The sequence below is a fragment of the Actinoplanes sp. NPDC051405 genome, from assembly GCF_055586185.1.
The window spans coordinates 1-55,356 of sequence record NZ_JBVJIR010000004.1 but is presented as its reverse complement, the minus strand read 5'-3'; the positions used below and the strand labels follow the sequence as shown (position 1 = coordinate 55,356).

50 protein-coding genes are annotated in these 55,356 nt (G+C 73.1%); 19 read left to right on the top strand and 31 right to left on the bottom strand.

Annotated elements, in window-relative coordinates; all coding sequences use genetic code 11:
• Positions 1 to 83 precede the first annotated feature (83 nt).
• Positions 84 to 1,361 (top strand): alpha/beta hydrolase, encoded by a 1,278-nt coding sequence (locus tag ACZ6S4_RS10765; RefSeq protein ID WP_465474706.1) that lies wholly within the window; start codon positions 84 to 86, stop codon positions 1,359 to 1,361.
• A 60-nt stretch (positions 1,362 to 1,421) separates the two neighbouring features.
• Positions 1,422 to 2,258: a rhamnogalacturonan acetylesterase gene (locus ACZ6S4_RS10760; RefSeq protein WP_465474705.1), complete on the top strand. Its 837-nt coding sequence runs from the start codon at positions 1,422 to 1,424 to the stop codon at positions 2,256 to 2,258.
• Between the two features lie 10 nt (positions 2,259 to 2,268).
• Here the strand turns inward: ACZ6S4_RS10760 and ACZ6S4_RS10755 are convergent, their stop codons facing one another.
• The 5 genes from ACZ6S4_RS10755 to ACZ6S4_RS10735 form a co-directional block, all read right to left on the bottom strand.
• Positions 2,269 to 3,345 (bottom strand): hypothetical protein, encoded by a 1,077-nt coding sequence (locus tag ACZ6S4_RS10755; RefSeq protein ID WP_465474704.1) that lies wholly within the window; start codon positions 3,343 to 3,345, stop codon positions 2,269 to 2,271.
• A gap of 46 nt (positions 3,346 to 3,391) precedes the next feature.
• Positions 3,392 to 3,556 (bottom strand): hypothetical protein, encoded by a 165-nt coding sequence (locus ACZ6S4_RS10750; RefSeq protein WP_465474703.1) that lies wholly within the window; start codon positions 3,554 to 3,556, stop codon positions 3,392 to 3,394.
• A gap of 88 nt (positions 3,557 to 3,644) precedes the next feature.
• Positions 3,645 to 4,670 (bottom strand): RICIN domain-containing protein, encoded by a 1,026-nt coding sequence (locus tag ACZ6S4_RS10745; RefSeq protein WP_465474702.1) that lies wholly within the window; start codon positions 4,668 to 4,670, stop codon positions 3,645 to 3,647.
• Positions 4,649 to 4,900: a hypothetical protein gene (locus ACZ6S4_RS10740; protein WP_465474701.1), complete on the bottom strand. Its 252-nt coding sequence runs from the start codon at positions 4,898 to 4,900 to the stop codon at positions 4,649 to 4,651. The genes ACZ6S4_RS10745 and ACZ6S4_RS10740 overlap by 22 nt, the downstream gene beginning before the upstream one ends.
• Positions 4,897 to 5,562, bottom strand: coding sequence for a glycoside hydrolase (locus tag ACZ6S4_RS10735; RefSeq protein WP_465474700.1), 666 nt, complete (start codon positions 5,560 to 5,562; stop codon positions 4,897 to 4,899). The genes ACZ6S4_RS10740 and ACZ6S4_RS10735 overlap by 4 nt, the downstream gene beginning before the upstream one ends.
• A gap of 196 nt (positions 5,563 to 5,758) precedes the next feature.
• Here ACZ6S4_RS10735 and ACZ6S4_RS10730 point away from each other — a divergent pair, with 196 nt between their 5' ends.
• From ACZ6S4_RS10730 to ACZ6S4_RS10715, 4 genes are read left to right on the top strand one after another with little or no spacing between them, the layout of a single operon-like run.
• Positions 5,759 to 7,159 (top strand): ABC transporter substrate-binding protein, encoded by a 1,401-nt coding sequence (locus ACZ6S4_RS10730; protein WP_465474699.1) that lies wholly within the window; start codon positions 5,759 to 5,761, stop codon positions 7,157 to 7,159.
• Complete coding sequence (locus ACZ6S4_RS10725; RefSeq protein WP_465474698.1) at positions 7,159 to 8,157, top strand: carbohydrate ABC transporter permease; 999 nt, start codon at positions 7,159 to 7,161, stop codon at positions 8,155 to 8,157. Before ACZ6S4_RS10730 ends, ACZ6S4_RS10725 begins: the two co-directional genes overlap by 1 nt.
• On the top strand, positions 8,157 to 9,023 hold the full coding sequence (locus ACZ6S4_RS10720; RefSeq protein ID WP_465474697.1) for a carbohydrate ABC transporter permease: 867 nt from the start codon (positions 8,157 to 8,159) through the stop codon (positions 9,021 to 9,023). The genes ACZ6S4_RS10725 and ACZ6S4_RS10720 overlap by 1 nt, the downstream gene beginning before the upstream one ends.
• Positions 9,024 to 9,077: 54 nt before the next feature.
• Complete coding sequence (locus ACZ6S4_RS10715) at positions 9,078 to 10,187, top strand: AI-2E family transporter (protein WP_465474696.1); 1,110 nt, start codon at positions 9,078 to 9,080, stop codon at positions 10,185 to 10,187.
• A 4-nt stretch (positions 10,188 to 10,191) separates the two neighbouring features.
• On the opposite strand, the gene ACZ6S4_RS10710 is transcribed toward ACZ6S4_RS10715, so the two are convergent.
• Together ACZ6S4_RS10710 and ACZ6S4_RS10705 are read right to left on the bottom strand one after the other, a co-directional pair.
• Positions 10,192 to 11,091, bottom strand: a complete 900-nt coding sequence (locus ACZ6S4_RS10710) for a hypothetical protein (protein ID WP_465474695.1) — start codon at positions 11,089 to 11,091, stop codon at positions 10,192 to 10,194.
• The gene (locus ACZ6S4_RS10705) at positions 11,088 to 11,567 is read right to left on the bottom strand and encodes a sigma factor-like helix-turn-helix DNA-binding protein (protein WP_465474694.1); all 480 of its coding nucleotides are present in this window, start codon (positions 11,565 to 11,567) and stop codon (positions 11,088 to 11,090) included. Before ACZ6S4_RS10705 ends, ACZ6S4_RS10710 begins: the two co-directional genes overlap by 4 nt.
• A 180-nt stretch (positions 11,568 to 11,747) precedes the next feature.
• Here ACZ6S4_RS10705 and ACZ6S4_RS10700 point away from each other — a divergent pair, with 180 nt between their 5' ends.
• The 3 genes from ACZ6S4_RS10700 (at position 11,748) to ACZ6S4_RS10690 (ending at position 14,884) form a co-directional block, all read left to right on the top strand.
• Positions 11,748 to 13,085, top strand: coding sequence for an MFS transporter (locus tag ACZ6S4_RS10700; RefSeq protein WP_465474693.1), 1,338 nt, complete (start codon positions 11,748 to 11,750; stop codon positions 13,083 to 13,085).
• Positions 13,082 to 13,858: a YlbL family protein gene (locus tag ACZ6S4_RS10695; protein WP_465474692.1), complete on the top strand. Its 777-nt coding sequence runs from the start codon at positions 13,082 to 13,084 to the stop codon at positions 13,856 to 13,858. Before ACZ6S4_RS10700 ends, ACZ6S4_RS10695 begins: the two co-directional genes overlap by 4 nt.
• A gap of 459 nt (positions 13,859 to 14,317) precedes the next feature.
• Complete coding sequence (locus ACZ6S4_RS10690) at positions 14,318 to 14,884, top strand: hypothetical protein (RefSeq protein WP_465474691.1); 567 nt, start codon at positions 14,318 to 14,320, stop codon at positions 14,882 to 14,884.
• 68 nt (positions 14,885 to 14,952) lie between these two features.
• On the opposite strand, the gene ACZ6S4_RS10685 is transcribed toward ACZ6S4_RS10690, so the two are convergent.
• The 7 genes from ACZ6S4_RS10685 to ACZ6S4_RS10655 form a co-directional block, all read right to left on the bottom strand.
• Positions 14,953 to 15,171, bottom strand: a complete 219-nt coding sequence (locus tag ACZ6S4_RS10685) for a hypothetical protein (protein WP_465474690.1) — start codon at positions 15,169 to 15,171, stop codon at positions 14,953 to 14,955.
• A 56-nt stretch (positions 15,172 to 15,227) separates the two neighbouring features.
• Positions 15,228 to 16,235 carry a LacI family DNA-binding transcriptional regulator gene (locus ACZ6S4_RS10680; RefSeq protein ID WP_465474689.1) on the bottom strand — a complete coding sequence of 336 codons (1,008 nt, stop codon included), beginning with the start codon at positions 16,233 to 16,235 and terminating at the stop codon, positions 15,228 to 15,230.
• Positions 16,236 to 16,296: 61 nt separating this feature from the next.
• Complete coding sequence (locus ACZ6S4_RS10675) at positions 16,297 to 18,000, bottom strand: CBM35 domain-containing protein (RefSeq protein ID WP_465474688.1); 1,704 nt, start codon at positions 17,998 to 18,000, stop codon at positions 16,297 to 16,299.
• A gap of 38 nt (positions 18,001 to 18,038) precedes the next feature.
• Positions 18,039 to 19,967: a glycoside hydrolase family 127 protein gene (locus tag ACZ6S4_RS10670; protein ID WP_465474687.1), complete on the bottom strand. Its 1,929-nt coding sequence runs from the start codon at positions 19,965 to 19,967 to the stop codon at positions 18,039 to 18,041.
• An 11-nt stretch (positions 19,968 to 19,978) separates the two neighbouring features.
• On the bottom strand, positions 19,979 to 20,788 hold the full coding sequence (locus ACZ6S4_RS10665) for a carbohydrate ABC transporter permease (protein ID WP_465474686.1): 810 nt from the start codon (positions 20,786 to 20,788) through the stop codon (positions 19,979 to 19,981).
• Complete coding sequence (locus ACZ6S4_RS10660) at positions 20,785 to 21,741, bottom strand: carbohydrate ABC transporter permease (RefSeq protein ID WP_465474685.1); 957 nt, start codon at positions 21,739 to 21,741, stop codon at positions 20,785 to 20,787. The genes ACZ6S4_RS10665 and ACZ6S4_RS10660 overlap by 4 nt, the downstream gene beginning before the upstream one ends.
• Before the next feature lie 2 nt (positions 21,742 to 21,743).
• On the bottom strand, positions 21,744 to 23,003 hold the full coding sequence (locus ACZ6S4_RS10655; RefSeq protein ID WP_465474684.1) for a sugar ABC transporter substrate-binding protein: 1,260 nt from the start codon (positions 23,001 to 23,003) through the stop codon (positions 21,744 to 21,746).
• Positions 23,004 to 23,077: 74 nt separating this feature from the next.
• Between ACZ6S4_RS10655 and ACZ6S4_RS10650 the strand changes: the two genes are divergently transcribed.
• Positions 23,078 to 24,154 (top strand): LacI family DNA-binding transcriptional regulator, encoded by a 1,077-nt coding sequence (locus ACZ6S4_RS10650; RefSeq protein WP_465474683.1) that lies wholly within the window; start codon positions 23,078 to 23,080, stop codon positions 24,152 to 24,154.
• Positions 24,155 to 24,172: 18 nt separating this feature from the next.
• Here ACZ6S4_RS10650 and ACZ6S4_RS10645 read toward each other — a convergent pair whose 3' ends face one another.
• Entirely contained in the window at positions 24,173 to 24,841 is a 669-nt protein-coding gene (locus ACZ6S4_RS10645; protein WP_465474682.1) for a response regulator, read from the bottom strand.
• Positions 24,838 to 25,947 (bottom strand): sensor histidine kinase, encoded by a 1,110-nt coding sequence (locus ACZ6S4_RS10640; protein WP_465474681.1) that lies wholly within the window; start codon positions 25,945 to 25,947, stop codon positions 24,838 to 24,840. Before ACZ6S4_RS10640 ends, ACZ6S4_RS10645 begins: the two co-directional genes overlap by 4 nt.
• Positions 25,948 to 26,161: 214 nt before the next feature.
• Here ACZ6S4_RS10640 and ACZ6S4_RS10635 point away from each other — a divergent pair, with 214 nt between their 5' ends.
• The 5 genes from ACZ6S4_RS10635 (at position 26,162) to ACZ6S4_RS10615 (ending at position 32,447) form a co-directional block, all read left to right on the top strand.
• A complete protein-coding gene (locus ACZ6S4_RS10635; RefSeq protein ID WP_465474680.1) occupies positions 26,162 to 28,339 on the top strand; it encodes an MMPL family transporter in 2,178 nt (725 codons plus the stop codon).
• A gap of 23 nt (positions 28,340 to 28,362) precedes the next feature.
• On the top strand, positions 28,363 to 28,797 hold the full coding sequence (locus tag ACZ6S4_RS10630) for a DUF6220 domain-containing protein (RefSeq protein WP_465474679.1): 435 nt from the start codon (positions 28,363 to 28,365) through the stop codon (positions 28,795 to 28,797).
• Positions 28,794 to 30,611 (top strand): multicopper oxidase family protein, encoded by a 1,818-nt coding sequence (locus tag ACZ6S4_RS10625; protein WP_465474678.1) that lies wholly within the window; start codon positions 28,794 to 28,796, stop codon positions 30,609 to 30,611. Before ACZ6S4_RS10630 ends, ACZ6S4_RS10625 begins: the two co-directional genes overlap by 4 nt.
• A gap of 27 nt (positions 30,612 to 30,638) precedes the next feature.
• A complete protein-coding gene (locus ACZ6S4_RS10620; protein WP_465474677.1) occupies positions 30,639 to 31,811 on the top strand; it encodes a cytochrome P450 in 1,173 nt (390 codons plus the stop codon).
• An 81-nt stretch (positions 31,812 to 31,892) separates the two neighbouring features.
• A complete protein-coding gene (locus ACZ6S4_RS10615; RefSeq protein WP_465474676.1) occupies positions 31,893 to 32,447 on the top strand; it encodes a dihydrofolate reductase family protein in 555 nt (184 codons plus the stop codon).
• 1 nt (position 32,448) lies between these two features.
• Here ACZ6S4_RS10615 and ACZ6S4_RS10610 read toward each other — a convergent pair whose 3' ends face one another.
• Positions 32,449 to 35,490 (bottom strand): AfsR/SARP family transcriptional regulator, encoded by a 3,042-nt coding sequence (locus ACZ6S4_RS10610; RefSeq protein ID WP_465474675.1) that lies wholly within the window; start codon positions 35,488 to 35,490, stop codon positions 32,449 to 32,451.
• 68 nt (positions 35,491 to 35,558) lie between these two features.
• Here ACZ6S4_RS10610 and ACZ6S4_RS10605 point away from each other — a divergent pair, with 68 nt between their 5' ends.
• Positions 35,559 to 36,344, top strand: coding sequence for an alpha/beta fold hydrolase (locus tag ACZ6S4_RS10605; RefSeq protein WP_465474674.1), 786 nt, complete (start codon positions 35,559 to 35,561; stop codon positions 36,342 to 36,344).
• 28 nt (positions 36,345 to 36,372) lie between these two features.
• Here ACZ6S4_RS10605 and ACZ6S4_RS10600 read toward each other — a convergent pair whose 3' ends face one another.
• From ACZ6S4_RS10600 to ACZ6S4_RS10590, 3 genes are all read right to left on the bottom strand, one after another.
• The gene (locus ACZ6S4_RS10600) at positions 36,373 to 37,533 is read right to left on the bottom strand and encodes an alkaline phosphatase PhoX (RefSeq protein ID WP_465474673.1); all 1,161 of its coding nucleotides are present in this window, start codon (positions 37,531 to 37,533) and stop codon (positions 36,373 to 36,375) included.
• A gap of 99 nt (positions 37,534 to 37,632) precedes the next feature.
• Positions 37,633 to 38,385, bottom strand: a complete 753-nt coding sequence (locus tag ACZ6S4_RS10595) for an SDR family oxidoreductase (protein WP_465474672.1) — start codon at positions 38,383 to 38,385, stop codon at positions 37,633 to 37,635.
• A 290-nt stretch (positions 38,386 to 38,675) separates the two neighbouring features.
• Positions 38,676 to 40,154, bottom strand: a complete 1,479-nt coding sequence (locus ACZ6S4_RS10590; RefSeq protein ID WP_465474671.1) for a GGDEF domain-containing protein — start codon at positions 40,152 to 40,154, stop codon at positions 38,676 to 38,678.
• Positions 40,155 to 40,358: 204 nt separating this feature from the next.
• Between ACZ6S4_RS10590 and ACZ6S4_RS10585 the strand changes: the two genes are divergently transcribed.
• Positions 40,359 to 41,810, top strand: coding sequence for a pyridoxal phosphate-dependent decarboxylase family protein (locus ACZ6S4_RS10585; RefSeq protein WP_465474670.1), 1,452 nt, complete (start codon positions 40,359 to 40,361; stop codon positions 41,808 to 41,810).
• Here the strand turns inward: ACZ6S4_RS10585 and ACZ6S4_RS10580 are convergent.
• Both ACZ6S4_RS10580 and ACZ6S4_RS10575 read right to left on the bottom strand, forming a co-directional pair.
• The gene (locus ACZ6S4_RS10580; RefSeq protein WP_465474669.1) at positions 41,774 to 42,307 is read right to left on the bottom strand and encodes a hypothetical protein; all 534 of its coding nucleotides are present in this window, start codon (positions 42,305 to 42,307) and stop codon (positions 41,774 to 41,776) included. The genes ACZ6S4_RS10585 and ACZ6S4_RS10580 overlap by 37 nt on opposite strands.
• A complete protein-coding gene (locus tag ACZ6S4_RS10575) occupies positions 42,307 to 43,398 on the bottom strand; it encodes a LuxR C-terminal-related transcriptional regulator (protein ID WP_465474668.1) in 1,092 nt (363 codons plus the stop codon). Before ACZ6S4_RS10575 ends, ACZ6S4_RS10580 begins: the two co-directional genes overlap by 1 nt.
• Positions 43,399 to 43,649: 251 nt before the next feature.
• Here ACZ6S4_RS10575 and ACZ6S4_RS10570 point away from each other — a divergent pair, with 251 nt between their 5' ends.
• Entirely contained in the window at positions 43,650 to 44,072 is a 423-nt protein-coding gene (locus ACZ6S4_RS10570; protein ID WP_465474667.1) for a hypothetical protein, read from the top strand.
• Positions 44,073 to 44,151: 79 nt separating this feature from the next.
• Here the strand turns inward: ACZ6S4_RS10570 and ACZ6S4_RS10565 are convergent, their stop codons facing one another.
• The 6 genes from ACZ6S4_RS10565 to pdxR all read right to left on the bottom strand — a co-directional run bounded on the left by ACZ6S4_RS10565 (position 44,152) and on the right by pdxR (position 51,790).
• Positions 44,152 to 46,245: a M14 family zinc carboxypeptidase gene (locus tag ACZ6S4_RS10565; RefSeq protein ID WP_465474666.1), complete on the bottom strand. Its 2,094-nt coding sequence runs from the start codon at positions 46,243 to 46,245 to the stop codon at positions 44,152 to 44,154.
• A 60-nt stretch (positions 46,246 to 46,305) separates the two neighbouring features.
• Positions 46,306 to 47,157, bottom strand: a complete 852-nt coding sequence (locus ACZ6S4_RS10560; RefSeq protein ID WP_465474665.1) for an SDR family NAD(P)-dependent oxidoreductase — start codon at positions 47,155 to 47,157, stop codon at positions 46,306 to 46,308.
• A gap of 36 nt (positions 47,158 to 47,193) precedes the next feature.
• Entirely contained in the window at positions 47,194 to 48,456 is a 1,263-nt protein-coding gene (locus tag ACZ6S4_RS10555; RefSeq protein ID WP_465474664.1) for an MFS transporter, read from the bottom strand.
• On the bottom strand, positions 48,453 to 49,040 hold the full coding sequence (locus ACZ6S4_RS10550) for an ArsR/SmtB family transcription factor (RefSeq protein ID WP_465474663.1): 588 nt from the start codon (positions 49,038 to 49,040) through the stop codon (positions 48,453 to 48,455). The genes ACZ6S4_RS10555 and ACZ6S4_RS10550 overlap by 4 nt, the downstream gene beginning before the upstream one ends.
• 39 nt (positions 49,041 to 49,079) lie before the next feature.
• A complete protein-coding gene (locus ACZ6S4_RS10545; RefSeq protein WP_465474662.1) occupies positions 49,080 to 50,294 on the bottom strand; it encodes an MFS transporter in 1,215 nt (404 codons plus the stop codon).
• Positions 50,295 to 50,368: 74 nt separating this feature from the next.
• Complete coding sequence (pdxR, locus tag ACZ6S4_RS10540) at positions 50,369 to 51,790, bottom strand: MocR-like pyridoxine biosynthesis transcription factor PdxR (protein ID WP_465474661.1); 1,422 nt, start codon at positions 51,788 to 51,790, stop codon at positions 50,369 to 50,371.
• Between the two features lie 100 nt (positions 51,791 to 51,890).
• On the opposite strand from pdxR, the gene ACZ6S4_RS10535 reads away from it, so the two are divergent.
• On the top strand, positions 51,891 to 52,490 hold the full coding sequence (locus ACZ6S4_RS10535) for a mycothiol-dependent nitroreductase Rv2466c family protein (protein ID WP_465474660.1): 600 nt from the start codon (positions 51,891 to 51,893) through the stop codon (positions 52,488 to 52,490).
• 48 nt (positions 52,491 to 52,538) lie between these two features.
• On the opposite strand, the gene ACZ6S4_RS10530 is transcribed toward ACZ6S4_RS10535, so the two are convergent.
• From ACZ6S4_RS10530 to ACZ6S4_RS10520, 3 genes are read right to left on the bottom strand one after another with little or no spacing between them, the layout of a single operon-like run.
• Entirely contained in the window at positions 52,539 to 53,540 is a 1,002-nt protein-coding gene (locus tag ACZ6S4_RS10530) for a nitronate monooxygenase (protein WP_465474659.1), read from the bottom strand.
• Positions 53,541 to 53,563: 23 nt separating this feature from the next.
• Positions 53,564 to 54,205, bottom strand: a complete 642-nt coding sequence (locus ACZ6S4_RS10525) for a response regulator transcription factor (protein ID WP_465474658.1) — start codon at positions 54,203 to 54,205, stop codon at positions 53,564 to 53,566.
• Positions 54,193 to 55,221 carry a sensor histidine kinase gene (locus ACZ6S4_RS10520; RefSeq protein ID WP_465474657.1) on the bottom strand — a complete coding sequence of 343 codons (1,029 nt, stop codon included), beginning with the start codon at positions 55,219 to 55,221 and terminating at the stop codon, positions 54,193 to 54,195. Before ACZ6S4_RS10520 ends, ACZ6S4_RS10525 begins: the two co-directional genes overlap by 13 nt.
• Between the last annotated feature and the right edge of the window lie 135 nt (positions 55,222 to 55,356).

The following is a 55,356-nucleotide window of genomic DNA, read 5'->3' as shown; positions in this document are numbered from 1 at the left end:
ACAGGAAACCCCGCGCAGTCTGTCCGTCGAACAAGGACAGCGACGACGAACGGGGAAAAGCCATGTTGTGCGACGGAGAACGGATGAGCCGCCGGTCGGTGTTGGCGGGCGGTGCCGGAGTGGCAGCCGCGGCGCTGCTGCCGACGGCGGCCACCGCGTCGGGCCGAGCCGGTGAGGGCGGGCGCGGCGTGGCCGGGTCGGGCGGGAAGGTGCGGTTGCGCCTGCCGGGACCCGGCGGACCGTACCCGGTGGGCACCGCGGATCTGCACCTCGTGGACCGGTCCCGGCCCGATCCGTACGTCACCGGCCAGCCGTACCGGGAGCTCATGGTCAATCTGACGTATCCGGCCCGGCGCCGGGCCGCGGGGCCGGTCGTGCCGTGGCTGACTCCCGGCTGGGCCGCCGCGGCCGACGAGATCTTCGCGTTCGCCAGCGCTCCCCAGCCGGCCGATCGGGTGGACTGGGCCGGCACGCGTTCGCACGCCGTGGCCGACGCCGCTGCCCGCGACACGGACGACGGCTGGCCGGTGCTGGTCTACCAGCTGGGCCACTGGGGTTCGCACAGCACGAACCGGTGCGAGATCGAGGACCTGGCCAGTCGCGGGTACGTGGTCGTGACGTTCGAACCGACCCACGAGACGCCGGTCGTGTTCCCCGGCGGGCGGCTCGTCCCGCAGCACCCGGCGGCGAACCCGCCCAACGACGACCGCTACAGCCCTGAGTTCCTGGCCTACGTGCGCCACATCTACGCGAGCCGCACCGCCGACGCCCGCTTCGTGCTCGACCGGCTCACCGCGCTGGGCGCCCGGGCGCTGCCCGCCGGTCTGCGCGCCGGCCTCGACCTCGGCCGGATCGGCGCGTTCAGCGGCATCACCGGCGCCGGCCTGATGACGCTGACCCTGATGGCGGCCGACCAGCGGGTCCGGGCCGGAGCGATCGGGGACACCGACGTCGGCTTCTCGACCGCCGACGGTGGCTGGCTGCCGCTGGCGCCCGTGGTCGAGCAGGGACTCCCGGGCGCGGTGCTGGCGATCCGGCCGGGCAGCGCGTACGGCGCGGCGAACCCGATGTGGGACCGGCAGTGGTCGGTGCTGCGCGGCTGGCGGCGCGAGCTGGAGCTGGTCGGCGGTGGGATGGGCTGGTGCAGCGACCTGCAGACCGTGCTGCCCCAGGTGCGGCGCGGCCTCGGGCTGCCCGCGGACGCGCACGCCGCGATGATCGGCACGGTCTCCCCGGCGGCGGCCGTCGCGGCGACCCGGGCGTACCAGGCGGCGTTCTTCGACCTGCACCTCAAGGGCCGGCAGACCCGCCTGTTCAACCGGCCCAGTGGGGTGCACCCGGCGGTCCGGCTGGTCCGCTGACTCGTGGAACACCGTAGGTAAGCGCTTGCCTGGATCGACGAGGGCTGATCTGATGGCGGCATGGAGCTTGATCGCAGGATGCTGTTGCGGGCCGCGCTCGGCGGTGCCGTCGCCGGTGGGCTGGGGATCACCGGACCGGCCGGCGCCGCCGCCCGCCGCCCGCCCCGCCACACGATCTTCGTCGCGGGGGACTCGACCGCGGCCACGTACGCCCTCGCGGACGCGCCCCGCGCGGGGTGGGGCCAGGCCCTGCCGCTCTTCCTGCGGCCGGAGATCGCGGTGGTCAACGAGGCGCTCTCCGGCGCCAGTTCCAAGAGCTTCGCGGACCTGGGCCGGCTCGACCGCATCCTGGCCGCGATCCGCCCCGGCGACGTGCTGCTGGTGTCCTTCGGCCACAACGACGAGAAGGTCGAGGACCCCGCCCGCGGCACCGAGCCCTGGACGACCTTCCAGGAGTACCTGCGCCGCTACCTGGACGGCGCGCGGGCCCGCCGCGCCCGGCCCGTGCTGGTCACCCCGGTCGAACGGCGACGGTTCACCGCCGAGGGCGCGCCCTACCTGTCGCACGGGGAGTATCCGGCGGCGATGCGGGCCCTGGCCGAGGACACCGGTACGCCGCTGATCGACCTCACCGCGCTGTCGTTCGCCCGCTGGGGCGCCCTGGGCCCGGAGGCGACCAAGACGCACTTCCTCTGGCTGGACCCGGGTGTCTCGCCGAACTATCCCGCCGGGGTCGCCGACAACACCCACTTCCAGGCGCACGGGGCGATCGAGGTGGCCCGGCTCGTGGTGGCGGCCGGACGGATGCTGCCGGGCCGGGACCACCGGGCGCTGTGCGACCCCGCGATCCCGGACGACTCGCTCGTCTGGCCCCCGACCCGGCCGGCCGAGAGCTGACCGCAGGCCGTCAGGGGCTCGGCAACCGCCAGACGCTGACGTCCTCGCCGCGGGGGCTCATGGTCAGCCAGGTGCCGTCACCCAGCCCCACCGGGTGCGGGCCGGCCGCGGCGGGATAACGGATCGGGCCGCGTACGTCCAGGGTCTCGACGTCGATGAGCCAGTGCCGCACGTCGGCGGCGCCGTACCCGTGCTCGCTGGTCTCCGCCACGAGCGTGCGGTCGTCGACCAGGCCGCACCGGAAACCCCAGCGGGCGGCGGGATCGGCCGGCTCCAGCCGGTCGGCCCGGACGGTGCCCAGCACGACGTGGTCGGACGTGCGGTGCACGGTCAGCTCCTGACCCTGCTCGTGCCCGCGGGTCAGGAACGTGCGGCCGCCCGGCCCGGCGGCGAGGAGGATCCGGTCGTCATCGGCGAGCCGCTCGACGTGCAGGACACCGTCGGTGAGCCGCCCCCACAGCGCCGGTGATCCGTCCTGGCCCTCGCCGACGACCAGGCCCATGACCGCCGGGTCCGGGTGCGGGACGTGGTGCGATCCGGCGGCGTACGTCTCGGTGCCGGCCCGTGCCACGACGGTGCCGTCCGCGGGGTCGATGACCAGCCACGTCTCGGGACCGGACTCACCGCGCGGATCGTCGTCCTCGCCGAGCTCCCGCACGTGCGCCCACACCGTCCGGCCGTCGGCGCCGAAGCAGGCCGAACCGTGGTCGGGATGCTTGTGATCCGGGTCGGCGGTGTACTCGTCCGCCGTCTCGTGCCACTCCTCGCAGACCCAGCAGCCGTGCGGGATCTCCCATCGCGTCACGCCGTCCGGTGTCACCCCGCGCACCGCGTGCAGACCGGTGAAGACGGCCAGGTCGAGGCCGGGCGCCACGGCGTCGACGCCGCTCGCGCCGCGCGGCCAGGGTGCCGGGAAAGCCACCAGCGGCGTATGGTCGCCCGCGGCCAGGCGGTCGAGGTCGTGCACCGCCAGCGTGGTGTCGGTGCGGGTGGTCACCAGCCGCCGGCCCGGCACGCCCGGCCTCAGGGGGCCGTCGCACGCGGTGGGCAGCGACACCGCGGTGACCGGCTGCGCGTTGATCTCCATGCCGGAGATCATGGCCGATCGGGCTGCGGTGCCGCTGCCCGGCCGTCTACCGCCGGAAGGTGATCGTGTAGCTGCGCGCCTGCGACCTGTCCTCGCCGGTGACCGTGACGGTCGCCGTACGGTGGCCGGCGGTCGGCCCGCGGACGTCCACAGTGGCGTACGGGTCGGCGGCCACCGCCGTGACCACCGGCGGCTTGCCCCGGGACCGCACCGAGTACGACGTGCGCTCGGGGTCGAGCCGTCGCGGTAGAAGTGCGTGACGACGCGGGTGACGGCCTGCTGCCCGGCCAGGTCGACGGTCAAGGTGTCGGCGGTGTTCTTCGGCCCCGACCGCCAGTTGGGGTCACCACTCCCACCGCGTCGAAGGCTCCGGGTGCCGTGTCCTGCCACACCACCGGGCGCTCGACCCGCGCGCCGTGCCGGCCCAGGGCGGTGACGGTGGCCGGCAGCGCCGGCCGCCCGCCCGCGAAGGCCTTGGCCCGGGTCGGCACCGTCGAGACCAGCGTGTCGACCGCGACCGTGGCCAGGGCGCGGTGGGTCCGGCCGAGCGCGTCGGTGGCGACTCCCTGCACGGGTACGGTGCCCGCCCGCTTCCACGCCGACGCCGACGGCAGCCTCCAGGTGACCGGCAGTGTCCCCCGGGCACCGTCGCGACAGCGCGGGACGACGGTCGTCGGCAGGGTGGGAGCGGCCCCGGGCACGGTGAACGCCGCGGTGGGCGCGATCCCGAGCACCGTCTCGTCGATCACCCGCCAGCGCTGGTTGACCCCCGAGTTGGCCGGCCAGGTCGACACCGCGACGCCGTCCTGGGTGGCCTGGCCGCCGACCTCCAGCAGGCGTCCGGTGGCCACGTTGACCAGCGTGTACGTGCCGTCGCCGGTGGTCGACAGGATCCACTGCGCTCCCGGGCCGGGTCTGCGGGCGGCCGGCACCAGGGTCACGGCGCCTTCGACGACGGCGAGCTGCCGGTCCCCTGTGGCAGTGCCGAGGGCGTAGCGGTTGCGGTTGCTGACGCCGGGGGACAGCCGGGTCAGGCGCCAGAGCTGCTCGGTGCTGCGCGGATCATCGGTGTGGATCACGGCACCGGTGCCGCCCGGCGTGAGCGACCGGCCGCTCTGCACGCCCGGCAAGCGGTACACGTGGCCGTCCTGCGCCAGGGCGGCGTCGGACGCCACTCCGGAGACGCCCCGGACCAGCAGGGTGGTCACCGACTCGGCCGGGACCTGGATCGACGCCGCGCGGTCGCGGACCGCGACCGGCGCGCCCCGGCGCAGGGCACCACCGGCGCTGGTGACGATCGGGGTCACGGTGGCGTTGCGGGCCACGGTGCCGAAGGCGGAGAGGTCGAGCCGTACGGTGTGCGCCCCCAGTTGGCGCCCGCGGCGCTCTCCCCGCCGGGCTTCATGTTGTCGTAGTCCTCGACCGGCTGCCAGAACACCCAGGCCGAGGGCTCCAGCTCGCGCAGGTCGTCGACGATCCGCTGGGCCATGCCCAGGCCCGGCGCCATGCTGGTGAAGCTCTGCCCGTCGCCCCAGGAGCCCTCGACCTCGCTCATCCACAGCGGCTTGCGCTCGCCCTTGGCGATGTCCCGCACATGGCCGAGATCCGGGTGTCGCTGCCGGTCGCGGCCGGCTTCGCCGCCAGCGCCCGGATCACCTGCTGCTGCAGGGCGGGTCCGGCGTGCGCACCCTCCTGGCGCCCGCCGGCCGGGTTGCCGTCGGGCCCCAGCCGGGTGCCCCAGTACGGCGTGTTCGGCTCGTTGAGCGGGTCGATCGTGTCCACGGTGATGCCGTGCGCCCGTTCCAGCTCCGCGGTCACCCGGGTCAGGTAGGTGGCGAAGTCGTCGACGGTCCCGGGGCGGATCTGGTCCTGGGTGGCGTCGAAGCCGCCGGAGACGTACCCGCTGACGGTCTGGAACCAGGGCGGTGAGTTGCTGAACGTCTCCCGGTGGGTGATGTCCCGCTTGATCCGGTCGATCCACCAGCGCTGGGTCCGGTCGGCGCCGAGGTTCCAGTGCGCCGGATTCCCGGGGTCCCACCAGTCGACGTCGGTACGGGTGGTGCCGGTGGGGGCCTGACCCTGGTACGACGGATCGGGCCGCACGGTGACAGTGGGTCCGGCGGCCTCCGGCTCGGCGGCGCGGGCATCACCGCTGCTCAGCGCGCTCAGGGTGAGGACGGTTGCCGTGCAGGCGGCAGCCAGGCTCCGGAATCTCACGCGGGCGGGTCTCCTTCGCGGCAACGATCGGCCATGTTTACGTAAACATCGAGGGCGGTGATGGTGGCGTCCGTCCTCGCCGGCGTCAAGGTGTCCGATCTCGGCACTGCCGGGGCCAGCGGTTGCACCGAGGTCAAGTCCTTGATGTGATGCGTCGGTAACAAGTGACATCGATGCGTCACCGAGAGGAAATCTCGTGAAGATCGATCATGGACGGTTCTGGCGGCTGCCCGCGGCCGCGCTGCTCGTCACCGCGGCGCTGACCGGTTGCGGCGACGACGGTGGCGGCGACAGCGACGGCGGCGGCACCCTGACCGTGTGGAGCCTGGAGAACCAGACCGACCGGGTGCAGGCGACCCAGGCCATCGCCGACAAGTTCACCGCCGCGAGCGGCGTCAAGGTCAAGATCGTCGCGACGGACGAGAATCAGTTCAGCAGCCTGATCACCTCGGCCGCGGCCGCGGGCACGCTGCCCGACGTGGTCGGTGCGCTGCCGCTGGGCGCGGTGGCGCAGATGTCCACCAACGACCTGATCGACACCGAGGCCAGCAAGGCCGTCGTGGACGCGCTGGGCACGGGCACCTTCTCGCCCCGCGCGCTGGAGCTGACCGGCCAGGACGGCAAGCAGCTGGCCATCCCCTCGGACGGCTGGGCCCAGCTGCTCTTCTACCGCAAGGACCTGTTCGACAAGGCCGGCCTGGCCGCGCCCGACACCTACGACAAGATCCGGCAGGCGGCGCAGCAGCTCAACTCCAAGGACGTCGCCGGGATCAGCCTGTCGACCATCGGCAACGACGCCTTCACCGAGCAGACCTTCGAGAACCTGGCCCTGGGCAACGGCTGCGAGCTGGTCGACGCGAACAAGACCGTGACCCTGGATTCGCCGCAGTGCGTGCAGACCTTCCAGCTGTACGGAGACCTGGTCAGGAACTTCTCGGTGCCCGGGGCGCAGGACGTGGACACCACCCGTGCGACGTACTTCTCCGGCAAGGCCGCCATGGTGATCTGGTCCTCGTTCCTGCTCGACGAGATGGCCGGCCTGCGCAAGGACGCGCTGCCCACCTGCGCGCAGTGCAAGGCCGACCCGGAATACCTGGCCAAGAACAGTGGCATCGTCACCGCGATCGCCGGGCCCGCGGGCAAGCCGTCGCAGTTCGGCGAGATCACCAGCTGGACCATCACCAAGGACGGCGAGAACACCGAGTCGGCCAAGAAGTTCGTCCAGTACATGATGAACGAGGGCTACACCGACTGGCTGGGCATCGCCCCGGAGGGCAAGTTCCCGGTCCGCAAGGGCACCCAGCAGGAGGCGACCAAGTTCACCACCGCGTGGAACGACCTGCCGGCCGGGGTGGACACCAAGAAGCCGCTCGGTGATGTCTACGCCAAGGACGTCATCACCGCGCTGCAGAACAGCCCGGACACGTTCCAGCGCTGGGGTTTCCCGCAGAAACAGGGTGCCCTGGTCGGGGCGACGCTGGGGGAGCTGCCCGTACCGAAGGCGGTCAACGCCCTGGCCGGCGGTGAGCTGGACGCGGCGGGGGCGGCCAAGCGGGCCGCCGACGACGTCAAGAGCATCCAGAAGTCGCTCGAGTAATGGTCGCGACCCGGCCGCCCGAGGCCGTCTCCCCGGTGAAGGACCCGGGGAAACGGCCGCTGACCCGGCGGCAGCAGGAGAACCGGGCCGGGCTGATCTACCTGTCGCCCACCCTGGTCGTGGTGCTGGTCGTCGTGGTGCTGCCGATCCTGTGGACGGTCATGCTGGCCTTCCAGCGGATCCGGCTGATCAACCTGCGCCGGGCCGGCTTCTTCGGCGAGTACACCTGGGCCAACCTCGAGCTGGTGCTGACCTCGCCCGGCTTCTGGTCGTCACTGTGGACCACTCTGGCGTACACGATCGGCGCGACCTTCTTCTCGATCCTGTTCGGCCTGATCGCCGCGCTGGCCCTGCGCGGGCGCTTCCGCGGCCGCACGATGGTCCGCGCCTCGGTGCTGCTGCCGTACGTGGCACCGGTCGTGGCGGTGACCTTCGTCTGGGAGATCATGCTCAGCCCCCAGTTCGGCATCGCCAACAACTGGGGCACGCGCTTCCTCGGCTGGGACCGCCCGATCGCCTTCCTGAGCCAGCGCGAGTACGAGGCGTCACTGTTCGGCTGGCACTTCGACGTCCCGCTGGCCCTGCTGACGGTCATCGCCTTCGAGGCGTGGCGGTACTTCCCGTTCGCCTTCCTGTTCCTGCTCGCCCGGTTGCAGGCCGTCCCGCGCGACCTGGAGGAGGCGGCGCTGGTCGACGGGGCCGCGCCCACCCAGATCTTCCGCCACATCCTGCTGCCGCAGCTCGGCCCGGTCATCGCCCTGCTGACCGTGCTGCGTTTCATCATGACGTTCAACAAGTTCGACGACGTCTACCTGCTGACCGGCGGCGGGGCCGGCACGGAAGTGGTCAGCGTCCGGGTCTACCAGTTCCTCACCGCGCGTTTCGACATCGGGGCCGCCTCGGCGCAGGCCCTGGTGCTGGCCGCCGGCCTCGTCGTCCTGCTCGTCGTCTACCTGAAGTTCATGGCGCCACGAGTGGAAGGCGAGGAGGAGAACTGATGGACCGCGCTGCCGTCGAGACCCGGGTGTTCGGGGTCCTGCGCCGGGTCGTCATCGCCGTGCTCGTCGTGGTGACGCTGTTCCCGTTCCTCTACATGCTGCTGCTGTCGCTGCGCCCGATCGAGGAGGTGCTGCAGAACCCGGGCAAGCTCTGGGTCGGGCCGGCCGAGTGGACCACCTCGACGTACCGGGAGGTGCTGACCCCGGCCGGCAACGGCGGCCAGGGCTTCCTGCGCTTCCTCACCAACTCGGCGCTGGTCTCGATCGCCGCCACGGCACTGACCCTGCTGGTCTCCATCCCGGGCGCGTACGCGGTCAGCCGCCTGCGCTTCGTCGGCCGGCGCCAGGTGCACTTCCTGTTCCTGTCGGTCTACCTCTTCCCGTCGATCCTGCTGGCGATCCCGCTGTTCGTGCTGTTCACCCGGCTCGGCCTGCGCGGCTCGCTGGCCGGCCTGACCATCGTCTACATCGCTCAGACCGTGCCCGTGTCGATCTACATGCTGCGCAACTACCTGTCGACGATCCCGGTGAGCCTGGAGGAGGCCGCGGCGGTCGACGGCTACTCACGCCTGCAGACCATCCGCAAGGTGATCCTGCCGCTGGCGGCGCCCGCGGTCATGGCCAACGCCCTGTACGTCTTCATGATCGCCTGGAACGAGTTCCTCTTCGCCCTGCTGTTCCTGGTCGAGGACCGCAACGACTGGACGGTGTCGCTGGGTCTGGCGCAGCTCTCCGGCGGCATCGAGGTGAGCAAGACGGTTCTGATGGCCGGATCGGTGGTGCTGACCCTGCCCATCGTGGTGCTGTTCTTCGCCGCCGAACGGCTGCTGACCGAGGGCCTGACCGCCGGGGCCGACAAGGGTTGAGTCTGCGGGCGTTTCACCATGCGCCCGCGGGGGGTAGATCCCTAGGGTGATCGCATGCCAGCAACGTTGAGTTCCACGAAGACCCGGGCCGCTCTGAGCACGTCGGCGCGGATATCCCTGCAGGTGCTGGTGCTCCTGGTGATGACCGGGGTGGCCCTGTGGCTGCTGGGCAAGATGTGGTCGGTGATCTGGCCGCTGGTGGTGGCCCTGCTGCTGACCACGCTGACCTGGCCGCTGACCCGTTTCCTGCGCCGGCACGGCTGGCCCCCGGCGCTCGCCGCGGCCACCGTGACCATCGGGTCACTGCTGGTCGCCGCCGGCGTGGTGGTGTTGATCGTGGTGCCGGTGGTGGGGCAGTCCAGTGAGCTGGCCAAGGGCGTGGTCGACGGCATCCAGCAGATCCGCGAGTGGGCCGCCGGCCCGCCGCTGAACATCGGCGACGACCAGGTCTCCACGGCCTTCGACGCCGCGATCGACCGGATCCAGAGCAGCGTCGGCAGCATCGTCACCGCGACGGTCACCGGCGTGAGCACCGTGGTCAACGGCATCGTCACCACCGTGCTGGCCATCTTCCTGATGTTCTTCTTCCTCAAGGACGGGCCGCGCTTCCTGCCCTGGCTGACCCGCCAGCTGCCCGGCCGGCTCGCCACCGACGTGCCCACCGTCGCCGCGCGCAGCTGGGACACCCTCGGCGCGTTCGTCCGTTCCCAGGCGTTCGTCGGCCTGCTCGACGCCGTTTTCATCGGCCTCGGCCTGTGGATCGTCGGGGTTCCGCTCGTGCTCCCGCTGGCGGTGCTGACCTTCGTGACGGCGTTCGTGCCGATCGTCGGTGCCCTCTTCGCCGGGCTGGTCGCCGTGCTGATCGCGCTGGTCTTCAACGGGCCCACCGACGCGCTGATCGTGCTGGCCATCATCGTGGCGGTGCAGCAGCTCGAGGGCAACGTGTTCCAGCCGATGGTGCAGAGCCGCGGCCTCGGCCTGCACGCCGCGGTGGTGCTGCTCGCGGTCACCCTCGGCGGCAGCCTGGCCGGGATCGTCGGCGCGCTGCTGGCGGTGCCGGTGGCCGCGCTGATCGCCGTGTTCTGGAACTACCTCCGCGAGCAGCTCAGCGACCCGGAGCCGGTGCCGGACCCGGTCCCTGAACCGGACCCTCTCGTGGAGTGACGTCTCAGAAGAAGTCGCCGCGCAACGTCAGCTCGGCGCCGTCCTCCACGGTCGTGGCCGCCACCGAGTAGCGGTCGTCACCGGCGTCCCGGCCGCCCTCGTTGTCGTAGCCGTACTTCGCGGTGAAGACGTACGTGGCCGCGCGCAAGGTGGCGCCGCCGGCCAGCCTGAAGTGGTAGACCAGCGCGTCCTGTTCGCGGACCACGGTGGTCTCGATGGTGGCGCCGGTGACGTCGTGCGTGCTGCCCTGGTCGGTGAGCCCGGCCGTCGGCGTCACCCGGACGGTGAGCTCCAGATCGCGGACCGGCTCGCGCAACTTGAGCGTGATGTCGCTGCGGCCGTCGGTGTCATCACTGTTCGGGTTGACCGAGCCGTCGGCCCAGATCGCGTCCCGCCGCGCTTTGTCCTCCGCCGTCGATGATCGGGCGTTTCCCGAAGCCCCAGGCGGCGATGTCCCAGCCGACGGCGCCCCCGGCGACGATGTCCCGGCCGACGGTGCTCCGGCTGACGGTGCTCCGGCTGACGGTGGCTCGGCCGACGGTGGCTCGGCCGACGGTGGCCCGGCCGACGGTGGCCCGGCCGACGGTGGCCCGGCCGACGGTGCGGCGGTCGGGGGTGCCGCTGCCGGCGCCGACGAGGCCGGCACGGGCGGGACGCCGGGCTCCGGGCCGTCGGCCAGGGCCCAGCGGGCCATCCCGCCGACCCCGAGAATGGTGGCCACGGCCAGCGCGGAACCGGCCAGGCGCACGGCCTGCCCGGCGGGCCGCCGCTCGGCGACCGGCGGACCGGCGCGGTGCTCCGCGACCCGGTGCAGCATGGCGGCGCGGTCCGGCTCGTGCTCGGCCGCCAGATCACACAACCGGGTACGCAGCTCGTGCTCCGAGAGTTCCGGGTAGCTTCTCATCGGGCCGCCTCCCGGCCGCCGAGACCGGTGCTCGCCAGTGAGCCACCGAGCAGCTCGGTCAGCCGGCGCACACCTTTCGCCGTCCGGCTGCGTACGGCCGCGGGGGAGATGCCGAGGGCGCGCGCCACCTCGTCGTCGGTGAGGCCGGACGCGTACCGCAGCACGACGCAGACCCGGCGCCGGTGCGGCAACCGGCGCAGCGCACCCGGCAGGTCCATCGCCCCGGCCGCGTCGCGCCGGCCCGGGCCGGGCAGCAGCAGTCGTTCGCGGCCGCGGGCCAGCGTGGCGACCAGCCCCCGGGCGTGGGCCGCCGGGTCGTCGCCCATCCGGGGCCAGGCCCGCCGCACCTGGCCGAGGGCGTCGGCGGCCAGGTCGTCGGCGCCGGCCGCGTCGCCGGTCAGCAGGTACGCCAGCCGGGACAGCTCGGCGTGGTGACGCTCGAAGAAAGCGAGGAAGCCCGAGCCGTCGTCAGCCATCGGCGCCGCCTCCCTGTCCTGCCCGATCTACCGGGTCCGCCGCGATGACCGTAGAGGCCGGTGCCGCGCCCGGGCAATGCGAGCGGGATCTCGAAGAAACTTCCGGGCGGCGAGCAACGTTTCGGCCGCCCCGGACCACCTTCCCGGGACATCAGCAGGCTCCGAGGTAGCGTGCAGATCATGGCAGGAGGCTCCCGTCGCGCTGTGGCCGTGCTCTGCGGCATCCAGTTCGTCGATGTGCTCGGCGTGACCAGCGGCATCACCGCGCTGCCGGCCATGCTGTCGGGCGTGTCGGCGTCGCCCGCGGCCACCCCGGTCCTGGCGACCGTCTACGCGATGTTCTTCGGCGGCCTGCTGGTGCTGGGCGCCCGGCTGGGGGACCGGTACGGGCACCGCCGCGTCCTGCTGCTCGGCTGCACGGCCTTCGCGCTGGTCAGCCTGGTCGGCGCGAGCGCGCAGGAGGTGGTACAGCTCGTCACCGCCCGCGGACTGCAGGGTGCGGCGGCGGCGATCAGCGTCCCGTCCGCGCTGCGGCTCCTGCTGGACGCGAGCCCCGAGCCGGACGACCGCCGCGGTGCGCTCGCGGCCTGGAGTGCCAGCGGTGCCGCCGCGGGGGCGCTGGGTCTGCTGGTCGGCGGGGTGCTCACGGACGTCTTCGACTGGCGGGCCGTCTTCTGGGTGAACCTGCCGGTCGGCATCGTCCTCATCGTGGCGGTCCGGTTGACGATCCCGCGATCGCCGGGCGAACGCGAGCCGGTGCGGCTCGATCTGACCGGCGCCGCCCTGCTGACCGGCGCGGTGATGGCCCTCATCGTGGGGGCGTCGGCGCTGGAGAACCCGCACGCCCGGACGATGGGAGCGCTGCTGATCGCCGCGGGCCTGGGCGCCGGGGCCGTGTTCGTCGTCCACCAGCGCCGGGTCAGCGCACCACTCGTGCCCCGGGCGGCGTTCGCCTCGGCGAACCTGCGTACGGGAACGGCGGTGTCCTTCGTCAACACCGCTACGACCAGCTCGACCGGGGTGCTCGCCACCCTGTCGCTGCAGCAGGAGCTGGGCATCTCCGCGGTGGGGGCCGGACTGGCGCTGGTCCCGTTCAGCCTGGGGGTCGTGGTGGGCTCGGCGCTGACCAGGCCGCTCGGCGCCCGGTTGTCCGTTCGCCGGCTGGCCGCTGCCGGCCTGGCCGGGATCGCCGCCGGCAACCTCCTGCTGGTGCTGACCTACGGCAGCGTCGCGGGCGTGGTGGCCGGGGTCGCGGTGACCGGCATCGGCCTCGGCGTGGCCTCGGTCGCGGGCACGGCGATCGGCACCGACGTGGCCGACAAACTCAGCGGTACGGCCAGCGGTGTCCTCAACACCGGCGCCCAGCTGGGCACGGCCGTCGGGGTGGCCGCGCTGCTCCTGCTGGCCGCGACCATCGGCGGGTCCGGCACCGCGGTGGCCTGGGCCGTGGCCGCGGGCCTGGCGGCCGTCACCGGCATGCTCCTGCTGACCCCGGCATCGTTACGCTCCCGGGCATGAGACGTCGTGGCATTGCGCTCGTCGCGGGCGCGGTGGTCACCGTGCTGCTGGCCGCCGGGATCGGGTTCTGGCCGCTGCCGTACGTGGTGCTGGAGCCGGGGCCCACGGTGGACACGCTGGGCAGTCACGAGGGGGCGCAAGTCATCGCGGTGACCGGCGGGAAGGCCTCCGACTCGGCGGGGCAGTTGCGGCTGACCACCGTACTGGTGGACACCGAGGTCGGGCTGCGGGAAGCGGTGCAGGCCTGGTTCGACGGCGACCGAGCGGTGGCGCCGCGCAGCCGGGTCTACCCGGCGGGGCAGAGCGCCGAGCAGGTCGACCGGCGCAACGCCGAGCTGTTCGCCTCATCGGTGCGCAACGCGGAGCAGACGGCCCTGCGGGAGCTGGGCTCTCCGTCCGGGGAGCGGGCGCCGGTCAAGGTCGAGATCGACGTGGACGAGATCGGCGGACCGAGCGCGGGGCTGATGCTGACCCTCGGCATCATCGACAAGCTGACCCCGGCCGACCTCACGGGCGGGCGGATCATCGCCGGCACCGGAACGGTCGACGAGGCCGGCGCGGTCGGGCCGATCAGCGGCATCCCGCAGAAGCTCCTCGGCGCCCGGGCGGCGGGGGCTGAGCTGTTCCTGGTGCCCCAGGCCAACTGCGCCGAGGCGGTCCGGAACTCGGTGCCGGGCCTGGCCCTGGCCAAGGTCACGACAGTCGATGAGGCGCTGGCGGCGGTGCGGACGTATGTGGCCGGGGGAACCCCTACGCCCTGCGCGGCTGCCTGAACGGGTCCTCGACCGGCCTGGCCGGCTCCCCTCCCGTCGCTCGTAGTGCTTTCCCACCTCGCTGAACGCAGGTGGCGATCATGTGATCCGATGGGCAGGACTCTTCTGGGGGCCGGCGGGGGCCCATAGGAGCCCACAGTTTCAATGACAAATCCCCAGGACAGCGATCGAGGCCGTCACTTCCTGCCGCGCCGGTACGACACGAGATGGGAGTCGTCGTGCAGAGAGCAATCTCGACGGCTGCCTCCTGCTCGACACCTTCGGCCCGACGGAGCTGGCCGCTGTGTGTGGCCACACGGAAGAGTCCAGAGCGATTGAGGTCCGCCTCAGGTCTCCATCATTCGACGATGCCCTGACGGCGTACCTGATGGATCCGGCAAGTGGACGACTGAGGCCGACGGGGCCCGGCTCGGCTTGTACGGGGTATGGCCGCGCCGGCCTTTTCCGCTGGTGCGGACAATGGACGAGTCACCCGTGCCGGGCAGCGCCTTCAACACCTCAACGGGACGGGATGCCTACGCGGCAGTGTGCATCCTCGCGACCCGTCCCTCCGCGATCAGGTATCTGGTACCGGCAATTCTCGGCGAGCGGGACATGCAGGTCGAGACGGTTACGGATGACGTAGCGACCACGGAGGCGGTTCGGCGAATCGGCTATGTGCTGGGCGGTCTGACCCCGAAGGAGTTCAGGGAGCTGCTGGAGCAGACGGCCGTACCGCGGCGAGTATGGCTGAGCACGCGGCGCGCCGCCGCGCTGAGGGACCTGATCGCTGTTTCATTCGACAAGCTGACTCCCGCGCGACCGAAGGTGGACAAGCCCTGGTACCAGCAGGAAAAGGTGATCCTGCCTACCGCGACGACAGTCGCCGGCATGCTGGTGAGCGGGCCCACGGCAGCCGTTGCGGCCGGTTTCATCACCGTTGGTCTGGGCGCGGCAGCGACCCGATTGGGAGACGTGCTGACACGCCGAGGCGACGTGCGCTCGCTGGTGAGGTGGGCGACCGAGGCTCAGCCGGCACTCAGATGAAGTCAATCGATGCCTCGGCTGAGGACCAGCGACAGCCCGGAGAGGCCATTGTGGACCGCGGAGCCGGTTCAGCGGTTGACGGGGTGGGTGGTGGCCCGGATATCGGTGGCAAGCCTGCGGGCCTCGTCGGCCTCGGCCTTGAGCTGGTCGAGGCGCGCGAGCATCCCGCTGGCCCGGGCGTCGAGGATGCCGCGGGCGCTGAGCGCCTCGATCAGGCTCTGCTGGGCCTCGACCAGGTCGCGGACGGCCCGGCAGAGCGAACTGAGGTCCGGCCCGACGTCGTTCATCCCTGTAATGTACAAGCATCTGCTGGTCAGGGACGCGGGACGGAGATTCGGGCCGGTCAGGAGGCCACCGTCGAGTCCCGGATCACCAGCTTGGCCGGGTGCGTGTGTACGCCCGGCCGGGGAACGCCGTCGATGGCTTCGAGCAGCAGGCTCGCCGCGGCCCGGCCCAGGCCCTCCAGGTCCATCTCGACGCTGGTGAGCGTGGGGCGGCTGGCCAGGGCCATGACGTCCCAATTGTCGAAACCGGTCAGGGCCACCTCGGCCGGGACGTGGCGGCCGGCCTCACGCAGGGCGTCGCCGGCGCCGCGGGCGATCTGGTCGTTGCCGCCGATCACGGCGTCGAATTCCACACCCTGGGCCAGCAGGATGCCGGTCGCCTGGCGTCCCCAGGCCTCGCTCCACTCGCCGTACATCGGGGCGGTGATCAGGTTGATGCCGGCTTCGGTGAGGCGGGCGGTGGTCGCGTCGGCGCGTACCCGAGCCGAGTGGTGGTGTTCCGGGCCGGTGATGTGCACGAAGCGCCGGCGTCCGACGGTCAGCAGGTGGTCGACCGCCTGGCGGGCGCCGCCCGCCTCGTCCGGGACGATCGAGCAGTCGGCGGGGTCGGCCGAGGCCAGGAAGGCGTAGACGACCGGCACGCCGGCGGGCCCGCCGATCGGCGCCCGGGTCCCGGCCCGGCGGCCGGTCACGATGATGCCGTCGACCCGGCGGCCGAGCAGGACCTTGAGGTGGTGCTGCTCGCGGATCGGGTCATCGCGGGCGTCGCACAGCAGTACGGAGATCTGGCCGCCGCCCAGGGTGTCCTCCGCGCCGATCAGCAGCGGGATGCTGAACCGGCCGATGGTGTCCGTGGTGATCATGCCGACCGTGTAGGTGCGGCCGGCGTGCAGGTCGCGGGCGGCCTGGCTGGGCCGGAAGTCGAGCCGGGCGGCGGCCTGGCGGACCCGGTCGACGGTGGCGGCGCGCAGCGAGCCGCGCCCGTTGAGAGCCTTGGAGGCGGTGCCCACCGAGACCCCGGCCAGGGCAGCCACGTCGCGGATGGTGACGGGACGCTGCCGGGGCATGCTGAGAACCTACCGTGCACCGGTGCCGGGCCCACCGCGGCGGACCCGGCACCGGCGTCGATCAGCTCAGCTGCACGTAGTCCAGCTCGGCGTAGCCGGTGCGGGCACTGAGCTGCGGTGCGCCCTTGGCCAGGCGGATGACGTTGTAGCCGGCGCGCAGGGTGACGGTCGCGTTCACCGTCGCACCGAAGGCGCCCCAGGCGGCTGTCGGTGGATAGCTGACGGTGCTCCAGGCGCCGCCGTTGTAGGCCAGGCCGTGGCTGGCGGTCGCGCCGGTCCCGTTGGCGTAACCGATGGTCATCGTGTACGCCCGGGCCGTCGGCACGTTCACGAGGAAGTCGACGAACGACTGGTCACGCGCGGTCGCCGAGCCGTCGATCTGCCCGACGTAGCCGCCGTTGGAGGCGGAGCCGGCGGAGAACCGGTTGGCGTTGACGACCGTGGCGTTCTCAGCCTCGTAGCGCTGCTGCCATGTGGCGGCCCCGCTCGCCGGGGTGATGAGCAGCTGGTACGCCGCCAGCGCGTCCATCCCGTTGACGGGCACGCTGATGCTGCCGTCGACGGCGCTGTAGTTGGTCGCGGAGACGGTCACCGGGGCGCTCTGGTTGGTCGCGCGCCCGGTGGTGTCGGTACGCGACAGCGTCACCCGTACCTGCGATCCGAGCGCGCCGAGCCCGTTGACCCGGACGGTGTTGTTACCGCTGTCGCCGCCGAGCACGACGTTGACGAAGCGACGCGTGGGGTCGTACGAGGCGACGCCGTCCAGCCACGAGCCCGGCACGGTCTGCACGATGTTCCCCGCCATGTCGCCGTACCACTTGTAGGCCCAGTACGACGCGGTCGGCGCGTTGTTGTGCAGCAGGCCGTTGACGGTGCCGGCCTCGTACCAGTAGGCGCGTTCGGCGGAGCGGATGCCGTGCCGCTCGAAGACCGCCATGTAGTGCACTGCGACGCTGGGGATGTCGACCTGGCTCGGTGAGGCGTACTCGTTGATCGAGATCGGCCGCGGCGAGATGCCCAGCGACCGCTCGGCCGCCCGGTAGTCGGCGACGTGGGCCGCGACGTTGAGGTAGTCGTCGTTGCCGAGCTCGTGCCAGACGATCACGTCCGGCAGGGTGCCGGTGTCCCGGGCGTTGGTGAGGAACTCGACCATCCAGTTGTGGTTGTAGTACGAGTGACTGGGCCCGACGATCGGGGTGACGGTGTCCAGTGATCGGATCAGCCGGTGGGTGCGGGTCCACCCGGCGGTGAACGCGCCCGCCGCGGCGGTGTTCCACGTCCAGTCCGGCTCGTTCCACAACTCCCAGCCGTCGATGTTGGTCGTGCCGGTGGCGTTGAGCCGGGCCTGCACCATCGTGCGGACCTTGGCCTCCCAGTCGGCCCAGCTCACCCAGCGGTACGGGAAGTTCGGGTAGATGTCGGGCATGCGCAGGAACTGCTGGGCGCCCGCGCTGGTGACCTTCCCGGCGACGAGCAGGCCGTCGCAGCACGGCTGGGTGGCGCCGTTGCCGAGCTGCTGGACGCCGGGCGGCGGCTGGGTCAGGTGGTTGAGCCGCAGCGGGTACAGCTGCTCCAGCGGCGGCCTGGTGCCGGTGTCCACGGCGTAGAGACCGCCGGACGCCACGTGGGTGACCGGCCGGACGAGGGTGCCGACGTTGACGGTGAGGGTGTTGCCGGCCGCCTGGGCCGGGCCCGGGAGCGCGCCGACGGCGGCGACGAGCGTGAGGACGGTGAGGGCGGCGGCTGCGGTTCTTCGGTGTCGCACGGTGTGCACCTCGTTCGTGGGGGAGGGGGAGGAGCGGGTCATGCCTCCCGTGGGGCAGTCGGGATCCAGACCCGCATGGGTCCGGGGGCCCGGTTGGCCCACAGGAAGTAGGGGATGGCCGCGACGGTGCCGGCCGTGCTGGCCGGCGGTTCGTCCTGCGGCCCGGTGCGGTAGAGCGGGTCGGCTTCGGCGGGGCGGGCCTCGACCGGGGCCAGCAGGGTAACCGGGGCGAGGGCGTCCTCGCGGTGCACCACCTCGACCGGCCGGGCCGGGTCCAGGGCTAGGTCCTCGAAGACCACGCCGGACAGGGACACGTCGGCGTGTTCGAGGCAGTAGACCAGCGGGCCGCGGGTCAGGGCGGCTGTGCCGCGTACCGCGTCGATCCGGGGGTGCGGCCGCACCAGCCGGGGCGGCATCGCCAGGGTGAGGACCACCTGGTCGCCGGTCCGCCAGGCCCGGGTCAGCCGCAGGTAGCCGTCCTCGGCGGCGGTCGTGTCGGCCTCGCCGTTGACGGTCAGCCGCGCGTCGGCGCACCAGGACGGCACTCGTAGGGCCAGCGTCCAGGGTGTCGTCGCGTCCTGGGTGAGCGAGATCGTGATCTGCTCGTCCCACGGGTAGCGGGTGCTCACGTCGACCGGGCCGAACGTGCCGGTGGCGTACAGGTGCAGCTGCAGGCCGCTGTCGTCGCCGGTGGCCAGGTACGCGTGCAGCGACGCCATCAGCCGGGCCAGGTTCGGCGGGCAGCACGCGCAGGAGTACCAGCCCAGCCGCTGCGAGGGCGCGTCCTCGTGCGAGCCGTCGTGTCCGGTGCGCAGTTGCAGCGGGTTGGAGTAGAAGAACGAGGTGCCGTCCACCCCGGTGCTGCCGGCGATGCCGTTGTGCAGCAGCCGTTCCATCTCGTCGGCGTACCGGGCGCGGCCGGTGGCCAGCAGCAGTCGCCAGGCCCACTGGAAGCTGCCGATCGCCGCGCAGGTCTCGGCGTAGGCCCGGTCCGGCGGCAGCTCGTACGGGTCACCGAACGACTCGTCGCGGTGCCGGGAGCCCTGCCCGCCGGTGAGGTACGTCTTGCTGCCCAGCGCGGAGTCCCACAGCCGTTCGGCCGCCGCCAGCAGCTCGCCGTCGTGGGTCTCGACGGCCACGTCGACGGCGCCGGCCAGCAGGTAGAGCTGGCGCACGACGTGCCCGGTGACCTCGTCGGCCGTCCGGACCGGCTGGTGGTCCTGGTAGTAGCGCGGTCCCAGCTTGTCCTGGCCGATCAGGCCGTGCCCGCGCAGGTCGACGAACCGCGCCGCCAGTGCCAGGTACGGCTCGTGTTCGGTGAGCCGGTACAGCTCCACGAGCGCCGTCTCGATCTCGGGGTGGCCGCAGATCGCTTCGGTGCCGTCCGGGCCGTACCGCCGTACCAGCAGGTCCGCGAAGCGGCGGGCCACCCCGACCAGCTGCTGGACGCCCGCCGCGTCGGTGCCCGGCGCCCGGGCGGCCGCGACGGCCGCCTGGATCAGGTGCCCGGCGCAGTACATCTCGTGGCTGAAGTGCAGCTCGGTCCACTGCCGGTCGCGGTGGTCGCTCTGGTAGTAGGAGTCCAGGTAGCCGTCGGGGTCCTGGGCCTTCTCCAGCAGCGACGCCGTGTCGGCCAGGAAACCGGACAGCCGCGGGCTCAGCGTGCCGGCGCGGCCGAGCTCCCAGGCCGCCGCCTCCAGCGTCTTGTAGACGTCGGTGTCGGCGAACCACATGCCCGCGAAGGCGGCGGGCCCGTCGCCGACGACCCGGCGCAGGTTGGCCAGGTTTCCCGCGGTGTCGAGGTTGTCGACGCAGTGCGGCAAGGTCGAGGTGGCGTTACGGGCCTGCCAGCCGCCGAGCAGGCCGGTCGGCGAGAGATGGACGGCGTCCGCCGGCAGCGGGTGCAGCGCGGCCACGGCCCGGGCGGTGGGCGCGACGGGACCGGCGGAACGGGTGGGTTCGGTCATGGAGATTGTCCTCAGTCCTTGACGGCGCCGGCCGTGACGCCGGCGGCCACGTAACGCTGCGCCAGGATGAGCAGCAGCGTCGCGGGGATGGAGGCGACCACGGCGGTGGCCATGATGGCGTTCCATTGCTGGTTGTTGTTGCCGATGTAGCGGTAGATGCCGAGCGTGATGGGCTGGTGGTCGGCGCCGCCGGCCAGCGTGGTGGCGAAGACGAAGTCCGACCAGGCCCACAGGAACGCGAACAGCGAGACGGTGACCACGGCGTTGCGGCTGACCGGCAGCACGACCGACCAGAACGTGCGCAGCGGCCCGGCACCGTCCACGGTGGCCGCCGCGCTCAGCTCGTCCGGGATGCCGGACATGAACGCGGTGAAGATCAGCACGCCGAACGGGACGGCGATGGTCGAGTCGGCCAGGATCAGCCCGGCCGTGGTGTTGAGCACGCCGGCCTTGAGATAGATGGCGTAGAAGCCCATCGCCATGATGATCCCGGGGATCATCTGGGCGATCAGCAGCACGAAGCTGAGCGCGCCGCCGCCGCGCGGGCGCAGCTTGGCCAGCGAGTAGCCGGCCGGGGCGGACAGCACGACGGTGAGCAGGACGGTGCCGAGCCCGACGAGCAGGCTGGTGCCCAGGTACGGCAGCTGCTGGTCGAGCACCGCGCGGTAGCCCTCGAGGGTGGCGTCGAACGGGAACACGTGCGGCGGGCTGGCCCGCATGTCGGTGTCCTTGGTGAACGACACGTTGATCATCCAGTAGACCGGGAACAGCATGATCGCCGTCAGCACGACGCCGATGCCGGTCTTCACGGGCCGCGTCATGCCTGCCTCCGCTGGATCCGGATGTAGATCAGCCCGCACACCAGGGCCATCACGATCAGGAGATTGCCGACCGCGGCGCCGGGACCGAACTCGGGCAGCAGGTTGCCGAAACTCAACCGGTATGACCAGGTGGCCAGCGTCGTGGACGAATCCGTCGGCCCGCCCTTGGTCATGATCCAGATGATGTCGAAGACCTTGAGGGTGTAGACCAGCCCGAGCAGCAGGGTGATCGCCGAGACCGGCCGCAGCAGCGGGAACGTGACCCGCCAGAACGTCGACCAGCCGGAGGCGCCGTCGAGCGCCGCCGCCTCGTAGATCTCGCCCGGGATCGCCCGCAGCCCGCTGTAGAGCACCACCAGGTTGAACGGCACGCCGATCCAGATGTTCGCGATGATCACCGAGACCAGCGACCACTGCGGCGAGGTGAGCCAGTTGACCGGGTCCACCCCGAGGACACCCAGCGCGGCGTTGACGATGCCGGAGTCGCTGTTGAGCATCCACGACCAGGTCGAGGCCGAGACGATCAACGGCAACAGCCACGGTACGAGGAACAGCGCCCGCAACGTCGCCGACAGCCGGAAGTTCTGGGCGAAGAACACGGCCAGGGCCATCCCGATGGCGAACTGGAAGACCAGCGAGACACCGGTGAACACGACGGTGTGCAGCAAAGCCGGCCCGAAGCTGGGATCACCGAAGACCGTGCGGTAGTTGTCCAGCCCGCTGAACGGGGCATCACCCTGCACGAACGAGCGCACGGTGTAGTGCCGCAGGCTCAGATCCAGGTTGCGGTAGAGCGGATAGGCGTAGAAGGCCAGCAGGTACACCACGACCGGTGCGAGGAAACCCCAGGCCGCCAGCTGCCGTGTCCGCCGCGCGCGCCGGGCCGCGGAGGTCCCGGCCCGCACCGGGGCGGTGGTCGCCGCCCCGGTACGGATCGTCGTGTCGTGGGCCATGGCTACCGCGTCGCCGCCGCTGCCGTCGACTGGGCCGCCTTGAGCGCGTCCTGCGGCGACTTGGAGCCGCTCAGCGCGGACTGGAACGCCGTCCACAGCGGCTGGGAGATCTTCGGGTACTTGGTGCCCAGATCGTCGCTGGTGCGGCCCTTGGCCGCCTTGACCGCCTCGAGCCAGACCTTCAGCTCCGGCGTGGCCGCGACCTGCTTGTCCTGTACGGCCGCGGTGGCCGCGACGTAGGACAGCGTGGTGTCGGTCGTCAGCGCGTTGTCGGCACTGGTCAGGCAGGCGATCAGCTGCTGGGAGACGGCGTAGCGGGCGGTGTCGGACTGCACGGGCGCGGTGACGAACTCGCCGCCGGTGGGCGCCGGAGCGGCGCCGCCGGCACTGGACGGGATCGCGATGATGCCGTAGTCGAAGCCGGTCTTCTTCGCGTTGGCCAGCTGCCAGGTGCCGTTCTCCCCGAACGCGTAGTCGCCGGTGGCGAACTCCTGCCAGCTCGTGGTCTGGGTGTTGTTGAGCACCGAGTTCGGCGCGTAACCCTGCTTGAGCCAGTCGGTCCACAGGGTCAGCGCCGAGACGGCCTGCGGGGAGTCGAGCTGGGTCAGGTTCGCGCCGGAGCCCCAGAACCAGGGCAGGAACTGGAAGCTGCCTTCCTCCGTACCGATCGCCGAGAAGGTGATGCCCTTCTTGCCGGACTGCTTCACCTTGCCCAGGGCCGCGGTCAGCGCGGCCCAGTCCTTGATCTGGGCCGGGTCGACCCCGGCCTTGGTCAGCACTGCCTTGTTGTAGTAGAGCGCCAGCGTGTTGGCGCCGATCGGGATGCCGAAGGTCCTGCCGCCGCTCTGCCCGGCCGCCAGCAGGTTGGGCTCGACGCCGGTGGTGTCGAGCTTGGACTCCTCGGTGGTGGTCAGCGCGCCGGCCTCGGCCAGCGTGGAGACCACCGGGTTGTCGACGATCAGCACGTCGGGGGAGTTGTCCTGCTGGGCGGCGAGCAGCGCCTTGTTGGTCAGGTCGGTGGTGTCGTAACCGGTGCGCTTGACGGTGACCCCGGCGTCGGTGCCGCACTTGGTCAGCAGCTTCACCCACTCGGAGCTGTCGTCGAACTGCGGGTACGGATCCCAGATCGTGTAGGTGCCGCTCGCCGCGCCGGAGGAGCTCGAACCGGAGTCGGAGGACGAGCAGGCGACGGTGAGGCAGGCGGTCAGCGTCAGCGCGGCAGCGGCGCCGAGCCGTCGGCGGGTGCCGGGGGAAAGTCTCATCAGGTGCCCCTTGGGCCAGGGAGGGAGGAAACAAGGAAAACGATTGCCTAAAAGTTAGGGAGCGCCTTGCGGCCATGTCAAGAGCTGATTACCGTGGGGTTACGCCGACCGCGAAAGCCCGGCCGGAAAACCTGGAGGAAACACTGACCACCATCGGACGGGCCGTCACCATCGCCGAGGTCGCCGCGCTCGCCGGGGTCTCCGTCGGCACCGCCTCCAAGGCCCTCAACGGCCGCGGCAGCCTGCGACCGGAGACCCGGCAACGGGTCCGGGAGGCCGCCGACCGGCTCGGTTTCGTGGCCAACGCGGCGGCGCGCAGCCTGCACTCCGGGCGCACGTACACGGTCGGCATGATCACCACCGACAGCATCGGCCGGTTCAGCATCCCGCTGCTGATCGGCGCCGAGGACGCCCTGGGCGCCGGGCAGGTCTCGGTGTTCCTCTGCGACGCCCGCGACGACCCGATCCGCGAGCAGTACTACCTGCGTACGCTGCTGAGCCGCAACGTCGACGGCATCATCGTCACCGGCCGGCGCACCCAGGCCCGCGCCCCGATCGCCGCCGGCCTGCACGTGCCGGTGGTGTACGCGTTCATCAGCTCGGCCGACCCGCAGGACTGCTCGGTGGTCCCCGACGAGGCGGACGGCGCGCGCCGGGCGGTGCGGCACCTGCTGTCCACCGGCCGGCGCCGGATCGCGCACGTGACCGGTCCGGAGCACCACCACTCCGCGACGGTCCGGGCGGCCGCCACCGAGCAGACCCTGCGCCGCGAGGGCCTCGACCTCGCGGTGCCGGTGCTGTTCGGCGAGTGGAGTGAGGCCTGGGGGCGGCAGGCGGCGGGCCTTTTGCTGGCCGCCGGCGCGGACGTCGACGCGATCTTCTGCGGCAGCGACCAGATCGCCCGCGGCGTCGCCGAGGCGCTGCGCGAGGCCGGCCGGGCCATCCCGGGCGACGTCGCTCTGGTCGGCTTCGACAACTGGGACGTCATGGTCGACGGCTGCCGCCCCGCGCTGACCAGCATCGACATGGACCTCGAGGGCATCGGCCGGTCGGCCGCGGAGCTGCTGCTCGCGGCGATCAACGGCGATCCGGTACGCGGCAAGCGCACCCGGCCCTGCCGGCTGGTCCCGCGCGCCTCCACAGCCCGCTGACGTGCCGCCGGAGCGGGATCAGCCGGTGCGGGGAGTGACCAGGCCGGACTCGTAGGCCAGGACCACGAGCTGGGCCCGGTCGCGGGCGTGCAGTTTGGCCATGGCCCGGTTGATGTGGGTCTTGGCGGTCAGCGGGCTGATCACCAGACGCTCGGCGATCTGGTCGTTGGACAGCCCCTGCGCCACCAGGGCGACGGCCTCGCGTTCGCGGTTGGTCAGCTCCTTGAGCTGCGCGCCGGCGCCGGCGCCGGTGCGGCGCGGCTCGGTGACGTAGCGGCTGATCAGCTTGCGGGTGATCGACGGCGCCAGCAGCGCGTCCCCGCGCGCGGCGACCCGGACGGCGTGCAGGAAGTCCTCCGGCACGATGTCCTTGACGAGGAACCCGGCGGCGCCGGCGCGCAGCGCGTCGAAGACGTACTCATCGAGGCCGTAGTTGGTCAGGATGACCACGTGCACCCCGGCCAGATCCGGGTCCGCGGCGATGCGCCGGGTCGTCTCGATGCCGTCCAGCACCGGCATCTGGATGTCGAGCAGGACGATGTCCGGCCGGTGCTCGCGGGCCAGGGCCAGACCTCGCAGGCCGTCGGCGGCCTCGGCCACCACCTCGATGTCGTCCTCCACATCGAGCAGCGCGCGGAACCCGCTGCGCAGCAACGGCTGGTCGTCAACCAGCAGGACCCGGATCACGCGGTCCGGTCCACGGGCAGCTCGGCCCGCACGGTGAAGCCGCCGCCGGTGCGGGGCTCCGCGCGCAGCCGCCCGCCCAGGGCGGTGACCCGCTCCCGCATCCCGAGCAGCCCGACGCCGGGCGTCGGGGCGCTGCCCGGCGTGGCCCGGCCGTCGTCGTCGACCTGGATCGCCAGGCCGTCCGGGAGATAGTGGATCCGGACCGACGCGGTCGCGGCGGCGGCGTGCCGGGCGATGTTGGTGAGCGACTCCTGCACGATCCGGTACGCGGTGCGGTCCACCGCCGCCGGCACGTCCTGCCGGGCTCCCTCGATCGTCAGCGTCGCGTCCAGCCCGGACGCCCGGGCCCGCTCCACCAGCTCCGGGACATGACCGACACCCTGCGGCGAAGTGGTGCCGTCGTCGCGCAACGCCTCCAGGGTCGCCCGCAGCTCCCGGGTCGCCTCCCGGCCGGCCTCGCGGATCGCCAGCAGCGACTCCGGCACCTCCTCGCCCCGCTTGCGGGCCACGTGCACCGCGGCCTCGGCCTGCACCTTGATCACCGAGATCTGGTGGGTCAGCGAGTCGTGCAGCTCCCGCGCGATGTGCAGCCGTTCCTCGTCGGCGCGGCGCCGCGCGGTCTCCTCCCGGGTGCGTTCGGCCTCGTCCGCCCGCCGCTCGGCCTGCCGCAACGCCTCACCGGCGGCGCCGGCCGCGATCAGCCAGGCCAGCTCCAGGGCGCTGCGGGCCCGGGTGAACGCCTCACCCAGGTCGTGCAGGGACACCAGGGCCGCGAACGGCAGCGCGGCCAGCATGGCCACCGACACCACGATGGTCAGCCGGCGGTGTCCGGCCCGGACGGCGGCGTACACGGCGAACAGATACGCCACGGCGGGCACGTCGAACCCGGCCGCCTGCCAGCCCACCGCGCACAGCCCGGTGACGACCAGCACCGGTACGGGAGCCCGCCGGCGCGCGGCCAGCGCCAGGCCGGCCGCGACCAGCAGCACGTAGCCCAGCGGGTCGAGATCCGTGGCGGGCCGGCCGGACAGCCCGCCGGTCAGCAGCGCCGCCGCGATGCCGACGGCGATCGCCCAGTCGGTGACCGCGGCCCGTCTCCTGCTCATGGCCGCACCCTAGCCGCAAAGCCGCCGCGAGCGAGTCCTGCCCGGGGACGAGCGGACGACTACCGCAGCCGCGGTATCCGCGCCGTTTCTGCTGCGTCCGTGGCAGCCGGATGCGGCATCGGTGGCACCGCGAAGTGTCTGCGGCTGCCGGACGATCCGCGGCGCTCCCGGCGACAGGATCAGGCGACATCCGCAGAACCCGAGGAGAGCGACGATGCCCACCGAGACTCCACCCGCGGACGGCGCCCTGGCCCGGCTGGCCCTCTTCTGCTACCGGCGCCGCCGCCTGGTGCTGCTGACCTGGATCCTCGGGGTGCTCGCCGTGTCGGTCCTGGGCTTCGGCTTCGGCGCGGCCGCGGACAACGCGTACTCCGGGGGTGCGTCGGACTCGGCCAAGGCTCAGGTGCTGATCGAGCAGCACTTCCCGCAGCAGCAGGGTGACATGCTCACCCTGGCGGTCAAGGCGGACCGGGGGATCGACGACCCGGCCACCCGGCAGCGGATCGAGCGGGTCCTCGCCGAGCTGGACGCCGCCGCGGTCACCGGGCCGGTGGTCTCGCCGTACGCGGACCCGGCGCTGGTGACACCGGACCGCCGGATCGCCCGCACGACCATCCCGCTGACCGGCCGGGAACTGCCCAAGGCCGACGTCGTGCCGCTGGTCGACGCGGTCAAGGCGGCCGCCGGGGACGGCCTGACGCTGGGGCTGGGCGGCGAGGCGGCGGAGAAGGCCGAGACACCACCGCAGGGCCCGGCGGAGGGCGTGGGCCTGCTGGCCGCGGCGGTGATCCTGTTCGTCGCGTTCGGATCGCTGGTGGCGATGGGCCTGCCGATCGTCACCGGGCTGCTGGCCGTGATCGGCGGCGTCGCTCTGATGAAGATCGTGGGCCACGTGGTGCCGGCACCGGACTTCACCGTGCTCGTCGCCGTGCTGATCGGCCTCGGCGTCGGCATCGACTACGCGTTGTTCATCCTGACCCGCTACAAGGACAGCCTGCACGACGGCGACGATCCCGAGCACGCCACGGTCAAGGCCATCACCACCGCGGGTCACGCGGTCCTGTTCGCCGGCACGACCGTACTGATCGCGCTGCTGGGCCTGATCGCCATGGGGCAGCGGATGATGACCGGCGTGGCCATCGGCGCCTCGGTGACCGTGCTGGTGACGATGGTCGCCGCGGTGACCCTGCTGCCGGCGTTCCTCGGCTTCACCGGCCACAAGATCAATTCTCTGCGGCTGCCACGCCGCACGCTGCGCACCCGCCGGGCCGCGGGTGTCCCGCCGCGGGAACGCCAGGCCCCCGCCGAACGCTGGGCCGGCGTGGTGCAGCGCCGGCCGGTCGTCGCCGCGCTGCTGGCCGGCGCGCTGCTGCTGGTGCTCGCCGCGCCCGCGCTCTCGATGCGGCTCAGCCTGCCCGACGCCAGCGTCCAGCCGCACGACCGCGGCAGCTACACCTCGTTCGAGATCATCTCGGCGGGTTTCGGCCCCGGCTACGGCGCGCCCCTGATCTTCGCCACCCGGATCGGCTCGCCGGACGCCGACCTGGATCCCGTCGTCGCGGCGGTCCGCGCGACCGAGGGCATTGCCTACGCCACGCCGCCGCGGGTCAGCCAGGACGGGCAGGCCGCCACCTTCATGGCCTTCCCCCGGACCGGATACCAGGACGAGGCGACCACGGAGCTGGTGCACGAGCTGCGCGACGACGTCCTGCCCCGGGCGTCCGGTGGCGGCGAGGTCTACGTCGGCGGCCCGAACGCCGCCACCATCGACTTCGCCGAGGAGGTGAGCTCGCGCCTGCCCCTGATGATCGGCGTCGTCATCGTGCTGTCCCTGCTGCTGCTGATCGCGCTGGTCCGCTCGGTCACGATCGCCTTGCAGGCCGCGGTGATGAACCTGCTGTCGATCGGCGCCGCGTACGGCGTCCTGGTCGCGGTCGTGCAGTGGGGCTGGCTGGGCACCGCGCTCGGGTTCCCCACCGGCATGCCGATCACCACCTGGGTTCCGATGATGATGTTCCCGCTGCTGTTCGGCCTGTCGATGGACTACGAGGTCTTCCTGATCTCCCGGATCCGCGAGGAGTACGAGCGCACCGGCGACACCCGCCGGGCCGTCACCCGGGGCCTGGCCCGGACCGCGAAGGTCATCACGGCCGCGGCCGCCATCATGATCGCCGTCTTCACCACCGCGCTGCTCGGCCCGGACGTCTCGGTCAAGCAGATCGGCCTGGGCATGGCCGTCGCGGTGCTCATCGACGCCACCGTCGTCCGGCTGGTCCTCGTCCCGGCGGTGATGGAGCTGTGCGGCAAGGCCAACTGGTGGATGCCCGGGCGCCGGGCACCACGGGCGGCCCCGCCGGCACCGGCCGGCATCCGTGAAGACGCCACGGTCTGACCGTCCCGAAAGGAGTGATCCGGATGCGCAAGGTCTTCGTCATCAGCAGCGCGCTCGTCGTGATCGTCGTGCTGACCCAGTTCTACCTGGCCGGGGTCGGCGGGTTCAGCCGGCCGGCCACCACCGACTCGTGGACGGCCCACCGCGCCGGCGCCCTGGCCGTCATGGTGGTGGTGCTGCTCAACCTCGTCGTCGCGGCGCTGGCCCGGGCCGGCGGGCGGATCGTCGCGTTCGCCGCGCTGCCGCTCGGTCTGGTCGTCCTGCAGTTCGTGCTGGTCGCGCTGAGCAACGCGCTGGGCGGCAGCCAGGACGACCGCACCGGCCTGCCGCTGTACGTCGTCGCCCTGCACGTGCTCAACGGCCTGGCCATCCTCGGCACCGCCGTCACCGGACTGATGAACGCCCGCCGCCTCGCCGCCGGGGCGGTCACCGGCACCCCGCGGACCCACGCGGCATGAACGTGATGCTGGTCCTCGACCTGCTCCTGCTGCTCGTCGCCGCCGGCCTGTGGGCGGCGGCCTGGCCGCTGCGCGACGCCCGGGCCGGCACCCCGGTGCTGATCGCGGCCGTGCTGGCCACGGTGGCCCGGGCCACCGTGGTCGTCGTGCTCGGCCGGGCCGGCTGGTGGTTCCTGCCGGACCGGCTGGTGACCGCGGTCCCGCTGACCTTGCTGGCCGCCTGGACCGGGATCGCCCTGGCCCGCCGGCGGACCCCGGCGACACCGGTGCTGATCGCCGCGGCGTACCTCGCGGTCGCCGGCCTGGCGATGCAGCTGCTGGTCGGCTACCCGGTCACGGCGGGCGCGATCGTGGCCGTCTTCGGACCGGGCGCGGCGGCGCTGCTGGCGTGGCGGCTCCGGGCCCGGACGGCCCGCGTCGCGGTGGCGGCCGCCACGGTCATCGCGCTGCTGGCCGCAGGTGTCACTGCCGCCGCGGGCAGCCGGTTGCCCGACCGGCTGGACCACCACAGCGCAGGCGGCCACGCCGGGCATGCCGTGTCCGTCGCCGACCTGCGCGGCCCGGCCCGCCCGCCGACCCGCACCTTCACGCTGACCGCCCGCGCCGCGGCGGTCACGCTGCCCTCCGGGACGACCGTGGACGCCTGGACCTTCAACGGCATGCTGCCGGGCCCCGAACTGCGGGTGACCCAGGGCGACCTCGTCGAGGTGACCCTGCGCAACGAGCTGCCGGACACCGGGGTCACCCTGCACTGGCACGGCTACGACGTGCCGGCCGGCGAGGACGGCGTCGCCGGGGTCACCCAGGACGCGGTCCCGCCGGGCGGCACGTTCACCTACCGGTTCGCGGCCGAGGACGCCGGCACCTACTGGTACCACTCGCACGAGCTGTCCAGCACGGCCGTGCGCAAAGGCCTCTACGGCAGCCTGGTGGTGGACCCCGCCGGCACCCGGCCGGCGCAGACCGACCTCGTCCTGCCGGTGCACCGCTTCGACGGCGGCGTGACAGTCCTCGGCGGATCGGACCGGCGCGAGACCCGTGACGTGCCGACGGGCCGGCCGGTCCGGCTGCGGCTGATCAACACCGACAACAACGCGCACCGGGTGGCGGTCAGCGGGACGCCGTACACCGTGGGTGCGATCGACGGCCGGGACCTCAACGGTCCGGCCTCGCTGACGGGCGAGACCACGCTGCGGCTGCCGGCCGGTGGCCGCTACGACGTGTTGTTCACCATGCCGGCGGGGGCCGTGCACGTCATGGTGGACGGGCGGGAGTCCGAGGGGCTGCTGCTGGGAGCGGGTGCGGCGCCCGCGCACCCGGACGGGACCGAGCTGGACATCACCCGCTACGGCACGCCCGCCCCCGGACCGTTCGGCCGCTACGACAAGGACTACACGCTGGTGCTGGACCGGCTGATCCGGTTCCTGGACGGGGTACCCGGGTACGCGTACACGGTCAACGGCGATGTCCAGCCGGACATCGCGCCGCTGCTGGTCGACGAGGGTGACGCCGTACGCACCACCGTGGTCAACCGCGGCACCGACAGCCACCCCATGCACCTGCACGGCCACCACGTGCTGGTGCTGTCCCGCGACGGGCGCCCGGTGCGCGGCAGTCCGCTGTGGCTGGACACGTTCGACGTGCTGCCCGGCGAGGTGTGGCAGGTCGCGTTCCGGGCCGACAACCCCGGGATCTGGCTCGACCACTGCCACAACCTGCCGCACGCCCGGCAGGGAATGGTGCTGCACGTGGCGTACCGGGGAGTGACGTCACCGTTCGCCGTCGGCCGGCACACCCCGAACCATCCCGAATGAGCCGTCGGGGACCGATAACGTGCGGGGGTGGACGTCGACTTCGCCGATCCCGGGTTCGTACGCGACCCGTACCCGCGGCTCGCCCGGCTGCGCGAGCAGGCGCCGGTGAGCTGGCACGCCCCGACCGGCCGCTGGCTGGCCGCCGGGCACGCCGCCGTCGAGGGCGTGCTGCGCGACCGCCGCCTCGGCCGGTTCTGGCGCGACCGCGAGCCCGCCGCGGTCTACGAGCCGTTCAACCTGCTGCACCGCAACCAGATGATGGAGAACGAGCCGCCGGTGCACACCCGGTTGCGGGCGCTGGTCGCCCGGGCCTTCACCCGCGGGCACGTCGAACGGCTGGGCCCCGCCGTCGCCGCCGAGGCCGCCGCCCTGCTGGCCGCCACCGGCCGGGAGTTCGACCTGCTGGCCGAGGTCGCCGAGCCGCTCGCCGTCACGGTCATCGCCGAGCTGCTCGGGGTGCCGCCCACCGACCGGCACCGGCTGCGCCCCTGGTCGGCGGCGATCGTGCGGATGTACGAGGTGTCGCCGACCCCGCGGACCGAGGCGGCGGCCCTGACCGCGAGCCAGGAGTTCGCCGACTATCTGCGCGACCTGGCCGAGCGCCGCCGGGCCGAGCCGCGCGACGACCTCGTCAGCCGGCTGGTGGCGGTCCGCGACGGCACCGACCGGCTCTCCGCCGACGAGCTGGTGGCCTCGGCGATCCTGCTGCTCAACGCCGGCCACGAGGCCTCGGTGAACGCGCTCGCCGGCGGCATGGTGGCCCTGCTGCGGCACCCGGACCAGCACGCGCGGCTGCGCGCCGACCGGGGGCTGCTCCCGGCCGCGACCGAGGAGATGATCCGGTACGACCCGCCGCTGCACATGTTCATCCGTACCGCGGCGGCCGACGTCGAGCTGGCCGGGGTCACCGTGCCCGCCGGCGCCGAGGTGGCCGCGTTGCTCGGTGCCGCGAACCGCGACCCGGCCGTGTTCACCGACCCGGACACGTTCGACGTGGGCCGCGACCCCAACCCGCACGTGGGCTTCGGCGCCGGCCTGCACTTCTGCCTCGGCGCGCCGCTGGCCCGCCTCGAGCTGCGTACGGCTGTGGCCGCCCTGCTCGACCACGCGCCCCGCCTGGAGCTGGCCGCCGAGCCGGTCCAGCGCCCGACTTTCGTCCTGCGCGGTTACACCGCAGTCCACCTGACAAGGCGGCCGTAGCCGCACCTGAAGAGAACCGTAAGTGCGCCCGGACATGATCAGTAGGTCAGCACGGCACACCAGTGATTCAGGAGAATTCCGATGCGCAAGCTCATCAACTCGACCTACCTCACTCTCGACGGCGTCATCGAGAACCCGATGTGGACCGGGCCCTACTTCGACGACGAGGCCGGCGCCTTCGCCGGTTCGCAGACCGAGCAGGCCGACGCGCTCCTGATGGGCCGGGCCACCTACGACGGCATGTCGGTGGCCTGGCCGGCCATGGACTCCAGCGACCCGAGCACCGGTGCGGCCTACTTCAACAGCGTCAAGAAGTACGTCGCGTCGACCACCCTGACCGACCCCACCTGGAACAACACCGAGGTGCTGCAGGGGGACCTGATCGCCGCGGTCACCGCGCTCAAGGCCCAGGACGGCAAGGACATCCTGCAGTACGGCTACGGCTCGGTCACCGCCCAGCTGGTCGCGGCCGGGCTGGTCGACGAGGTCCGCTTCTGGATCCACCCGGTGCTCGAGGGCGGCGACTCGCTGAGCACCCCGCTCAAGGACGTCAAGACCTCGTTCGAGCTGATCGACACCAAGGTGATGAAGAGCGGCGTGATCATCGCGTCGTACCGGCCGAAGACCGTCGCCTGACTCAGGCCGCGATGAGGGCCCGGGCGTCGTCCGGGCCCAGCCGGCTGCCCTCGGCGAGCAGTGCCGAGAAGCGTTCCTGGCCCAACGCGGTCACGACGCGGGCGGTGACCCGATCGGTCTCGTCGCGTTCCGCCGGGGCCGCGGGGGCCTCCAGCGCCGCCCGGGCCGCGGCCGCGGCACCCAGCAACTGGGCGGCCACCTCCGGTGCGGCCACCGCCGACGCCAGGCCCTCCAGGGCCATGACGGCGTCGCGCGGCGCGTCCATCGCCCGCGCGGCCGCGAATGCCTCCAGGTGCAGCGCCAGCCCGGCCGCCGGATCGCCGCTCTGCTCGGCCGCGTAACCGAGTTCGACCAGGATCATCGGCAGGTACAGGGCGGGCTGCGCCTCGGCCCGCCCCTGCTCGGCGATGGCCCCGAGGTGACGCAGCGCCGGCTCCAGGTCGCCGGTGCGGCGGGCGGCCATGCCGAGGCTCATGCCGGCGAAGACCAGCGCGGCCGGCGCGTCCTGCTCCGCCGCCAGCCGGTACGCGCGCTCGCCCAGCTCCCGGGCCCGCGGATAGTCGCGGGTCTGCACCGCCAGCCAGGCCAGCCAGGACAGTTTGCCGCCCACGTCCGGCCACAGCGCCAGCTCCTCGGCCCAGCCGAGACCCTGCTCGTGCAGGGCCGCCGCCCCCTCGTGATCACCTCGCATCTCGAGCAGGCCGCCGAGCCAGTCGTTGGCCTGCAACTGTCCCCAGCGGTCGCCCAGCTCGGCGAAGAGCGCGCCGCTGCGGGTCCCGGTGCGCTCCAGCTCCGCCAGGTCGCCGCGGACGTGGGCCAGCTTGGCCCGGGTGCTGAGCACCGCGGCCTCGGTCCATCGGTCCTCGAACACCGTCGGCAACAGCTCCGACGCCAGCGTGACCTCGCCGCGGTCGAGCACCGCGTTCGCCACGAACCAGGCCGCCCGGTCGCCGGGCTGCGCGGCCAGCGCGGCGCGGATCTCCCCGGCCACGACCGGAGCACCCTGCAACAACGCGAACCCCGCCCGCCAGGCCGCCGCCTGTGCCTGCTCGGCCGCGCTGCCGTCGTGAGCCAGCGCCCGGCGGGCCTCGGTGAGCCGGCCGCGCAGGATCCAGTACCAGGTCAGCGCGTTGGCCAGGCGCAAACCGCCGCCGTGGGCCAGGGCCGCGCGCAGGTTGGCCGTCTCGGCGTCCAGCCGGGCCAGCCACTTCCGCTGGTCGGCGCCGCGCAGGTGCGGGTCGGCCTGTTCGGCCAGTGCGGTGTAGTAGGCCGCGTGCTGGGCCCGTACTGCTTCGAGGTCCGGCAGGCGCTCCAGGCCGAACGCCGCGATCGACTCGAGCAAGCGGTAGCGCGGCTCGGGGCCGCTGTCGTCGGGCACCACCAGCGACCGGTCCACCAGCCGGGCCAGCGCGTCCAGGTCCGCCCCGCAGACCTGCTCGGCCGCCTCCGGCGTGCAGCCGTCGGCGAAGACCGCGAGCCGGGCCAGCACCCGCTGGTCCGCGGCGTCGAGCAGCTCCCAGCTCCAGCCGATCACCGCGGTCAGCGTCCGCTGCCGGTCGGGCCGGTCCCGCTGGGCCGTGCTGAGCAGCCGGAACCGGTCGTCGAGCCGGTCCACCACGCCGGTCACGCCCAGCGACCGCACCCGGGTGGCGGCCAGTTCCAGCGCCAGCGGCAGTCCGTCCAGGCGCCGGCAGAGCTGGGCGACCGCGGGCGCGGTGCGCTCGTCGAGCCGGAAGTTGCGCTGGTGGGCGGCGGCCCGCGCGGTGAAGAGCCGGGCCGCGGCGGACCGGCGGACCGCGTCCAGGTCACCGCCGTCCTCCGGTACGGCCAGCAGCGGCACCTCCCACAGCACCTCCCCGGTCAGCCCGAGCGGTTCGCGGCTGGTGGCGAGCACCGTGACCCCGGGCGCCTCCCGCAACACCCGGGCGACCAGCGAGGCGGCCGGCTCGATCACGTGCTCGCAGTTGTCCAGCACGATCAGCAGCTGCCGGTCCCGCAGCGCGACGGTCAGCCGGTCGTCGGGGGCGACACTGGCGCCGGTCGTCTCGTGCACGTCCAGCGTGCCCAGCACCCGCTCGGCGATGCCCGGGTCACCGGCCGGCAGCGGCGCCAGCTCGACCAGGTGCACGCCGTCGGGGAACGACTGCTCGCGGGCCACCTCGGTGGCCAGCCGGGTCTTGCCGACGCCGCCCGGCCCGATCAGCGTGACCAGCCGCTGCCCCGGGACGAGCGTGCGCAGCTCGGCGAGCGCCTCGGCCCGGCCCACCAGCTCGTCCAGCCGGGCCGGCAGGCTGTTGCGGATGATGGCGGCCTTCGGCGGCGGGCTCAGCGCGGAGTCCTGCTCCAGGATCTTGCGGTGCAGCGCGGCCACCTCCGGGCCGGGGTCCAGCCCCAGCTCGTCGGCGAGGCGCTCGCGCAGGTCGGCGTAGCTGTCCAGGGCCTCGGTCTGGCGGCCGGCCGCGTACAGGGCGCGCAGGTGCAGGGCCCGCAGGCTCTCGCGCAGCGGATGCCGGGCGACCAGCTCGGCGAGCTCGGCGGCGACCAGATCGTGCTCGCCGCGGGCCAGCCGCGCGTCGGCGAGCCGCTCGCGCACGGTGAGGCGCTGCTCGGTCAGCCGGGTGGCCTCGGCCCGGACGAACTCCTCGTCGGCCATGTCGGCGTACGCGTCCCCGCGCCACAGCTTCAGGGCGGAGGTCAGCGTCTCCACGTCGCTCGCGCCGGCCAGCGCGGTGAAGTGGTCCGCGTCCACCTCAGCGGTCCGCAGCACGTACCCGGGGGAGCGGGACTCGACCAGGTCGCGGGCGCCCGGCTCGGCGTCGTTGAGCGCTTTGCGCAGCTGCGAGACGCGCACCTGCAGGGCGCCGAGCGGGTTCGCGGGCACGTCTTCGGCCCACAGATCGTCGATCAGCCGGTCCGCCGACACCACCTGGTTGCGGTTGGCCAGCAGGTCGGCCAGCAGCACCCGCACCTTGGCGCCGGGCACGACAACCGGCTCGCCGGCGTCGGTGGTGACCGCCAGCGGCCCGAGCACGCCGAATCGCATGGCGCACACCCTACAAGCGGGCAGCGGACCGCAAGTGAACCGTAAGGGCCGGTCGGCATCGTGAGGGCATGGACATCTACCACGAGGAACACGGCGTCGCGGCGGGCCGCCCGGTGCTGCTGATCCACGGCGCGCTCTCCGGCATCGGCACCTCGTTCGGCGCGATCCTGCCGCTGCTGGCCCGTACCCGCCGGGTCATCGCCGTCGAGTTGCAGGCTCACGGCCGTACCCCGGACATCGACCGCCCGTTCACGGTGGAGAGCTTCGCCGCCGACGTGGTCGCGCTGCTCGACCGGCTGGGCATCGCCACCGCCGACGTGTTCGGCTGGAGCATGGGCGCGGCGGTCGCGCTGCGGCTGGGCACCGACCACGCCGACCGGGTCGGCCGGCTGGTCCTGGCCTCGGTGAGCTTCGACCAGGCCGGCCTGCACCCGGGCCTGCTGGACGGTATCCAGGACCTGCGGCCCGAGCATCTGCACGGCTCGGAGCTGCACGACGAGTACCTGCGGACCGCGCCGGACCCGGCCGGCTTCGCGACGCTGGTCACCAAGATGAAGGTGCTGGACGCGGACCTGCCGCGGTGGACCGCCGCGCAGATCCGGGCGCTGGCCGCGCCCACCCTGCTGGTCCTGGGTGACGCGGACATCGTGCGCCCGGAGCACGCGGTGGAGATGTTCCGGCTGCTCGGCGGCGGTGTCGCCGGCGACCTGACCGGCCTGCCGGTCTGCCGCCTGGCGATCCTGCCGGGCACCACCCACACCGGCGTCCCGCAGCGCGCCGAATGGCTGGCCCCGATGATCGACGAGTTCCTGGACGAGGGTGAACCGGCCTGTGCCGTGCGCCCGGCGGCCTGACCGGGCGCACGACGCGGGCCTGCTGCGGTCAGCGGCGGAAGGGCCCGGTGACGCAGTAGGTGATGCCGCCCGACGACGATCCGCTGGTGCCGCGCTGCGAGGAGAAGTACAGGCGGTCGCCGGCCGGGGTGAAGGCCGGACCGGTGATCTCGGAGCCGCTCTGGCCGGTGATCCGCAGGAACGGCGAGACCTTGTCGTCCGGCGTGATCAGGCAGATGTCCATGCTGCCGCCGTCCTCGGCGACGTAGAGGTCACCGGCGGTGGTGCCGGTGATGTTGTCCACCCCGGACAGCGGGGCCGTGCCCGGGCTGACCAGGTTGTCGTCGTACGCGAGCTCGTAGGTGCCGGCCGCCAGGTTGACCTGCCAGACCCGGTTGTCGCCCTTGGTGGTGAACCAGACGGTGTCGTCGGCGTAGTGGCAGCCCTCGCCGCCGTTGAAGGACTTGGCCCCGGACACCTGGTTGCGGGTGGCGGTGGGGGAGCCGTCCGGGTCGGGCACGGTCGCCCAGGTGAAGGTGCCCGAGGTGGCGGTGCCGGCCCGGAACACCTGCAGGGTGCCGGTGGACAGGTCTCCCCAGGTCGCGGGGACGAAGCGGTAGAACTTGCCGTCGGTCTCGTCCTCGGTGAGGTAGACGACCCGGCGTACCGGATCGGCGGCCGCGGCCTCGTGCTTGAACCGGCCCATGGCCGGGCGGAAGACGGCAGTACCGCCCAGGGGGTAGGTCTCGAAGACCCGGCCCAGGCTGACCTCCTCACAGGACAGCCAGGTGTTCCAGGGCGTCTTGCCACCCGCGCAGTTCTGGTTGGTGCCGGACAGGATCCGCGACGCGCCGACGACCGCTCCGGCGGAGTTGAACAGGATCCGCGAGGCACCGCCACCGGATCCGGAGCTGACCTCGGAATTCGAGACGTAGACCCAGCCGGTGCCGTTGGGGATGACCGCTCCTCCGTCCGGGGCGTCGTGCCAGACGTAGGACGTGCCGCTGACGGCTTGCCGGGACCGGGCCACGACCGTACTGGTGAACCCGGCCGGCAGCTGGATGCCCCGGGCGTCGGCGCTCTGCAGCGGACCGTAGGGCCCGGTGGCGTTCTGTGCCGGTGCGCCGTACGCCGCGGACCACGCGGTGAAGGGCAGCGCCACCGCCCCCGCACCGACCACTGTCGCTCGCAGCATCGTTCGCCGATCCATGGAACCTCCTCGATGGGGTTCCTGGAGCCTGCGGGCGGTGCGTTGCCGGGCACGATGCGGAGCGTGAACCCGCGGTGGATTCTGGACCGCGACTTGGGCTCAGCTGAACCGGGCGACCGCCCGCAGCGGCGCGTGCCGCATCACGAAGCCGACCGGCACCCACGGCCAGGCCGGCACCTTGGACTGCGGGCGCTCGCGTTCGATGGCCCGCACCATGGCCCGCACGCCCTGCACGGTGGAGACCATCATCGGCTTGGGCTTGGCTGCCGGGTTGGCCTCCGAGACGATGTAGCCGGGGAAGACCGTGGTGACTTTGACCGCGGTGCCCAGCAGGTCGGCGCGGATGCCCTCGGCGAGCGCGGCGACCCCGGCCTTGGTGGCGGCGTAGGTGGTCATCCCGCGGGGCAGGCCGCGCATCGCGCTCATCGAGGAGATCACCACGAGGTGCCCGTGGCCCTGATCACGGAAGATCCGCACGGCGGCCTCGCACTGCGCCAGCGCGGCGACGAAGTTCGTCTGGGCGCTGTGCAGGTTGGTGTCGAAGCCGCCGGTGCCGATGGGCCGGCCCTTGCCGCCACCCGCGTTGACGATCACCCGGTCCAGCGTGCCGAACTCGGCCCGGACGGCGTCGAACACCTCGAAGACCCGGGCGTGCTCGGTCACGTCGAGCTGCCGTACCGTGACGGTGATGCCGGGATGGGCGGCCAGCAGCTCGTCCCGCAGGGCCTCGAGCCGGTCCAGCCGGCGCGCGCAGAGCGCCAGATCGCGGCCCCGCGCGGCGAAGTCGCGGGCCATCTGCTCGCCCAGCCCGGCACTCGCCCCGGTGATCAGGATGTTCTTCCGCACGCCCACGCGCCCGACCTCTCCTCGCCCTGCGTCCAGTCTCCAGCCTGCCGGATCTCCGCCGGTGGCCGGGGCGCGCACCTTCACCGAATCTGATCTCGGCGCCGGTGCTCACCTTGCGTGGCCGACGGCGGGATGCGGGTCGAGGTCCGCGACCAGGGTACGGGCTGGGCGAGCGCACCGCCGCGGAGCTCAACGCCCGGCTCAGCAGGCCCCGGCCGGGCCGATCCAGCCCGGGCTGGCCCGGAGCGGGTCGGTCCGGGGCGGGCCGCTGCGTCGGCCGGGTTGCTGCCCGCGACCTAGCGGCTGGCCGGCGTCGCGTCGTCGCGGTGCGGCCGGGCGTCGCGGCGGCGCGCGGCCTTGCCGGCGTACATGTCCGCGTCGGCCAGGCCGATCAGCAGGTCGCGGTCGACCGCCAGGCCCGGCCGGGCCTGGGCCAGGCCGATGGTCACGCCCACCGACACCACGCCGGCCGGCAGCGGGACGGGCGCCCGGACGGCCTCGATGATCCGGGCGGTGAGCTCGGCCGTCCCGGGACCCAGCGCGCCCCGGCAGAGGATGAGGAACTCGTCGCCGCCGAGGCGCCCGACCAGGTCCTCCCGGCGTACGGCGGCGGTCAGCCGACCGGCCACCGCCTTCAGCACGGCGTCGCCGGCCGGGTGCCCGTACCGGTCGTTGACGGGTTTGAAGCCGTCGAGGTCGCAGAGCAGGATCGTGACCTCGTCGAGGGTGCCCCGGTCCACCTCCGCGAGCGCCCGGTCGATCTCGGATGCGATGTGCCGGCGGTTGCACAGCCCGGTCAACTCGTCGTGGGTGGCGTGGTAGGCCAGGGTCTGCTCGGCGCGGTCGCGCTGGCCGGACAGGTGCCGGATGCGCAGCAGCACCAGCGGGACGACCAACAGCGTCCCGACCGGGAGCAGCAGGCTGGCCGACTCGGTGCCGCGCAACACCTGCACCGCCGCGATCAGCGGATTGGCGCTCAGCGCGGCCGCGAGCCAGCCCAGTCGCTGGCGCCCGGCACCCGGCCCGGCGCCCACCGGCAGCGTGATCGCCGGCGCGTCCGGATGCAGCGGCGCCGCCGCGATCGTCAGGTACGCTACCATCATCAGCCCGGTGCTCCACACGGTGCCCGAGCCGCTGGTCAGCGTCCCCGTGGCCGTGGCGGCCAGCGTGACGACGCCGGTGACGAGCAGATATCCCAGAGTGCCGCGGCCCGGCCGGGCGATCATGCCGATCCGCACGACACAGCCGATGACGCCGCACAGCACCAGCAGATCGGCCAGCAGCAGCACCTCACCGAGCGGCTGGGCCGTCGCGGGCAGGCGCGGCTGGATGACCCATTCCCACAGCGGCCCGCCCGCGCACAGCCCGAACAGCGTCGCGTCGATGATGCCGCCCGGGTCAGCGCTGGCCCGCCGGCGCACGGCCACGGCCACGCCGACCAGGAAGAACATGTGGGCGGTGGACTGCGTCAGGTCGAGCGCCGAGCCCTGCGCCCGGCCCAGGTGCGGCTCGTTGACCCAGCCGGGGAAGATCAGCTGGCCGGCGAAGAGCAGGACCAGGCCGACGACGGCGAGCAGCCAGGGCCGGCGGTCCGGCAGGTGCCCGCTGGCCAGGGCCGCGAGGAGGGTGACGATCGGCAGCACCGAGACGAGGGTGTAGACCACCGGGCGCCCGTCCGGTCCGGCCAGGGCGTACGCCACGCCGGCGCTCACCACGGCGGCCGCGGTCGCGGCGTGCACGGGCCACGCCGGTGCTGTGGCTCGCGGCCAGCGCATCGGCAGGTCCCCCTTCTCGACGTGTCGCCACCCTGATCGGTCTCGCGCATGCGGATCTGAGCAGAACATGTCCGCGGGGGTCAGCGATACCCTTCGCGGGCCGATCCGGACGAAGAACCCCAGCCGGGCCCACCTTCGGCCGGATCGGCGTCGGTTTCGCGTCGCTTGCTGTCGCCGTCCGGCGGGATGCGCGAGGCTGCCGGTATGGCTGATCCTCTGCTGGACCGCGACGCGGCGACCGCGGCGCTCGCCCAGGTGTCCGCGGCCGCCGGGCCCTACCTGGACTCCCTGGCCGAACGGCCGGTGCACGACCCCGCCGCCGCTAGACTGCTCGCCGGCCTGACCGGTCCGCTGCCGGAGGCCGGCGACGGCACCGCCGCGGCCGTCGAGCGGCTCCTCGAGATCGGCACGGCCACCGCCACCGCGTCGTCCGGGCCCCGGTTCTTCCACTTCGTCACCGGCGGCAGCACCCCGGCCGCGCTGGCCGCGGACTGGACCGCCGGGCTGCTCGACCAGAACGCGTTCGCCCGGGTGTCGTCGCCCTTCGCGCACGAGGTGGAGACGGTGGTGCTCGACTGGCTGCGGCAGCTGTTCGGACTCCAGGCCGGCTGGGGCGGGGCGCTGGTCGGCAGTGCGACCTTCGCCAACTTCACCTCCCTCGGCTGCGCCACCCAGTGGTGGGGCGAGCGCCACGGCGCCGACACCGTACGTGATGGCCTGTCCGGGCTGCCGCGGATGCCGGTGCTCTCCGGGGGCTACGTGCACGCCTCCGCCCGCAAGGCCCTGCAGATGCTCGGACACGGGCGGGACGCGGTCGAGGTCTTCGCCCGCGACGACGTCGGCCGGGTCGACCTCGACGCCGTCGAACGGCGGCTGGCCGGGTTCGGCGGCGCCCCGGCGGTGCTGATCGCCAACGCCGGCGAGGTCAACGCCGGCGACTTCGACCCCGTCGACGCGCTGGCCACCCTGGCCGAACGGTACGGCGCCTGGCTGCACGTCGACGGCGCGTTCGGGCTGTTCGCCGCCCTGTCGCCGCGCAGCGAGCACCTCGTGCGGGGGATCGAGCGGGCGCACTCCATCGCCGCCGACGGGCACAAGTGGCTCAATGTGCCGTACGAGAGCGGGTTCGCGCTGATCCGGGAGCCGGAGCGGCTGGGCACCGCGTTCGGGATGCCGGGGGCCGCGTACCTGCCCGGACGGCAGGACCCGGGCGGCGGCTACGGACTGTACGGGCCCGAGTCGTCGCGGCGGGCCCGGTCGCTGCCGATCTGGGCGACGCTGACCGCGTACGGGCGGCAGGGTCACCGCGCCATGGTGGAGCGGCACCTCGACCTCGCCCAGCACCTGGCCCGGCGGGTCGACGAGGCGCCCGAGCTGGAGCGCCTCGCCGACGTGCCACTGTGCATCGTGTGCTTCCGGGTCGCCCGCCCCGGCCTGGCGGAGCAGGACCTGGACCGGTGGAACCGGGCCGTCGGCGAAGCCCTGATCGCCGACGGCCGCGTCTTCTGCGGCACCACCGTCTACGGCGGCCGGGTGGCGCTGCGGCCGGCGATCGTCAACTGGCGCACGACCGCGGCCGACATCGACCTGTTCGTCGACGTTGTCCGGGAGCTGGCCCTTCAGACGCAGGACCCGCAGGCCGGCGACCCGGAGTAGGGCTGGTACCGGACCGGCTTGCTCACCCGCGGGTCGTCCGGCGCGATCGCGACGAGTCCGGGCTGCGCAGTTGGCCCGAGGGTGACGGCGAGGCAGGCGCGGTTGGTGACAGTGACGAGCGGGTCCGTCTCGTCCTTGCCGACCGGTCCGTCGTAGGCGTCGGACACGCACACAGCCGTCGTCGTGCCGGACACCCGGACGTAGAACTCGCGGGTGGCGGCCGGCGCGGGCAGCTGCCACGTCGTACGCCGGCCGGCGCCATCGCCGTAGCGGGTCATCCAGACGCTGCCCCCGGCCGGCACCTCACCCGAGCAGAAAGCGACCGAGGCCTCGACCCCCAGCAGCGGATAGCCGACCGGTTCGCCGGTGTACGGCCCGCCGGCCGTCAACGACCAGCTGCTGCACGGCGGCGCGGCTGTCGCAGCTCCCACGCCCGCGGGCGCGACCAGGATCAGCATCGCGGCGACCAGAGCGGCGACGATCGATCGTCTTCTCATCAGGACTCCTCGGCCGGGCGCGGCGGTGGCGGAAAGGCGGGTGGCCGGGCCACCCGGAGGGCGCCGAGAGCGAGCCCGAGCTGGAAACGGTTCTCCACGCCGAGCCGGTCCATCAGCTTGCGCAGGATCTTCGTGACCGCCCGGTCGGTGATCCGCAGCTCGGCGGCGGCCCGGGCATCGGTGAGGCCCAGGGTGAGCAGCCGGACCACCTGCTGTTCACGCTCGCTCAGCACGATCGTCGGCATGCCGCACCTCCGCGGATCGACGGCCGTGTCCCAGTGGCTCTCGAACAGCGTCACGAGGGCCCGAACCACGGCGGGTTGACTCAACTCCAGATAGCCCCGGTCGAAGTCGTCCGGGTCGACCGGGAACAGCGCGATCCGGCGATCGACGACGATCAGCTTCAACGGCAGGCCGGTGGCCTCGCGATAGTCGTAGCCGGGGGCCCGCTCACTCTCGACCTCGGCGCTGTTGTCCCCGTCGGCCGGCGGCGGCCCGAGAATCCGCAGCCCGACGCCCCGCGCCAGCAACGTCCGGTCGAGCGGAGCCCCGGCCCGCGCCGACTCGGCGTCGAGATGCTGCTCGGTGTTGATGGCGAGCTGCTCACGTTCCTCCACGGCGATGAGCTCGGCGAGCCGTTCCCGGGTCAGGGCGCGGGTGCGCAGATAGCGCACGCCGTCGCTGATCTGGCCGGGCAGCCGGGTCAGTCCCGCGTCACCCAGCCGGGCCAGAACCTGCTCCGTGGCGGTGGGCAACCGGCCGGCGTGCGGACCTTCGCGGGAGGCGCGGATCCGGGAGTCGCGGATGCGGGCCAGCACCTCGGCCGGCGGCCGGCCGGCCCACCTGGCCGACCGCCGGTCGGACGGCCGGGCCGGGGTGACCGCGCCGGCCGCGTGCAACTCGGCGAGAGCGGCGTCGACGCGCGGCGCGGCCAGCCCGAGATCCCGGGCGATGGCCGGCCGCGGCCGGGGACCGAAGGTCACCAGGGTACGGAAGACGAGGTCGGCGTCGCTGGACAGTCCCCACCGGACCAGCGAGGGGATGGCGGCACCGAGCGGAACGGACCCTCGTGACGACGGACTCCCAGCCATGCCGCCTCCTTCCCCCGAATCGGCTGCGCCCCCGCACGGTCGCACCGAGACGCGCGGCGTGTCCACAGTGAGCCGGGGATCCGACGGCAGCGGTGCGGTATCCCGAACCGAACCCGCTGCGCGATACCGAACTTTCCGGCGGATGTGACAGGAAGCGGTTGTGCCCGGCGGTGGCCGACCCCACTCTCGGCACAGCTTCGAGGCCGCGAGCCGGCCCGGGCGATCCATCACCACCATCGGGAGGAAGAACCATGTTCAAACGGGGTGCGAATGTCCTGCGGGGCGCCGTCATGGCCGGAGCGATGCTGGCAGCCGTAGCCGTCAGCCCGGTCGCGGCTCACGCCGCGTCCGGGGGTGGCTGCGGTGCCTGGAACGCCGTCGATCCCTGCATCAGCTGGAACCGGGACGGCGGTGGAACGCTCTACGCCGACTTCTACATGAACGTCACTCCGGACTACAACCGGTGCATCGCCGTCCTGGGCATCTCGAAGAACGGCACGTTCGTCACCCAGAAGACCTATGACCTGAACCGCACCGGGCACTTCGGGTCCATCAGCCGTTCCACGGCGACGTTGCCCGCCACGTACGGCAACGGCTACGCACGGGTCGCCATCTACAACTGCGACTGGCAGTGGCAGGCACAGCAGGACAGCCCGACGATCTACTGGCCCTGATTCCCCGGCCGCTCCCCGGACGGACGGTGGGCCGATCCCCGCGAGAAGCGAGTATCGGCCCACCGGCAGCGGCGGTGTCCTAGCGGGTGGCCGCCGCGCTGTCGCGGGCGATGCGGACCAGTTCCAGCAGGCCGTCCGCGTATTCCTGGGATTCGGCGTGGGCTTCGGTGAACGGGGGCTGGAAGCCCACGCCCTCCCACTGCTGGGTGTCCTCGTTCCAGATGTCGTTGCCGACCTCGAAGTCCCAGGCCGCGATGCCCAGTTCGTAGTAGAGCTGGTCGGCCGAGTTGCCCGCCGCCGAGTACAGGACGTCGGCGACCGGGCCCGTGTACGCCGGCCAGGTCACCGTGCCGCGTTCGGCGGAGATGGCCCCGACGATGCGGCGGGCGCTGTCCAGGAAGTACTTCGACTCGTCGATCGAGGGGCGGGGGAGGGTGATCCGGCCCTCGGCCTTGTACGCCCCCGGTGACCACATGAAGTAGCCGCCGTAGCTGTGCACGTTCAGGGCGTACTTGATGTGCGGGTTGGCCTTGGCCAGCGCGATCACGTTGTTGCTCTCCGCCTCCGACAGCTCGCCGGTGCCGGCGTACGTACCGGACAGGCAGTTCGGGCTGCCGCCCACGTAACCGTCGAAGTAGGAGCCGACCGTGTAGTTACGGTTGATGTCGACGCCCCACGAGTTGCGCAGGGCGGGGTCGCGGGCCGCGCCCGTGCAGTGGTTGACCAGGTTCTTGCGCTGGAAGTTGAAGTCGTTGAACGAGTAGTTCGCGCCGTCCGGGTTGACCGTCGGGATGACGAACACCTCGACCGAGTCCAGCAGCTCACGGGTCGCCGGGTCGGTCGCGTAGTTGGCCAGCAGGCGCTCGGCGAACTCCAGCGTGACCAGCGGCGTCGCCCATTCCCGGGCGTGCTCCTGGGAGTACGCCAGCACGCCGACCTTGGAGCCGTCGCGCACCGCGCCGATCCGCAGCGCCTGCACCGTCCACGGCCGCTGCGGCACCTCGCTGCCGGCCAGGCCGTCGTCGAGGCGGGCCGGGCCGGTGACCGGCATCGACACACCCGCCGAGCCCTCCTCGACGAACGCGGTGAAGCGCTGCGGGAAGCGCGCGGTGATGAACGCGGCCACGTCGTCGGTCGTGCTGATCACCTTGCCGCCGGCGTCGGTCGCCAGCGACACGGTCAGCACCCGGTCCCGGTACGTCGCACCGAGTGGCCTGTTCGCCCGCCCCGGGTCCACCGTGCGCACCTGCACGCCGTTCATGCCCTGGTCACCGAACTTGACCGACTCCACCACGACAGCGGCCGCGGCCGGATCGCCGAGGTACGCCGCGGCCGTGCGCCGGTATCCCTGGGTCCGGCGCGGCAGGTCGACCACGTCGACCAGGTCGTCGTACTGCCGGCCCAGCCGCTGGATTCGCGCCCTGATGTCGATCGGCGTCATGTACGCGTCGATGAAGTCCTTCTGGTATCCCGTCGGCAGCGGCGGCGGGGTCGCGTTCGGCCAGGCCGTCGGCGTGACCACGCGGGACCGGCCGCCCAGGCTGGAGGTGGCGCTGACCTTGACCGGCTTCCCGGGCAGCCGCTGCGGCACCTCCACGTGGTACTGGTATTCGCCGGAGTCCTCGAAGCGGTAGAGCGGGTAGCTGCCGGTGGTGCCGTCGGCGGTCGTCCAGGTCACGGTGATCTCGACGTCCGGGTCGTCGGAGGCGGACGTGGCGACCTGGGTCTGCAGGAAGGTCCGTCCGTTGCTGGTCCACCAGTACGCCTGGAGGAACTGCAGGGTGTCCTCACCGGCGAGGCTTGCCGAGCGCCGGCCCTCGGCGAGCCGGCGGGCACCGTCGGCCTCGGTCTGGATCACCTGGACGGCCACGGCGCCGCGCCTGGTGAGCGCGGCCAGCTCGGCGGAGGTCACCACGACGTCGGCCATGACCTGCCCCTCGGTGGTGCGCGGCCGGGTGGCGACGTCCGCTCCGGAGGCGACGAGCTGCTGGAACGCGGCTTCGTCGGGCAGCCGGAAACGGATGAGGGCGCTCTGGCCGGGGTCGAGGGCGATCGCCGGCGCGGCGGCCGGCGCGGTCGGTGGGGCGGCGGCACTCGCACCGGGGTGGGTGAGTAGTCCGACGGTCAGCACGGCTGTTGCGGCGGTGGCCGCCCAGCGGCGTGTGGATGACATCGAGCCTCCTGCGACATCGAAGGATGATGACACCCAGACCAGTCCATCCATCGATCTGTGTCAACTGCCGCCGGCGCGCTCCCGGAAGTGGGCGCGGGCGCTGGCCGGGCGGCTCCCGTCGAGGTCGGTGAAGCCGTACTCCTCGGCGAGCTCGGCCGCCACCAGGCACCGGCCGGTGTGGCGGGCCACCTCGGGATCGCCGGCCAGGGCCACCACCGCCCGCCCGACGAACTCCGGCGACTCCGAATTGGACAGGTCCATGAACTCGGCCGCGCTCATGACGCCCTCGGTGCGGACCAGGCCGGGGTAGAGGCTCACGGCGGTGACCTGCCGGGGCCGCAGCTGCTCGGCCATCACCGCGATCATGCGGTCGTCCGCGGCCTTGGCCACGCTGTACGCCACCTGGTCCTCGCCGCTGACATAGCTGCCCGGGAAGAAGGACACCGTGACGACCAGGGCGCCCGGGCGCAGCACCGGCACGGCCAGCACGGTGGTGGCGTAGTGGGCGCGGACGCCGCCGGTGAACATGTCGTCCCAGACCGACAGCGGCTGCTCCCAGAACACGCCCTCCATGTCGGTGTGCCTGTCCTCGTGGTAGGGCCGGTAGCCGGCCCAGACGTTGTTGACCAACAGGTCGAGGCCGCCGCTGCGGTCGCGGACCGCGTCGATCACGGCCGCGACCTGGCTGTCGTCGGTGTGGTCGCACACCATCGGGACGCCCCGGCCCCCGGCCGCCGTGACCTCCCGGGCGGTCTGCTCGACGCTGCCCCCGACGCGGGGATAGGTGATCTTGGCGTCGGTCGATCGGCCGGTGACGTACACGGTGTGGCCGGCCGCGCCGAGGGCCAGCGCGATGCCCTTGCCGACCCCGCGGCTGGCCCCGGTCACCAATGCGATGCGCTCATCAGTCATGCCGGGATCCTGCCGCGGGGGTACGACAACAACGGGCTATCCGACCGGCTCGGGGACAACCGTCCGGCTTCGGCTGCGCAGCCGCAGGAACAGCCCGGCCGAGGCGAGCAGGACCACCGCGCTGATGGTGTAGCCGGCCTCGATGCCGTTGCGGGTGGCCTGCCAGCCGATCACCGGGATGAGCACCGCACCCACCGCCTGCATCAGCAGCGACTGCACGGACAGCACCGTGGCGCGTTCGCCCGGCTCGACCCGTTCGTGCAGCAGGTGGGCCTGCGCCGGGAAGGCGGCGCCGAGCCCGATGAAGAGCACGCAGTACGCGATCCCGGCGAGCACCATGGCCACCGTCCCGGACAGCATCGCGCAGCCCGCCAGCCCGGCCAGGGCCAGCGCCGACACGGTCCAGCCGGCTGTCGCCGCCCGGGCGTGCGAGGCGAGACGGCGTACCGCCCCGGCGGCGAGCATGCCGCCGATCGCGTCCGCGCCGAAGCCGGCCGCCGCGACCACCGCGTACGTGGCGGCGGCTCGCGGGCCCGTGGAGAGCCCGGCCAGCCAGGCGGGCGTGAGCAGCTCGATCGTGCCCAGCGCCACGCCGGCCCCGCCCGCGGCCAGCATGATGCGGGTCAATGCGCGGTCGCGACCGGCCACTCGCAGCCCGGCGACCACGGTGGCCGGCACGCCCCGCAGCACGACACCGAGCGACGGACGCGGGTGCGGCGGCTCGGGCAGTCTGGTGGTGAGCGCCGCCCGCAACACCTCGACGCCGGCGGCCATCAGCACCGGCACGGCCAGCGCCGGCAGCGGGCCGACCTGGCCCAGGGCCAGCGGCAGCAGCCCGCCGATCAGGGTGCCCGCGCCCAGGGCCAGTGAGGCGGCGACCTCGCCGCGGGCCAGGCCGGCGGTCAGGTCGGTCTCGCGCCCCTGCTCGGCGTGCACGGTGTCGACGTACCAGGCTTCGAGCGGGCCGGTGGACAGGGCCCGGGCCGCACCGCGCAGCACGGCCGAGGCCAGGAACAGGGCGACCGTGTCGGCCAGGCCCAGCAGCAGCAGTCCGGCGGCGCCCGCGACCGCCGAGGCGATCAGCACCGGCCGGCGTCCGAGCACGTCGGCCAGCCCGCCGGTGGGCAGCTCCAGCACGGCGATGGTGAGGCCGTAGGCGACGCCGACGACCGCGATCGTCGACACCGTCAGGCCGCGGTCGAGCATCAGCAGGACCAGGGGGACCAGGTAGAGCCCGGCCGGCAGCCAGAGCAGGGCGTTCAGCAACGCGTAGCGGCGCGCGGCCGCGACGGCGGTCATCGGTCCGCGGCGCGGGGGAACCCGGCCACCACGATGGAGACGACGGCGGTTGCCGGGTCGTCGGAGTCACGGGCGCGCAGTTCGTCGAGATGGGCGTAGAAGCGGTCCCACAGCTCGCTCAGGGACGTCTCGGTCAGCCGTACCTGAAGGTCGCCGATGCCCGCGGCCTCGACCCACGCCGGGGCGAGCTGGTCCTGCTCGGCCTCGAAGCGTTCGACGTCGCCGATCAGGACCTCGACCTGCCGGCGGCGCATCATCGCGGCCGCTTCCCGGCCGGCGTCGGTGGCCGCGAGCTGGGTGTTGCTCCAGCCGGTCGTGCGGTGCACGGCCGCCCAGCGGCGTTCGCGGGGATGTCGGCGCTCCTGCGGCTCGGCCGGGGCCTCGGCGACGAACCCGTGCTTGGCCAGGATGCGCAGGTGGTAGCTGGTGGATCCGGTCTCGGTGTCGAGCCGGCGGGCCAGCTCGGTGGCGGTCGCCGGGCCGTGCCGGCGCAACAGCGCGAGCATGCGCACCCGCAACGGGTGGGCGACGGCCTTGAGGTCGGCGGGATCGGTGACGTGTCGGTCCTGCTGAGGATCAGTCATGGGCTCACCGTAGCGCATGCAGAGACTTTTATGCAGAGATTATTCTGCAAGGCTTCCGACCGGGCGGCGCCGGGCCGCCCACCGCGCCACCGGTACGGTGCCCAGCCCGGCCGCCGCGATCAGCACGCCGAGGATCAGCCAGCCCGCGGCGCCGTACCCGAGGATCAGACCGGTCAGCGCGGCCGGGCCGAGGATCCGGGCCAGCGGGATGCCGCTGTTGTACATGCCCTGGTAGAGGCCGTGGCGTCCGGCCGGGGCCAGGCCGAAGCTGAGCTCCCAGCTCCCGGCGGCCTGCAGCATCTCGGCCAGCACCTGCAGCAGTCCGGCCACCACGAGGACCGCGCAGGTCAGCCCGGGGGAGGGGGTGCTGTCCGAGACCGCGAAGACGGCGCAGGCACCGAGCATCACCAGTCCGGCGGTACGGACGGTGCGCGCCGCCGACGACACATCGGTGACCCGGCGCGCCACCCGCATCTGCCACAGCATCACGCTGACCGTGTTGAGCGCCAGCACGACCGCGGCCATCCACGTCGGCGCCTCGGTGGCCGCCACGATCCACAACGGAATGACCAGGCTGAGCAGCGGCATGTAAAGCAGCATCACCGCGTTGAGCAGGGTCAGCACCACGTACGGGCGGTCCCGCAGGACCGTCGGCGCCCGCTCGCCCCCGGCCGCCGGCGCCGGTGCCGTGCCGCTCGGCAGCCGGCTCAGCAACAGCGCGGCGATCCCGAACGCGACGGCGTCGAGGGCCAGCACCGTCACGTACGCCGCCCGGGTGTCCAGGGCGAGAGCGATCGCGCCGACGACCGAGCCCAGGGCCAGCCCGCCGTTGATCCGCGACTGGAGCCGGGCCCGGACCCGGGTACGCTCCGCGGGCTCGACCAGCCGGGTCAGCAGCGCCTGGCGGGCGGCGATCAGGCCGGACTGGCAGACGCCGTACGCGCAGATGACCACCAGGAAGGCCGGGAAGCCACGCGCCACCGGCAGCACCGCCACCGCCACCGCGGTGCCCGCCGCCAGGGCGACCGCGGCGCGGCGCGGGCCGATCCGGTCGGCGAGATGGCCCAGCGGCATGCTGGCCAGGAAGCCGGCGCCCCAGGCGAGCGACATGCCCAGCCCGAACCGCGTCGCGGACAGCCCGACCACGTGCGTGAAGTACAACGCGAACGTGACGTAGAAGGCGCCGTCCCCGATCGCGTTGACCAGGTGGGTGCGCGCCAGCGTGGTGGCGACCCGGGCAGTGTCGGCGCTCATGGTCACCACCTTCGGCGTTGATCGGTACGCCGCAGAAGTGCCAATGACCGCCGAACCGTTCGGGCCAATCCGGTTCACCGGGTCAAGCAGCGGGCCAGCCGGCGCAGTGCTTCGGGAAGGCGGTCGGTGGGGATGCTGCCGTACCCGATCACCAGGCCGTCGCGGTCCGGTGGCGCCGCGCAGAAGTCCGCCAGGCTCTGCACGCCGACCCCGGCGCGCTCGGCCCGGGTGACCACGGTGGCGGCGTCCACCCCGGCGTCCGGGCGCAGGTGGGCGGTCAGGTGCAGGCCGGCCACCGAGGGCACCGGAACGAGCCGGCGGCCCAGTTCGCCGTCCAGCGCGGAGAGCAGCAGAGCGCGGCGGGCGCCGTACACCTTGGTGGCATTGCGCAGGTGCCGGCTGAACAGGCCTTCCTCGATGAAGGCGGCCAGGGCCGCCTCGGCGCCGGTGTCGCCGTGCCGGTCGGCGACCTGCCGGGCCGTCCGCAGGGCCGGCAGCAGGGTGGCGGGCGCGACGAGGAAGCCCAGCCGCAGCGCCGGCAGCATGGTCTTGGAGAAGGAGCCGACGTAGATGACGTGGCCGCCGTGGTCGAGACTCTGCAACGGCTCCAGCGGCCTTTTCTCGAAGCGGAACTCGCTGTCGTAGTCGTCCTCGACGACGGCGCTGCCGTGCCGTTCCGCCCACGACAACAGCTCCCGGCGCCGGGCGTGCGACATGGGCACGCCCAGCGGGAACTGGTGCGACGGCGTCGTGTAGACGATCCGCGCCCGCGGTGGCAGCGCGTCGACGACCAGCCCCTCGTCGTCCACGGGCACACCCACCACGGTGGCGCCGTGGGACCGGAACAACCGGCGGGCGGGCGGATAGCCGGGTTCCTCCACCGCCACGACGTCACCGGGTTCCACCAGCACCCGGGCGATGAGGTCGAGCGCCTGCTGGGCGCCGTTGGTGATCAGTACGTCGCCGGGACCGGTGCGCACCGACCGGGAGATGCCCAGCCAGCGGGCCACCGCGGCGCGCAACGCCGGATGACCGGCCGGGTCGGCGTAGCTGCCCGCGGCCAGGGTGCCGGTGCGCAGCTCCCGGTTGACCAGGCGACGCCACGACGGCAGCGGGAACAGCGCCGGGTCCGGGGTGCCGACCCGCAGGTCGTACCGGGGCTCCGGGCGCCGCGGATCGGTCGTGGCGAGCTCCGGCCAGATCCCGCGGGGCCGTAGGCTGCCACCGGGCGCAGCGCCGGCGGGCCGGCCGAGGGCGGCAGTGCCGTCGACGAAGGTGCCCGAGCCGACCCGCGCCGTGACGAAACCCTCCGCCAGCAGCCGCTCGTACGCCGTCGACACGGTGTTGCGCGACACCGCCGCGCTGCGGGCCAGCTCGCGGGTGGGCGGCAGCCGCTCGCCGGGTCGCAGCCGGCCGTCCAGGATGGCCTCCCGGAGCTGCCGGTAGACCTGGACGACAAGATCACCCGACCCGGTCAGGTGCACCTGGAAGCTCATCGGACCCGCGATTGGTCTGCTCGGAAGGCGCCGGATTGGCCCTTGGAGGGTGCCACTCTACCGTCGTAGGCTCGGCCGGCAAGTGAGCGAAGGAGCCGACGTGACCAGGGTTGATTTCTACTTCGACGCGGCCTGCCCGTTCGCCTGGATCACCTCCCGCTGGATCCTCGAGGTCCAGCGGCTGCGCGAGCTGAAGCTGCGTTTCCGGCCGATGAGCCTGTACGTCCTCAACGAGCACCGCGAGCTGCCGGAGTGGTACCGCGAGCTGGTCGACCGGTCGCTCGGCCCGGCCCGGGTGGTGACCGCCGCCGCCCAGGAGCACGGCGAGCAGGTGCTGGGCGATCTCTACACGGCGCTGGGCACCCGCATCCACCAGCACCGCCAGCAGGACTTCGACGCGGTTGTCCGTCAAGCGCTGGCCGAGGCCGGACTGCCGGCGACGTTGGCCGCGGCCGCCCGCAGCACCGACCACGACGAGGCCCTGCGCAAGAGCCACCACGAGGGCATGGACCCGGTCGGCGAGGATGTCGGCACACCCACCATGCACATCGACGGGGTGGCGTTCTTCGGCCCGGTGCTGTCCAGCATCCCGCGCGGTGAGCAGGCGGCCAGGATCTTCGACGGTGCCCTGGCGCTGGCCTCCTTCCCGGACTTTTTCGAGCTCAAGCGCACCCGGACCGGCGAGCTGTCGTTCGACTGAGCCCACCCGCGGCGGAAAACCCGTGCAAGTTCGTTCCATGAGCCGCGGTCAGCTCAGCCGGTCGAGGATCTCGCGGCAGGTCCCCGGCCGGGCCTGGCCGAACGCCGTCCCGGCCCACAGGTGGAGCGCCCCGGCGTCACCGGCCCGGGCCGCGGCGGCCCGGATCGGCGCGGTCAGGTGGTGCACCGCCGGGTAGGCGATCGGCGCGTCCGCGGAGTACGTGTCCGTGAACCGGTTGCGCAGCCCGCGGGCCGGCTGGCCGGTGAACGCCCGGGTCACCACGGTCGAGGCGCCGTCGCTGCCCAGCGCCGCCCGATGCGCCTCCCGGGTCCCGGCCTCGGCGGCGAGCAGGAACATCGTGCCCACCTGGACGGCGGTCGCCCCGGCGGCGAGCAACCCGGCGACGTCCGCCGCGCTGCCGGCCCCGCCGGCTGCCACCACGGGTACGGACACCGCCGCGCGCACCTCGCGGACGAGATCGGCCGTGCCCCGGTCCCCGGCGTAGCTCGCGGGACTGGTCGTCGCGGAGTGCCCACCGGCACTGCCGCCCTGCGCCACCACCGCGTCGGCGCCCGCCGCCACGGCAGCTCTCGCCTCGTCCGCGTCGGTCACGGTGATCAGCACTGTCGACCCCGCCCGGCGCAGCGCGTCGACCACGGCCGCGTCCGGGATGCCGAAGGTGAAGCTCACCCACGCCGGTGCCGCGGCCACGGCCAGCTCCACCTTGGCCGCGAAGTGATCGTCGTCGTGCAGGCGCAGCGGGGGCAGCTCGACGCCGTACCGGTCGGCCTCGGGGGCCAGCCGGGCACGGTAGGCCTCCACCGCCGCCGCGTCGGGAGCGGTCCCCGCCGGCACGAAGATGTTGAGCCCGTACGGGTGACCGGCGCCGCGCAGCTCCCGCAGGTGACCCTCGACGACCTCCGGCGTCAGGTAACCCGCGGGCAGGAATCCCGCCGTCCCGGCCTCGGCCGCCGCCCGCACCAGCGCGGTCGTGGAGACCCCGCCGGCCATGGGCGCGACGACGACGGAACGCTCGCAACCGTCCAGCATCCCGCCACTGTAGGACGCCGGGCTCAGGCGCGGTTGAGGAAGACGAGCACCGCCTGGACCCGGCGGTGGTTCTCCTCGTCGGCGGCCAGACCGAGTTTGGCCATGATGGAACCGATGTGGGTCTCCACCGTGCGTTCGGTCAGCCACAGCCGGCGGGCGATGCCGACGTTGGTCCGGCCCTCCGCCATCGCGGCCAGCACCTCACGCTCACGGGGCGTGAGCGCGGCCAGCGGGTCGCCGGCGCCGCGCCCGGCCAGCAGCCGGGTCACCACCTCCGGGTCCAGCGCGGACCCGCCGGCCGCGACCCGGCGCAGCGCGTCCAGGAAGTCGTCCACGTCCAGCACCCGGTCCTTGAGCAGGTAACCGAAGCCGCCGCTGCTGACCAGCTCGACGGAGTGCCGGGTCTCGACGTGCTGGGACAGCAGCACGATCCCGGTCCGCGGATGCCCGGCGCGGACCGTCCGGGCGGCCCGGGCGCCGTCGTCGGTGTGGTCCGGCGGCATCCGGATGTCGATGACGGCGAGGTCCGGCTCGGTGGCGTCCACGGCGGCCACCAGCGAGGGCGCGTCGGCGGCCTTGGCCACCACTTCGTGACCGCTGTCGATCAGCAGGCTGGCCAGGCCCTCCCGGAACAGCGCGGAGTCCTCACCGATCACGATCCGCACGGCAGCACCGCCTCGACCACGGTGCCGTTGCCCAGCGGGCTGGTCAGCCGCAGGCCACCACCGGCGGCAGCCACCCGGTCGCACAGCCCGGCCAGCCCGGCCCCGGCCCGCAGGGTCGCGCCGCCCGGGCCGTCGTCGTGCACCCGTACGGTCAGCGCGTCCTTGTCCAGGGTCAGCCGCAGGCCGATGCTCGCCGCCCGGGCGTGCCGCATCGCGTTCACCACCGCCTCGCTGGCCACGTAGTAGGCGGTGGTCGCCACGACGTCGGGCAGCGTGTCGTTGCGCAGCTCCGGCTGCACGTCCAGGGTGATCGGCACCGGCACCCGGCCGACCAGCATGGTCAGGGCGTTGACCAGGCCGTCGTCCAGGCTGCTGGGGCGCAGGCCGTGGGCGATGCGGCGCAGCTCGGCGACGGCGGTGCCGAGCTCGGCCACCGCGGTGTCGAGCAGGCCGGTGACGTCGGTGCCGCCGTCGTCCAGATGGCGCTGCCCGACGCGCAACGCCATGCCCAGGGCCACGAGCCGCTGCTGGGCGCCGTCGTGCAGGTCCCGTTCGAGGCGGCGGCGTTCCTCGTACGAGACGGTGAGCAGCCGGGCCCGGCTGGACTCGACGTCGCGCAGCGCCCCGGAGAGCTCGATCCGCAGCCGGACCACCTCCACCAGCAGGGCGCAGGCCGTGGCGATCTCCCGGGACAGCTCCCGCGAGCCGCGCCGGTGGATGAGTTCGCCGATGTCCGTACCGCCGAGCACCACCGGGGTGCCCGAGCCCCGCAGCGGCTCGCCGCGGGCGTCGACCAGTCCGGGCGTACCCGGCAACCGGTAGCCGACGCGCAGGTCCGGATCCCGCAGGGCGACCCGTAGCTCAGCCTCCAGCTGCTCGGGCTGGGCCGTGCCGTCGTGGGTGCGCCGGCGCAGGTCCTCGATCGCCGCCAGCGCCGCCCGGCGCACCGGATAGAGCCGCCGGTCCACCCGGCGCTGCAGCCGGGACCGCAGGGGAGCGAGCGCGGCGGCACACACCGCCGTGGGGGGGGGGGGGGGGGGCGCCCACCCCCCCCCCCCCCCGAGGGCGGCGCGGAGAGTTACGGTAGTGGAGAAGGGGGGGAGCGGGGGGGTGGTGAGGTCATATCTGGCTGTGGCGCTGAGAGCCCGCTC

What these genes read in the sequence shown, in the direction of transcription:
- ACZ6S4_RS10600 (WP_465474673.1), bottom strand. Translation starts at nt 37,533, where the DNA reads ATGGATCGGCGAACGATGCTGCGAGCGACAGTGGTCGGTGCGGGGGCG.
- ACZ6S4_RS10575 (WP_465474668.1), bottom strand. Translation starts at nt 43,398, where the DNA reads ATGGCTGGGAGTCCGTCGTCACGAGGGTCCGTTCCGCTCGGTGCCGCC.
- ACZ6S4_RS10640 (WP_465474681.1), bottom strand. Translation starts at nt 25,947, where the DNA reads ATGAGCAGGAGACGGGCCGCGGTCACCGACTGGGCGATCGCCGTCGGC.
- ACZ6S4_RS10590 (WP_465474671.1), bottom strand. Translation starts at nt 40,154, where the DNA reads ATGCGCTGGCCGCGAGCCACAGCACCGGCGTGGCCCGTGCACGCCGCG.
- ACZ6S4_RS10610 (WP_465474675.1), bottom strand. Translation starts at nt 35,490, where the DNA reads ATGCGATTCGGCGTGCTCGGGCCGCTGGCGGTCACCACCGACGCCGGC.
- ACZ6S4_RS10680 (WP_465474689.1), bottom strand. Translation starts at nt 16,235, where the DNA reads ATGCCCCGGCAGCGTCCCGTCACCATCCGCGACGTGGCTGCCCTGGCC.
- ACZ6S4_RS10695 (WP_465474692.1), top strand. Translation starts at nt 13,082, where the DNA reads ATGAGACGTCGTGGCATTGCGCTCGTCGCGGGCGCGGTGGTCACCGTG.
- ACZ6S4_RS10650 (WP_465474683.1), top strand. Translation starts at nt 23,078, where the DNA reads ATGTCAAGAGCTGATTACCGTGGGGTTACGCCGACCGCGAAAGCCCGG.
- ACZ6S4_RS10660 (WP_465474685.1), bottom strand. Translation starts at nt 21,741, where the DNA reads ATGGCCCACGACACGACGATCCGTACCGGGGCGGCGACCACCGCCCCG.
- ACZ6S4_RS10755 (WP_465474704.1), bottom strand. Translation starts at nt 3,345, where the DNA reads ATGGAGATCAACGCGCAGCCGGTCACCGCGGTGTCGCTGCCCACCGCG.
- ACZ6S4_RS10580 (WP_465474669.1), bottom strand. Translation starts at nt 42,307, where the DNA reads ATGAGAAGACGATCGATCGTCGCCGCTCTGGTCGCCGCGATGCTGATC.
- ACZ6S4_RS10655 (WP_465474684.1), bottom strand. Translation starts at nt 23,003, where the DNA reads ATGAGACTTTCCCCCGGCACCCGCCGACGGCTCGGCGCCGCTGCCGCG.
- ACZ6S4_RS10605 (WP_465474674.1), top strand. Translation starts at nt 35,559, where the DNA reads ATGGACATCTACCACGAGGAACACGGCGTCGCGGCGGGCCGCCCGGTG.
- ACZ6S4_RS10705 (WP_465474694.1), bottom strand. Translation starts at nt 11,567, where the DNA reads ATGGCTGACGACGGCTCGGGCTTCCTCGCTTTCTTCGAGCGTCACCAC.
- ACZ6S4_RS10565 (WP_465474666.1), bottom strand. Translation starts at nt 46,245, where the DNA reads ATGTCATCCACACGCCGCTGGGCGGCCACCGCCGCAACAGCCGTGCTG.
- ACZ6S4_RS10585 (WP_465474670.1), top strand. Translation starts at nt 40,359, where the DNA reads ATGGCTGATCCTCTGCTGGACCGCGACGCGGCGACCGCGGCGCTCGCC.
- ACZ6S4_RS10625 (WP_465474678.1), top strand. Translation starts at nt 28,794, where the DNA reads ATGAACGTGATGCTGGTCCTCGACCTGCTCCTGCTGCTCGTCGCCGCC.
- ACZ6S4_RS10700 (WP_465474693.1), top strand. Translation starts at nt 11,748, where the DNA reads ATGGCAGGAGGCTCCCGTCGCGCTGTGGCCGTGCTCTGCGGCATCCAG.
- ACZ6S4_RS10545 (WP_465474662.1), bottom strand. Translation starts at nt 50,294, where the DNA reads ATGAGCGCCGACACTGCCCGGGTCGCCACCACGCTGGCGCGCACCCAC.
- ACZ6S4_RS10570 (WP_465474667.1), top strand. Translation starts at nt 43,650, where the DNA reads ATGTTCAAACGGGGTGCGAATGTCCTGCGGGGCGCCGTCATGGCCGGA.
- ACZ6S4_RS10665 (WP_465474686.1), bottom strand. Translation starts at nt 20,788, where the DNA reads ATGACGCGGCCCGTGAAGACCGGCATCGGCGTCGTGCTGACGGCGATC.
- ACZ6S4_RS10635 (WP_465474680.1), top strand. Translation starts at nt 26,162, where the DNA reads ATGCCCACCGAGACTCCACCCGCGGACGGCGCCCTGGCCCGGCTGGCC.
- ACZ6S4_RS10765 (WP_465474706.1), top strand. Translation starts at nt 84, where the DNA reads ATGAGCCGCCGGTCGGTGTTGGCGGGCGGTGCCGGAGTGGCAGCCGCG.
- ACZ6S4_RS10740 (WP_465474701.1), bottom strand. Translation starts at nt 4,900, where the DNA reads ATGAGCGAGGTCGAGGGCTCCTGGGGCGACGGGCAGAGCTTCACCAGC.
- ACZ6S4_RS10670 (WP_465474687.1), bottom strand. Translation starts at nt 19,967, where the DNA reads ATGACCGAACCCACCCGTTCCGCCGGTCCCGTCGCGCCCACCGCCCGG.
- ACZ6S4_RS10630 (WP_465474679.1), top strand. Translation starts at nt 28,363, where the DNA reads ATGCGCAAGGTCTTCGTCATCAGCAGCGCGCTCGTCGTGATCGTCGTG.
- ACZ6S4_RS10760 (WP_465474705.1), top strand. Translation starts at nt 1,422, where the DNA reads ATGGAGCTTGATCGCAGGATGCTGTTGCGGGCCGCGCTCGGCGGTGCC.
- ACZ6S4_RS10550 (WP_465474663.1), bottom strand. Translation starts at nt 49,040, where the DNA reads ATGACTGATCCTCAGCAGGACCGACACGTCACCGATCCCGCCGACCTC.
- ACZ6S4_RS10710 (WP_465474695.1), bottom strand. Translation starts at nt 11,091, where the DNA reads ATGAGAAGCTACCCGGAACTCTCGGAGCACGAGCTGCGTACCCGGTTG.
- ACZ6S4_RS10690 (WP_465474691.1), top strand. Translation starts at nt 14,318, where the DNA reads ATGGACGAGTCACCCGTGCCGGGCAGCGCCTTCAACACCTCAACGGGA.
- ACZ6S4_RS10725 (WP_465474698.1), top strand. Translation starts at nt 7,159, where the DNA reads ATGGTCGCGACCCGGCCGCCCGAGGCCGTCTCCCCGGTGAAGGACCCG.
- ACZ6S4_RS10715 (WP_465474696.1), top strand. Translation starts at nt 9,078, where the DNA reads ATGCCAGCAACGTTGAGTTCCACGAAGACCCGGGCCGCTCTGAGCACG.
- pdxR (WP_465474661.1), bottom strand. Translation starts at nt 51,790, where the DNA reads ATGAGCTTCCAGGTGCACCTGACCGGGTCGGGTGATCTTGTCGTCCAG.
- ACZ6S4_RS10555 (WP_465474664.1), bottom strand. Translation starts at nt 48,456, where the DNA reads ATGACCGCCGTCGCGGCCGCGCGCCGCTACGCGTTGCTGAACGCCCTG.
- ACZ6S4_RS10685 (WP_465474690.1), bottom strand. Translation starts at nt 15,171, where the DNA reads ATGAACGACGTCGGGCCGGACCTCAGTTCGCTCTGCCGGGCCGTCCGC.
- ACZ6S4_RS10615 (WP_465474676.1), top strand. Translation starts at nt 31,893, where the DNA reads ATGCGCAAGCTCATCAACTCGACCTACCTCACTCTCGACGGCGTCATC.
- ACZ6S4_RS10720 (WP_465474697.1), top strand. Translation starts at nt 8,157, where the DNA reads ATGGACCGCGCTGCCGTCGAGACCCGGGTGTTCGGGGTCCTGCGCCGG.
- ACZ6S4_RS10560 (WP_465474665.1), bottom strand. Translation starts at nt 47,157, where the DNA reads ATGACTGATGAGCGCATCGCATTGGTGACCGGGGCCAGCCGCGGGGTC.
- ACZ6S4_RS10530 (WP_465474659.1), bottom strand. Translation starts at nt 53,540, where the DNA reads ATGCTGGACGGTTGCGAGCGTTCCGTCGTCGTCGCGCCCATGGCCGGC.